Consider the following 56533-nt stretch of genomic DNA (forward strand, 5'->3'; position numbering starts at 1 on the left):
TTTAGGTCGACCCGACCTAAAAACATCGTGATCTAAGGCCTGTTGAGATTTGGATTTCCTGCCGCGGCTTGTTTGATCTCCTCATCCCTGTGCTCGTCACAGGGATCCAGCCAGACCAAGTCCTTGGGCTGAAAGACCTCTTCCCGCGCCGCCGACGCGGCGCCGCTGGATCTCTGTGACAAGCACAGGGCGAGAGAAGCGCCATCATCCATCTCGCAGCAACCGTCTTAGACTCCAGATGATCTCAACAGGCCTTAGAGCGGGATGAGGAAAACTGCGCGCGGTTTCCGCCGGCTCGGACAGGCGCGGCCCTGTTTTCCGGACAAGCTTGAAGGCGCGCCTTGCGAGGACAAGTATAGGAGATCGCGCCTCGGCCCCGCCGGGCGCTCGCAGCGAAGGAGTTCTCAATGCATGCAGTCAGTTCCAACGGCGCCAATATTCCCGCGCTCGGCTTCGGGACATTCCGTATGTCCGGAGCGGAGGTGCTTCGCATCCTGCCGCAGGCCCTGAAGCTCGGTTTCCGCCACGTCGACACCGCACAGATCTACGGCAACGAGGCGGAAGTCGGCGAGGCCATCCAAAAGTCCGGCATTCCACGGGCGGACGTCTTCCTGACCACGAAGGTCTGGGTCGACAACTATCGCCACGACGCCTTCATCGCCTCGGTCGATGAGAGCCTGAGAAAGCTGAGGACCGACCATGTCGATCTGCTGCTTCTGCACTGGCCGGGGAGCGACGTGCCGATGGCCGAACGGATCGGCGCGCTGAACGAGGTGCGGAATGCCGGCAAGGTACGCCATATCGGCATCAGCAATTTCAACACCACGCAAATGGAAGAGGCGGCGCGTCTCAGCGATGCGCCGATCGCCACGAATCAAGTCGAGTATCACCCCTATCTCGACCAGACCAAGGTCCTCCAGACGGCGCGGCGGCTCGGAATGTCGCTCACGGCCTACTATGCCATGGCCAACGGCAAAGTGCCTGCCGACCCGCTGCTAACGGAAATCGGCGGCCGCCACGGCAAGACGGCGGCGCAAGTGGCGCTGCGCTGGCTCGTGCAACAGCAGGACGTGATCGTGCTTTCGAAGACGGCGACGGAGGCGCGGCTCAAGGAGAATTTCGCGATATTCGACTTCGCGCTGACGCGGGAGGAGATGGCGGCAGTCCGCGAGCTTGCCCGCCCGGACGGGCGGATCGTCAATCCGCAGGGTCTTGCTCCCGAATGGGATGCGTGAGGGGAAGGCATTCCGGCCGCCCCTCTGGCCGGCAGGCCAGAGGGGGCATTGATCGCGGTGCCGTCAAACGAACTGGCTGAGGCCCGGAACGGAGGCGACCACCTCGTCGACGACTTCGTCGCCCGCCTTCTCCTTGGCAAATGCAATCGTCTCTTTGGCGAGCGCCGTGATCTCTCCCATGCCGAGACCCTGGCTCATCAATTGCTGCCCGAGCGCCATGACGCCGCCGCCGCCGCCGATCGCGGACATCAGGCCGCCAAGAAGGCCGCCACCATTGCTGCCCTCGCCATTGTACTGGGCGACCAGTTCGGGCGCACCGGGGATCGCCTCGATCATCTGGGCGACCGGGCCTTCGGCGGCCTCGCGCTGCAGGAAGCCGAGGATCATCCCGACTGCCTTTTCCGCCGTTGCGGTCTCGATTCCGACATTTTCCGCCACGCGCGTGACCAGTTCACTCATGGAAATCTCCTCAATCGAATTTTGACGTTAACGTCAAGGTAAATGAACGATGCCGGGATGACAAGGGCATCGAAACGAACCCCGAATACCATATCCGCCACCTCCGCAGCATCGTTTCACGGAGCTCGCCAGATGGCAAACCGGCCTTGTTCCCGTCCGCAATCATGTTGCCGGGAACAAACGCACGGCCTATAACAGATCCACGCTATGTTTCGATGACCGACTTTGTGCGACATGCGGGAAATACCCGCTTTCATTGATAAAATTGACAAGACGGAGATGAAGCCCCCATGCTGCAGGAAGGCAAGATCTATATCGGAACCAGCCGCAAGCCGGACGATTCGATCAACAAAGGCGAATATCTGGAGCTGAAGTTCGGCAATCGCCACGGGCTGATCACCGGCGCCACGGGGACCGGCAAGACCGTCACGCTGCAGATCCTGGCCGAGGGTTTTTCCAACGCGGGGGTTCCGGTCTTCTGTGCGGACGTCAAGGGCGACCTCTCCGGTATCGGCGCGATGGGCGAGCCCAAGGACTTCCTGCTGAAGCGCGCCGAACAGATCGGCCTCGACCCATACGATTTCCAGGAATTCCCGGTGATCTTCTGGGATCTCTATGGCGAGAAGGGCCACAGGGTCCGCACCACAATCTCCGAAATGGGCCCGCTGCTTCTGTCGCGGCTGATGAATGCGACGGACGCGCAGGAAGGCGTGTTGAACATCGCTTTCAAGATCGCCGACGAGGGCGGCCTGCCGCTGCTCGACCTCAAGGACCTGCAGGCGCTGCTCAATTACATGGGCGAGAATGCGAGCGAGCTTTCCAATCAGTTCGGCTTCATTTCCAAGGCCTCCGTCGGCTCGATCCAGCGCGAACTCCTGATCCTGGAACAGCAGGGTGCGGAGCATTTCTTCGGCGAGCCGGCGCTGAAGATCACCGACATCATGCGGACCACCAATGACGGGCGCGGCGCGATTTCGGTGCTTGCCGCCGACAAGCTGATGATGAACCCGCGTCTCTACGCGACCTTCCTGCTGTGGCTCTTGTCCGAGCTGTTCGAAGAGCTGCCCGAAGTCGGCGATCCCGACAAGCCGAAGCTGGTGTTCTTCTTCGACGAGGCACATCTGCTCTTCAACGATGCGCCGAAGGTTCTCGTCGAGCGTGTCGAACAGGTCGTCCGCCTGATCCGCTCTAAGGGCGTCGGCGTCTATTTCGTCACGCAGAACCCGCTGGACGTACCGGAGGCGGTCCTCGCACAGCTCGGCAACCGCATCCAGCACGCGCTGCGCGCCTATTCCCCGCGCGAACAAAAGGCCGTCAAGACGGCTGCCGACACATTCCGCCCGAACCCCGACTTCAATTGTGCCGACGTGATCACCAATCTTGGCACCGGCGAGGCTCTGGTCTCGACGCTCGAGGGCAAGGGATCGCCGTCGATCGTCGAGAGAACCCTGGTCCGGCCGCCTGCGTCGCGCCTGGGCCCGCTCACAGATGCGGAGCGGCAGAAGGTGGTGGACGTGAGCCCGGTGCGCGGTCTCTACGACGAGGACTTCGACCGCGACTCAGCCTACGAGATGCTCGCCAAACGTGCGGCCAAGGCAGCGGAACAGGCGGAGGCTGCCCGGCAGGCTGAAGAAAAACCGGCCGAGGATACTTCCGGCGGCAGCCGCTGGACCCTGCCCGGCTTCGGCGACGACGCGGCCGAAGCGCCCTCCGGCAAACAGGGCCGGCCGCGATCCTCCGGCTACAAACGGGAGACCATCATGGAAGCTGCGATGAAGTCGGTGGCACGAACGGTTGCGACCCAGGTGGGACGAGCCCTTGTGCGCGGCATTCTCGGCAGCCTGAAGCGGTAGGGTCGGCCATGGACGTCAAGGATTCGAATGGCGCCGTTCTCAAGGACGGCGACAATGTCATCCTGATCAAGGATCTGAAGGTAAAGGGAACGTCCGCCACGCTGAAGCGCGGCACGTTGGTCAAGGGCATCCGCCTGACGGACGATCCGGACGAGGTCGAATGCCGGGTCGAAAAAATCAAGGGCCTGGTGCTGCGTACCGAGTTTCTGAAGAAGGCGTGATGCGTCCCGATCGATCCCCGACACTTGCTTGCGGCGGAACTGCCGGGGCAAGCCGAAGCCCGGAGTTACGGGCTTCGGTCATCTGCAACGGTCCGATCAGGCCACCGTCAGCTTAACGTCGACATTGCCCCTGGTCGCATGGCTATAGGGGCAAACGATATGCGCCTTCTGGACGAGGTCTTCCAGCACGGCCTTTTCGACGCCGGGTGACGAGATTTCCAGCGCCGCGTCGATAAAGAAGCCTGTGCCGTCGTCGCGGGGTCCGATGCCGACCGTGCCCGTCACCGTCGTGTCTTCCGCAAGCTTTACCTTCTCCTTGCCGGCGACGAATTTCAGTGCACCGAGGAAGCAGGCGGAATAACCGGCGGCAAAGAGTTGCTCGGGATTGGTGCCGCGCGCGCCGTCGCCTCCGAGTTCCTTCGGAACGGTCAGCGTCACGTCGAGAACGCCGTCCTTGCTCTTGGCCTGGCCGGCGCGGCCGCCGGTCGCGGACGCGGTAGTGCGATAGAGGATGGGCATGACAGTCTCCTTCCTTGTGGTTGCCGGATTTATATATCGCAAGATTAAATAGCGCGCAAATTAATTTTGCAAATTGCTTTGCCGGCGTGAATTTGCGACAATGACATCATGACGAGGAAAGCGGCAAAATTCGACGCGGATTCCGATGAGGCGCTGGCGCTCGGACGCCAGCTCTGTTTCGCCGTCTACTCGGCGGCGCATGCCTTCAATCGCGCCTACAAGCCGTTGCTCGACCGCTTCGGGCTGACCTATCCGCAATATCTCGTGCTGCTCACTCTCTGGCAGCAGGACCGCATGACGGTGAAACGAATCGGCGAAGAGCTGGGCCTCGATTCAGGCACCCTTTCGCCTCTGCTCAAGCGGCTGGAAGCAGCCGGCTATGTCCGCCGTGTACGCGATGCGGCGGACGAGCGGCAGGTGATCGTCAGCCTGACGGATGGCGGCCGGGAGCTGAAGGCCGAAGCCTTCGGTATTCTGCGCGACATCGGCAGTGCATCAGGCTGCAGCCTGGAGGAGGTCGGCGAGTTGCGCGACGCGCTGCACCGGCTGACGCAGCGGCTTGCCGGTAGTCGACACGAAAGCTGACAAGAGCACCTGCAGGAAAAGTGCGTAACGGTTTTCCGTCCGGCGTCAGATGACGAGGATCGGCGCCTTGTTGCGCACGCGATCGTAAAGATCGATCACGTCCTGATTGACCATGCGGACGCAACCGGAAGAAACCGCCTTGCCGATCGATTGCCATTCGGGCGTCCCGTGGACGCGATACAGCGTGTCCTGGCCGTTCTGGAAGATGTAGAGCGCGCGCGAGCCGAGCGGATTGTCGAGCCCCGGCGGCATGCCGCCATTATCAGCGGAATATTTCGCCAGCACCGGCTGCCGGGCGATCATTTCGTTCGGCGGCGTCCACTTCGGCCATTTCTGCTTCCACTGGATCAGGCCGCGGCCCGACCAGGCGAAGCCTTCGCGGCCTAACCCGACGCCATAGCGCATCGCGCGCCCGCCCGGCTGCACGAGGTAGAGATAGCGGTCGGCCGTATCGACGACGATCGTGCCAGGGGCCTCACCGAAGGGATCGCCGACTTCCTGGCGATAGAAGCGCGGATCGATCTGTCTGAAGGGCACCTCCGGGATCAGAAAGCCGCCATCCTCCCGCGCCGCGTAGATCTCCGCGTAATAGGCATCCTGCGGCGGCAAGCCGATCGGCCCCTCGCCCACCGGTCCCTCGAAGATCCCGCCCGGGGGGCCGGTCCAGCGGCTTTCGAGCGCGGGATTGCGGTAGACCGGCATCGTTTGCTCGCGGAAGCGGTCCGTATTCATCGAAGAGGTGCAACCCGCAAGTCCGGCGGAGGCGATTGCCAAACCGGATGTGCGGAGGAACTGACGTCGGGACAAAGCTGGCAGTGATGACATCTAACTCTAACGCGTTGTGCTGCACGGAAAGAGTCCACGTGCTCCATTCCGAGGGCCGGATCAAGGTGCTTCGAAAGTGAATCGTTGCGAAGCCGTCTCGAATGGTTATCGGCAAGTCGGAACGGGACGCAAGCGGAAACCGCTCCCCTGTGGCACCAGATTGCATTTACGGCCGCTCGCGAACATCACCGCCGCTCAGAGGAAAGCAGCGCTTCGAAATCCTCGCCCGGCAAGGGCTGGCTGAAGAAGTAGCCCTGGATCTCGTCGCAGCCGCTCTTTTGCAGAAACTCGACCTGGGCCTCCGTCTCGACACCCTCGGCAATGACGCGCAGACCGAGCTTCTGCGCAAGCGAGATGATCGCGGAAGTAATCGCCATGTCGTCGGCATCGTGCGGAATGTCCGTCACGAAGGACCGATCGATCTTCAGCCGGCGCACCGGGAAGCGCTTGAGCGCGCTGAGGCTCGAATAGCCTGTCCCGAAATCGTCGATCGCAAGGTGTACGCCGATCGCCTCCAGCGCATGCATTGTGGCGATCGCTCCCGGCACGTCCTGCATGATCAGACTTTCGGTGAGCTCGAGTTCGAGGTAACGGGGCTCGAGGCAGGTTTCCTCCAAAACCGCCGCCACACGCGCTGCCCAGTTGCGCTCGCGGAACTGCCGCGCGGAAACATTGACGCTGACGATCAGCGGCGGCAGGCCGGCGTCCTGCCAGGCCTTCAACTGGCGGCAGGCGGTGCGCAGGACCCAGTCTCCGATCGGCACGATCAGACCGGTTTCCTCGGCGAGCGGGATGAATGCCGCAGGCGAGATGATGCCGCGCACCGGGTGCTGCCAGCGCAACAGCGCCTCCGCAGCGAAGATGCGGCCGGTCTCGAGGCTCATCTGCGGCTGGAAATGCAGCAGGAATTCCTCCCGCGCAAGCGCCTCGCGAAGCTCCTCTTGCGACTGGAGTTTTTCATGGGCTCTGGCGGCCATCTCCTCGGTGAAGACCTGGATGTTGTTGCGGCCGAGCTCCTTGGCGCGGTACATGGCCATGTCGGCATTGGCGAGCAGTTCGCCCGCCGTCTTGCCCTGGTTGGGGAAGCAGGCCACGCCCATGCTGCAGCTCACCTGCAGAGAGCGGCCCTGCAACTGCACCGGCATGGCGATTGCAGTGCGGATATCCTCCAGCCGCGACAGCACGACGTCCCGCTCCTTCGGCAGGCCGTTCAGGAGGATGATGAACTCGTCGCCGCCGACGCGCACGACGGAATCGGATCTCCGGACGGCGGCCCGCATGCGCCCGGCTACGATCTTCAGGAGCTCGTCACCGGTGGCGTGCCCAAGGCTGTCATTGATCAGTTTGAAATCGTCGAGGTCGAGAAAGGCGAGCACGGCCCATTGATCCCGCTCGCGGATCTCCTCGAGCATGCCGGCGACCTGCTCCTCGAAAAGCACGCGGTTCGGCAGCCCCGTCAAGGCATCGTGATGGGCCATGAAACCGATCCGGTCCTCCGCCCGCTTGCGCTCGATCGCTATTCCGGCGAGATGAGCGGCCATGGCAATCAGTTCCTGCTGCTGCTCGCTCGGCGTTCCGACCTCCTGCGCATAGAGCGCGAATGTCCCGAGCACCTTTCGCTCGCGCGACAGGATGGGCGTGGACCAGCAGGAACGGAGGCCGGAAGGCCTCAGGAGAGGCGCGTATTCCTCCCAGAGCGGGTCGGCGAAGACGTCGGAAACGATCACCTGTTCGCCGCACCAGGCGGCCGTTCCGCAGGAGCCGGCCGCAGGGCCGATCTCGACGCCATGGATGGCAGCGCAATAGCCCGCGTCGAGGCTGGGGGCAGCGCCGTGCAGGAGATGCCGGCCATCCTCCGAAAGGAGCAGGATGGAGCCCTTGATCCCGGGCAGCAGCGCTTCGATCAGCAGCACCAGCTCGTGGAAGAACTCGCCAAGGGGTTTGCCGTTGGCGATCATTTCCAGCAGCCGGGCCTGACCTTCGAGCAGGCGCTCCGCGGCCTTGCGATCGCTGATATCGCGCGAGATGCCGACGATACCGATGATCCTCCCGCTCTTGCTGCGCAAGGGCACTTTCGAGGTCATCAGCCAGCGATCGCGGTCCTTGGTCACGATGGCGCGTTCCTCGATGCCGAAGATCGGTTCGCCGGTTTCCAACACGCGTCGCTCGGTATCGGCGACGGCCTGGGCGAACTCGTGCGGGTGCAGATCGAAATCGGTCTTGCCGACGAGGTCGCGCAGGCTTTCGAGGCCGTTGTCGGCAACCGTCACCTCGTTGGCGATCAGGAAGCGCCCCGCCGTATCCTTCGCATAGATATAATCGGGAACGTGGTTGATCATCGCTTCGAGCCAGTAGTGGCGGTCGGCCATGTCGGGCTCGGGCGGAAAGAGACGCGCGACCTCCTCGGCAAGGCGGCTGCCGGCATCGATCAGCCGACGCGTCTCCGCATTGTCGTCCGCGTTCAGGTCGGCATATCGGATGCTGCGGGACGTTTTTCTTGCCAAGCGAAACCTCCGAAGGAGCGGCGCTCGCGCAGGTTTAGCGAAAAGAGGTTATGCTTCCCTAAACTCCACAGCGAAAAATCGTTTAAAGGTTGCGCAGAACCACTTCGCATCAAAAGAATTCATGCGACCTATCATTGCCGACCGCTTCTGCCGAGGACGGCGATGGCCTACTGCATAACCATGCAGGAGTTACAGCGACCTTTGCGCGGCCTATCGGGCGCGCAGCGCTGTAAGGAGCTGAACGTACAATCGGAGGACGGCAGGAATGCTGACGATCTATGGAGTTTACCGTTCGCGCGCGTCGCGCAACTACTGGATGGCGGGGGAACTCGGCCTGCCCTTCCGGTCGGTGCCGGTTGTCCAGGCGCGCCGGGTCGCCGATCCGCTGGCCGCGGATGCCCCCCTCAATACGAAGTCGCCGGGTTTCCTCGCCATAAACCCGATGGGCCTCATACCCGCGATCGAGGATGACGGGTTGGTGCTGACCGAGTCGCTCGCCAACAATCTTTATCTCGCCCGCAAACATGGCGGACCGCTGGCACCGGCCGATATCCGGGAGGAAGGGCAGATCGGCAACTGGACGATGTGGGCGGCGACCGAGGTCGAGCCGCATGCGGTCAAGATCGTACTCGCCCATGACAACGGGATCGAGGACACGCCGGAAGGACGGGCGGAGATCGCGGCCTGCGCCCGCTCCCTTGAAAAAGCCTTTGCCGTACTCGAAACGCACCTCGCCGAACACGACTACGTGGTGGGTGACCGCTTTACCGTCGCGGACCTCAATCTCGCGGAGGTTTTCCGCTACACGATGAGCCAGACGGACCTCTTCGAGAGGCACCGTCAGGTCAAGGCCTGGCTGGCGCGATGCCAATCCCGCCCCGCCTTCAAGGCAATGATGGAGGAACGGCTGAAGGAGCCGGAATAAGGCACATGGCCGGAGAGCAAAGGTCTCCTCATCCCGCCATAGCCGCGAGCTGCCGCATTCCTTCCTCGACCTCCTCGCGCACCCAGCGCTTGAAGGCGGCAGCGCCCTTGCTTTCGCGGCGTGAGACGGAGGTGACGAAGTAGTGCCCGAAGCCGGTCTTGGCGCGAATGCCGAAAGGCGCCACCAGAGACCCCCTCAGCAGCGCGTAGCCGGCAAGCGTCTGCCAGGCAAGCATCACCCCCTGGCCGGCAATCGCCGCATCGAGCGCCAGGGAAGCGTCGTTGAAGGTGTGGCGCACCGTCATAGCCGCACCGGAGAGGCCGGCGGTCTTCAGCCATAGCTCCCAGGAAAACATCGCATGAGCATCGATCACCGCCGGCAGTTTCAAAATGTCCGCGGGCTCACGAAGTCCGGCGGCCAGTGCCGGCGAGCAGACCGGGAAGACCTCCTGCTCGAGCAGCAGTTCCGATCGCACGCCGGGCCAGCGTCCAGCCCCGACGCGGATGCCGAGATCGACATCGGAGGTCTCCAGATCGGCGAGCGTCGTGGTCGCGTCGATCCTCAGCCGGATATCCGGATGATGCTCGGCGAAGCGGTCCAGCCGGTAGACGAGCCAGCGCGCCGCAAAGACCGGCGCGACCGACACCGTCAATACCGATTCGTCACGGCGGCGTGCCTGCGCGACTGCCTCGGCGAGTTCCCTGAAGGCGCTCGACAATCGCGTCAGTAGCGCGCGCCCGCTATCCGAAACCACAAGCCCCCGCGGCGAGCGCTCGAAGAGCGTACGACCGAGTTGCGCCTCGGTCTTGGCGATCTGCTGGCTGACTGCGCCGGCGGTGACGCCGAGCTCCTCCGCCGCAGCGGCGAGCGAGCCGAGGCGGCCGACCGCTTCGGCCGCGCGCAATCCGTTCAGGTGAACCGAATTCAGATCTTTCATATAGTTTTTCTAAACCGCTGCCGTCGCAATCTCAATTGCAAACTTCGGCAAAGAGGCGGATGCTCCTACAACAGGTTGAAGGGTTGAGCGGCCGGCGAGACCGCCTGCGCTACCCCAATCCGAGCTGAAGGTGACGTCATGCTGAAGGTTTTCTCAATACTGAAGCGCCCCGAGGCCTCGTCCGAGACTGTTCGAGGACTCGCTTCCGACTGGATGCGCGATCCTCTCCAGCATCCGGATCTCTCCCGTATGGATGAACGCGAACTCGCGGATCTGCCGTTCCCCGGATGGCCATGGCCCCGCTCTGCGACGGAGAACCTCTGCGTCCAAAGGTAACCAACGCCCCGCTTCAACGCTTCGGCTCCGCCGATCTCGTGCCGATTGCCGCTACGACTGCACTTCAGCCAGAACCTTGGCGACGGCCGGACGCTCGGCCATCCGGTTGCGATGGTCGAGGATTCGCGGAAACCGGGCCGGATCGACACCGTCCGACTCGAGCCAGCCGGCGATGGTGAAGAGGTAGGGATCGGCGACCGAGTAGGCGTCGCCCCTGACAAAGGGGCCGACGAACATCGTGCGCTCGATCAGCGCGAAGCAGTCGGCCATATTCTGCGGCACCTTGGCCTTCATCGCCTCCTGCGCTGCCGGGTCGTCTGCCCACCGCGCGGCTCGACGGGCATGGGCATGGGCGACGTGGACTGTCGAGCAGAGATAGCTCAGGAACGACTGCAGCCGAGCGAACTCGAAAGGATCGTCAAGCGGCGCAAGCCGCGCCTTCGGGAAGCTCTGGGCGATATAGGCGAGAATGGCCGGCGTCTCGGTCAGGATACCACGGTCGGTCACGAGGGCGGGCACCCGCCCCTTGGGGTTGATGGTGAGGTAGTCCGGCTTGGTCTGCTCGGCTTTGGAAAAATCGACCCGATGCACTTCATAGCCGGCACCGGCTTCCTCTAACGCGATGTGCGAGGCAAGCGAGCAGGTTCCGGGCGTATAAAACAGTTTCAGCATCGTTCTTCCTCCCAAATTGCGCGGCCGACGGCGGCGCCGAAGCACAGAAGATCGAATCGCCGCGATTGACAAGCCCTGAGCGGTATCGCGTCAGGCGGCAAAGGCTTCCGTCACCACCCGCACGTCCCCGACGTGAATTCCGTTCCAGTTGCGCATCGCGTGATTGGCCTGAGCCATCAATGCCTCATGGATTTCGGCATCGTCCGAGAAGAAGCGCGCAAGCGTCGCGGCGACCATCGCCTCGGCGGCCCGGGTCGTGCCGTCCTCGCATTTCAGCGCTATGCCGATGCCCTTTTCCGGTATCGCAGCACAGAATACGCCCTCGGCGCCGGTCTTCGCAAAAATGCGGCCGGGAGCGGTCTTCATCAGCCGTGTGCATGCGCGCTTGGTGCCCGCGACGTAGAAGGGTTCGGCCATGCAGGCGTCGATCAGACGCTTCGAGGCACGCGCCCGCTCCGCACCGAGACCGACTCCGCTCGCCATCCTGGCGAAGCCGTGAGCAAGTCCCCTCATCGAGAGCGCGTAGGTCGGGATCGAGCAGCCGTCGACGCCGCAATTGTCGCGATCAAGAACCGCTCCCGTCAGCTCCGCCATGACGCCGCGGATTTCCTGCTGGATCGGATGGTCATAGCCGATATAGCCTTTGACCTCGGTACCGGAATGGCAGCAGGCGCAGACGAAGCCCGCATGCTTGCCGGAGCAGTTGTTGTGGAGCGAGCTCGGCGCTTCGAGTGAGCGGGCCTGTGCGATCAGGGTCTTCTGGTCGGAGGACCAATGGGCGCCGCACTCAAGCGCCTGGACGTCCCGCCCCGCAGCTGACAGCATCTTGGCGGCGAGCGCCACATGTTCCGGCTCTCCCGAATGCGACGAGCAGGCCAGCGCCAATTCCCGGTCGCCGAAGCCGTAGGCGTCGGCGGCACCGCTTTCGATCAGCGGCAGGGCCTGCATTGCCTTGCAGGCGGAGCGAGGAAAGATGTGGGCATCCGTTTCGCCAAGGGAAAACAGCGTCATTCCGTCGCCATCGACGGCGACGATCATGCCCCGATGGCGGCTTTCGACCAGATTTCCGCGCGTTACTTCGACCAGAACCGGATTCGACATCGGCTGCCCTCAATTTTCCAAGATTCGGATATGCATCTATCAGGAATCCCACGGCAGAAAAGTCACCGTAGATGAAATTCCTCCGCAAGCTCTTTCTCGTTTTCGCCGTCGTCTACCTGCTTCCGGCGCTCGCCTCGGCGGGGCTGTGGTACCTCAAGGAGCGGCCGCAGAGCTGGCACGACGCGGATTGGTCGTCGTCAGGTATTCTGGCGGATGCGGCTGCGAGCCCGCAGGCGGCGATATACGTCTTCTCGGCGACCACCGGAGGCATGAAGGGCGCGGTGGCAAGCCACGCCTGGATCGTCACCAAAGACGAAGGGGCGTCGACCTATAACCGTTATGAAAAGGTCGGCTGGGGCAAGCCGATCCGCAGGAACGCTTATCCGGCCGACGGACGCTGGTATTCGAACGAGCCGCGCATCGTCGTGGCATTCAGGGGCGAGGAAGCCAAGCGCCTGATCCCGAAGATCGAGAAGGCGATCGAGGCTTATCCCTATTCTTCGCCGGGCGCCTATCGTCTCTGGCCCGGGCCAAACTCCAACACCTTCGTCGCCCATGTCTTGCGATCGGTGCCGGAGCTCGACGCCGTGCTGCCGCCGGATGCAGTCGGGCGCGACTATCTGCCGGAGGGGAAACTGTTCCATGTCGATGCCGACGGCCGCGACCTGCACGCAACGCTTTACGGCCTCGCCGGCGTCTCGGCCGGGTGGCGCAGCGGGCTGGAATTGCATTTCATGGGATTGGTGGCGGGCTTCGACGTTGCGCGGCCCGGCGTCAAGATACCGGCACTCGGCCGCTTCGGGATCTGAGATGAGCGGCGCTCGGTCTAATGGAAAAGGGCCGCCCTTCGGCGGCCCTTCCGTGAGCTTTGGCCTCACAATGGCCGGGTGCTGAGACCCAAAGGAAGGCGGCTATCAGGCCGAGGGCTGCCTCGACTCCTTCACCTCTCCCATGTCCATTACGAGGTCCGAAATCTCATTAGACATTGGATCACCTTCCTTTCTGTTCGTTGACGTTGATCTCAACGTAAGCGATCTTTGCGCCAATACAAGGCCGACCATCGTCTTATTGTTTTTTGCTACCCGATCCGCATCACGATCTTGCCGATATGATCGCCCTCCTCCATCAGCCGATGGGCGCCGGCAATCTCGGCGAAGGGCAGGACCGCCTGGATGACCGGTGCAACTTCGCCCCCTTCCAGCAGCGGCCAGACCTTTTCCGCAAGCCCGTCGCGGATCGCCTGCTTCTCGGCGGCGGTGCGCGGCCGGAGCAGCGAGCCCATTACCTGCAGGCGCTTCATGAGAATTGGCGCAATGTTGGCGCCGTCCACCCGGGCGCCGCCAAGGAAAGCGATGATCGACAGGCGCCCGTCCTTGGCGAGGCTGCCGATGTTGCGATCGAAGTAGCGCCCGCCCACCATGTCGAGAATGACGTCGACCCCGCGGCCGCCGGTCTCTTGCAGCACGACAGCCTTGAAATCCTCCTCGCGATAATTGATCGCACGTTTCGCCCCGAGTGCTTCGCAGGCCTCGCACTTCGCAGCGTTGCCGGCGGTCGCGAAGACCTCCGCACCGAAGGCCCTCGCAAGCTGGATCGCGGTCGTGCCGATACCGCTCGATCCTCCATGGACGAGGAATGTTTCGCCGGACTTCAGGCGGGCCATGTCGAAGACGTTGGCCCAGACCGTGAAGAAAGTCTCCGGCAGGGCTGCCGCCTTTGCGGCATCGTAGCCCTCGGGCCAGCGAAGGGCCTGCGTGGCGGGAACGGCGCAATATTCCGCGTAAGCGCCGCCATTGGCGAGAGCGCAGACCTTGTCGCCGGTCGAGAAGCCGGCCGCTTCCTCGCCGAGGGCAACCACTTCGCCTGCAACTTCGAGCCCGAGGATGGGGCTCGCCCCAGCGGGCAGCGGGTAGTCTCCCTTGCGCTGCAGGACGTCCGGCCGATTGATGCCGAAAGCTTCGACGCGGATCAGAATGTCGCCGGGCCGGACCTCAGGCAGCGGCCCTCGCGCCAGCACCATATTCTCCGGCCCTCCGGGGCCAGGCAGATCGACGTAGGTCATTTCTGTCGGAAGGGTCATGACGGCATCCTCGCAAAACGGTTCCGCCTATACCTATAGCCCTCCTGCCGCTCGGGAAAGGTCGCCTTGCATCGCTACTCAGGCGCGGTCGAGGGGCTCCATGACGAGACCTTCTTCGCTCGCCTTGGCGCGCGCCTTTATCTCCGCGATCCGCTTGCTCACGGTCTGGCCGTCCGAGAGGACAAGGCCTTCGGGAAGCACAAGTACCGCAATCGAACAGCGCATCAGTGGGAAAGCCTTCGTGAGGCCGTCGCGGCCATATCCGCTGATCCGTCCCGCCGACAGATGCTCGGGCGAATAGAGCTGGCGGACGTCCGAGCGGAAGTCATCGATCAGGCGTGAAAGGACGCCCCGGATATCCTCCTCGGTACAGCCGTCGATGCCGATGAAGAAATCGTCGCCTCCGACGTGACCAAGGAATTTTTCTTCGCCGATGAAGTGGCGCCGCAGGAGCGCCGCGAACAGGGTGATCGCGAGATCCCCCTTCTGGAAACCATATGTATCGTTGAAGGGCTTGAAATCGTCGAAGTCGCAATAGCAGAAGTAGCGTGCCTGATCGCCGTCCAGGATCGCGTTCTGGACATAATCGCGGATCGCCCGATTGCCGGGGAGGCCCGTCAACGGATTCTGCTCCTGGGCCATCTTCAACTGCTTCTCGTTGATGATCTTCAGGAGCGACGAAGCGGAGAGAATGCCGGCATAGCGCATGTTCTCCGTCAGCATGACGCAGTCGCTCCCGTCCATACCGGCGAAGATCTTGAGCATCTCGTCGGCGGGCGTGTCGAGATCGGCGATCGGCGCGGGCGTGACGAAATGCGAGATGCGCCGCTGATAGAGGCGGTTCTTCAGGAGGTCGCGACCGAAGGGATGATAGATCATCTCCTTGACGTGGTACTCGTGCAGGATGCCACGCGGTTCGCCATTGGCATTCAGTACCGGAAAGAAGGCCTGGCGCGGATTGAGCCGGAAAAGGTGGAACACGGAATCGAGGTCGTCGCTCTCCCGCACCGCCGGAAGCTGCTCGATCTCCTTCCGGATCAGGATGCTGTCCAGCGTCGAAGAGGGCCGCCGGGTGCCGCTCGTCGGTTCGAGATGCGGATAGACGGCCTGAAGTTCCATGATATGCGTCGTCGGCCGCGCGATGAAATAGCCCTGCATCAGATCGCAACCGAGGTCGCGGCAGACGAGAAACTCCGCCTCCGTCTCCACACCCTCGGCGATCACCCGCGTCCCGAGAGCATGGGCCATATTGACCGTGTGGCGGACAAGGTGGCGCTTGCGCGCATCCTTGTCGATCTCGGAAACGAAATGCCGGTCGATCTTCACATAGTCTACCGGCTGATCGCAGAGCAGTTTCAAGCCGCTGAACCCGGCGCCGAAATCGTCGATCGCCAGCTTGAAGCCCGCGAGCCGCAGTTGCCGCACGAGCACCGGGAAGTCCGGCATCTTGCTGCTGTCGAAGCGTTCCGACAGTTCGAAGCAAAGCGAGGAAGGAGCGATATTCGCGCGCTTCAAGTGGCTGACGAGGCGTTCGACAATGTCCCCCTCGCCGCCGATGAGCCTCGCATCGAAATTGAGAAAGAGCGTGCGCGCCGAAAAGTCCGGGAGCGTGGCAAAGGCGGCGACGGCGCGGCTGTTGATCAGGTGCTCGAGCGCGAGCAACTGCCCGGCGGCCTCGGCCTTGTCGAGCAACTCGACCGGCGAGGCGAAGCCCAGGCGCTCGAACCCGCGCATGAGGGATTCATAGCCGAACACCGCCCCGGTCGTCGCTTCCACGATCGGCTGGAGGGCATTTTCGATGACGAGTTTGGCAAGCGTCACGATTTGGTCGTCGCCGAAACGGCGAAGCGACAGGATTTCTGCGGGGGCGGCCGACATGCCGGGCTCCAGGGATAGGACACACAAACGCGCGCCAGCATCGGAGCAAGGCGTCAACGAAATCTTTCGCGAATGTGAAAGTTTGATGAAGCTTCGGAAAAGGCCTGCTCAGCCCCTCGCAAGAACCCCGAAGGCGATCGAGGCCAGCCCCTGCATGACGAGATCGACCGCCAGGAAAAGACCCAGTATCCAGAGACTGTCGACCGGCCAGCCGGCGGCGATGATGAGGCCGGCTAGCAGCGTCACGAGGCCGCCGATGACCATCCACCCCCAGCCGCCGAGCGGCCGAAGCCTGAACCCTACCCAGATGCGGGAGCAACCGGCGGCGATCAGCGCCAGGGCCAGCAGAAACGTCAGCACGGAGGAGGCGAGGACAGGATTGATGAAGGCGAACAGGCCCGCTGCGGCGTAGAAGGCGCCGCTCAATATCCAGTAAAGGACACTCCCCCAGCTTTTGACCTGAAAGGCATGGGCGAGATTGAGCAGGCCGCCGATCAGCATGATGAGACCGACGTAATAGACGGAGGCGACTGTCGCCATCAGCAGGTTTCCGAAGGCGATGCCGCCGCACATGATCAGAAGCACGCCGAGTGCGACGAACCACCCCCATTTTCCGGCAATGGCCTCTCTGCCGGATGGATCGGACGCGTGAACCATTTCAACCTCCAGTCATGCCGATGCGCATGGACGCCTCCCGCTGATTGAGCCGGATTTCCAAGCAAAAAGAAAGAGAAAAGCGCAGATTTTTTTATTGATTGATGGATCAATCAAAAATAAGCTGGCATCTGAGGAGTTCGAAGATGCCGAAGGTCGGAATGGAGCCGGTGCGCCGCAAGGCGCTGGTCGATGCGGCGCTGCGCGTGATCGGCGATCAGGGTACGCTCGCGGTGACCATGTCGGAGATCGCGCGGACGGCCGGCGTCTCACCCGCGCTCGCGCATCACTATTTCGGCAGCAAGGAGCAGTTGCTGATCGCCACGATCCGCAGCCTCCTGGGCAAATTGCGCGACGACGCCGTCGCAGCAATGAAAGCGGCGGCGACGCCGCGCGAAAGGGTGAGCGCGTTGATCCGCGTGAGCTTCCGCGCCGATCAGTTCGCGCCGGAGACGGTCGCCGCCTGGCTCGCCTTCTATTCGGAGGCGCAACGGTCGGAGGAGGTGCGGCGGCTGCTCGTGATCTATGCACGGCGGCTGCGCTCCAATCTGCTTGTGGGCCTGAGAGCGCTCTGCCCGGCGGACGACGCGGAGCGCATCGCCGAAGGCGCGGCTGCGATGATCGACGGGCTCTACATCCGGCAAAGTTTGAAGTCGGCGCCGATCAGCATCGAAGCATCGGTCGCGCTCACGGAAGATTATGTGAATGCGCATTTACGGGCGAATGGTGACGGGAAATACCCCTCTCCTCGGGTTAAACCCGAGGACTAACCCTCTCCCCGCACGCGGGGAGAGGGAACTTCGGCAGCGCCGCATGTCCCTTCTCCCCGCCGGCGGGGAGAAGGTGGCGGCAGCCGGATGAGGGGCAACCTCCAACCTGAACCAAGCAAGGCGAGCAAGAATTCGAACCATCGAGGAACCGACCAGTGACCACCGGTAAGCCCAACATTCTGATCATCATGGTGGACCAGTTGAACGGAAAGCTCTTTCCGGACGGGCCTGCAGACTTCCTGCATGCGCCCAACCTGAAGGCGCTGGCCAAGCGGTCGGCGCGTTTCCGCAACAACTACACCTCGTCGCCCCTGTGTGCCCCTGCCCGCGCATCCTTCATGGCCGGGCAATTGCCGAGCCGCACCCGGGTCTACGACAATGCTGCCGAATACCAGTCGTCGATCCCGACCTATGCACATCATCTGCGCCGGGCCGGCTACTACACCGCGCTTTCCGGCAAGATGCATTTCGTCGGGCCGGACCAGTTGCACGGCTTCGAGGAGCGGCTGACGACCGACATCTATCCCGCCGATTTCGGCTGGACGCCGGATTACCGCAAGCCGGGCGAGCGGATCGACTGGTGGTATCACAATCTCGGCTCCGTCACCGGCGCCGGGGTCGCCGAAATCACCAACCAGATGGAATATGACGACGAGGTGGCCTTCCTCGCAAACCAGAAGCTCTACCAGCTTTCGCGGGAAAACGACGACGAGAGCCGGCGTCCCTGGTGCCTCACCGTCTCCTTCACCCACCCGCACGACCCCTATGTCGCGCGGCGGAAATTCTGGGATCTCTACGAGGGTTGCGAGCACCTCACGCCCGAGGTCGGCGCCATCCCCCTCGACAAGCAGGACCCGCATTCGCAACGCATCATGCTCTCCTGCGACTACCGGAATTTCGACGTGACCGAGGAGAATGTCCGCCGCTCGCGCCGCGCCTATTTCGCCAATATCTCCTATCTCGACGAGAAGGTGGGCGAGCTGATCGACACGCTCACGCGGACGCGGATGCTCGACGATACGCTCATCCTCTTCTGTTCCGACCACGGCGACATGCTCGGCGAGCGCGGCCTCTGGTTCAAGATGAACTTCTTCGAAGGCTCGGCGCGCGTGCCGCTGATGCTTGCCGGCCCGGGTATCGCACCCGGCCTGCATCTGACGCCGACCTCCAATCTCGACGTGACGCCGACGCTTGCGGACCTCGCCGGCATTTCGCTCGAGGAAGTGAAGCCCTGGACCGATGGCGTCAGCCTCGTGCCGATGGTCAACGGCGTCGAACGCACGGAGCCGGTGCTGATGGAATACGCGGCCGAGGCCTCCTATGCGCCGCTGGTCTCCATCCGCGAGGGCAAGTGGAAATATGTCTACTGCGCGCTCGATCCGGAGCAGCTCTTCGATCTCGAGGCAGATCCGCTGGAGCTTACGAACCTCGCGGAGAATCCGCGCGGGCCCGTCGATCAGGCGACGCTCACGGCATTCCGCGACATGCGCGCGGCGCATTGGGACATGGAAGCCTTCGACGCTGCCGTGCGTGAGAGCCAGGCACGGCGCTGGGTGGTCTACGAAGCGCTTCGCAACGGCGCCTACTACCCCTGGGACCACCAGCCGCTGCAAAAGGCATCGGAGCGCTACATGCGCAACCACATGAACCTCGACACTCTCGAGGAATCCAAACGCTATCCGCGAGGAGAATGAGATGAGAGCCCAACCGAAAGCCTCGCACTTCATCGACGGCGAATATGTCGAGGACGCCGCCGGCACGGTGATCGAGAGCATCTATCCGGCGACCGGCGAAGTCATCGCCCGGCTCCATGCCGCAACGCCTGGGATCGTCGAGAAGGCGATCGCCGCGGCCAAGCGCGCGCAGCCGGAATGGGCGGCGATGAGCCCGACGGCGCGCGGCCGCATCCTGAAGCGGGCCGCCGAGATCATGCGCCAGCGCAACCGCGAGCTTTCCGAACTCGAAACGCTCGACACCGGCAAGCCGATCCAGGAAACCATCGTCGCCGACCCGACGTCCGGCGCCGACAGTTTCGAATTCTTCGGCGGCGTCGCGCCCGCCGCACTCAACGGCGATTATATCCCGCTCGGCGGCGACTTCGCCTATACGAAGCGGGTGCCGCTCGGCGTCTGCGTCGGCATCGGCGCCTGGAACTATCCGCAGCAGATCGCCTGCTGGAAGGGTGCGCCTGCGCTCGTCGCCGGCAATGCGATGGTGTTCAAGCCTTCGGAAAACACCCCGCTCGGCGCACTTAAGATCGCCGAAATCCTTATCGAAGCGGGTCTGCCGAAGGGCCTGTTCAACGTCATCCAGGGCGACCGCGCGACGGGCCCGCTCCTCGTCAACCATCCGGACGTCGCCAAGGTGTCGCTCACCGGCTCCGTGCCGACGGGCAAAAAAGTCGCGGGCGCCGCCGCGGCCGAACTCAAGCACGTCACCATGGAGCTCGGCGGCAAGTCGCCGCTGATCGTCTTCGACGATGCCGATCTCGAAAGCGCGATCGGCGGCGCCATGCTCGGCAATTTCTATTCGACCGGCCAGGTCTGCTCCAACGGCACGCGCGTCTTCGTGCAAAGGAAGATCAAGGAGCCTTTCCTCGCCCGCCTCAAGGAACGCACCGAAGCCATCGTCATCGGCGACCCCCTGGACGAGGCGACGCAGCTCGGTCCGATGATCTCGGCGGCGCAACGCGACAAGGTCTTCTCCTATATCGGGAAGGGCAAGGCGGAAGGCGCCCGCCTCGTCACCGGCGGCGGCATTCCCAATAATGTGAGCGGCGAAGGCACCTATATCCAGCCGACCGTCTTCGCCGACGTCACCGACGGGATGACGATCGCGCGCGAAGAAATCTTCGGACCGGTCATGTGCGTGCTCGACTTCGACGACGAGGTGGAAGTCATCGCACGCGCCAACGCCACCGAATTCGGCCTTTCGGCCGGCGTCTTCACCGCGGACCTCACCCGCGCCCACCGGGTCGCCGACCGGCTCGAAGCCGGCACGCTCTGGATCAACACCTACAATCTCTGCCCGGTAGAGATCCCCTTTGGCGGGTCCAAGCAATCGGGTTTCGGGCGGGAGAATTCGGTCGCGGCGCTCAACCACTATACCGAGCTCAAGACCGTCTATGTCGGCATGGGGCCGGTCGAGGCGCCGTATTGAAAGTTGGCGCTTGCCCCTCTCCTCGGGTTTAACCCGAGGATTAACCCTCTCGCCGCTCGCGGGGAGAGGGGACCGGAGGCGGTGAGCTTCCGCGCCGGCGGCAGAGGGACTGCGCGGGCGCCGCGTGTCCTTCTCCCCGCGAGCGGGGAGAAGGTTGCGGCAGCCGGATGAGGGGCATGCCGAGTGCATCCAAAAAAGAAAGCAGCGAGAATGCAGGCAGATTTCGTCATCATCGGTTCCGGCTCGGCGGGCTCGGCGCTCGCCTATCGCCTGTCGGAAGACGGCAGGAATTCGGTCATCGTGCTCGAGTTCGGCGGTTCGGATGTCGGTCCGTTCATCCAGATGCCGGCAGCGCTTGCCTGGCCGATGAGCATGAACCGCTATAATTGGGGCTATCTCTCCGAACCCGAGCCGAACCTCAACAACCGGCGCATCACCGCGCCGCGCGGCAAGGTGATCGGCGGCTCCTCCTCGATCAACGGCATGGTCTATGTCCGCGGCCACTCGGAAGACTTCAACCGCTGGGAGGAACTCGGTGCGCAGGGCTGGGCCTATGCGGACGTGCTGCCCTATTACAAGCGGATGGAGCATTCGCATGGCGGCGAAGAGGGCTGGCGCGGTACCGACGGGCCGCTGCACGTCCAGCGCGGCCCAGTCAAGAATCCCCTGTTTCACGCCTTCATCGAAGCGGGAAAAGAGGCCGGCTTCGAAGTCACCGAGGATTATAACGGCTCGAAGCAGGAGGGCTTCGGGCTGATGGAGCAGACGACATGGCGGGGCCGCCGCTGGTCGGCCGCTTCCGCCTATCTGAGGCCGGCGCTCAAACGTCCGAATGTCGAGCTCATCCGTTGCTTCGCCCGCAAGATCGTCATCGAGAACGGCCGGGCGACGGGCGTGGAGATCGAGCGGGGCGGACGGATCGAGGTGGTGAAGGCCAATCGCGAAGTGATCGTCTCCGCCTCTTCGTTCAATTCGCCGAAGCTGCTGATGCTGTCCGGCATCGGCCCGGCTGCGCACCTCAGGGAGATGGGAATTGACGTGAAGGTCGACCGGCCCGGCGTCGGCCAGAACCTGCAGGACCACATGGAATTCTATTTCCAGCAGGTGAGCACGAAGCCGGTTTCACTCTATTCCTGGCTGCCATGGTTCTGGCAGGGCGTCGCCGGTGCGCAATGGCTCTTCTTCAAAAGAGGCCTCGGCATTTCCAACCAGTTCGAGTCCTGCGCCTTCCTGCGCTCCGCACCCGGCGTGAAGCAGCCGGACATCCAATACCACTTCCTGCCGGTGGCGATCAGCTATGACGGCAAGGCGGCGGCGAAGTCGCACGGCTTCCAGGTGCATGTCGGCTACAACCTGTCGAAGTCGCGCGGCAACGTCTCGCTCCGCTCCTCCGACCCGAAGGCCGACCCGGTGATCCGCTTCAACTATATGAGCCATCCGGAGGACTGGGAGAAGTTCCGCCATTGCGTGCGGCTCACGCGCGAGATTTTCGGGCAGAAGGCTTTCGACCTCTATCGCGGCCCCGAAATCCAGCCCGGCGAAAAGGTGCAGACGGACGAGGAGATCGACGGGTTCCTGCGCGAGCATCTCGAAAGCGCCTATCATCCCTGCGGCACATGCAAGATGGGTGCGAAGGACGACCCGATGGCCGTGGTCGATCCCGAAACTCGGGTTATCGGCGTCGACGGGCTTCGTGTCGCCGACTCCTCGATCTTCCCGCACATCACCTATGGCAACCTGAACGCCCCCTCGATCATGACCGGCGAGAAGTCCGCCGATCATATCCTCGGCAGACAGCCGCTCGCCCGCTCGAACCAGGAGCCGTGGATCAATCCGCGCTGGGCGGTGAGCGACAGGTAACTTATTCCGAGAGGAAACCGATCCAGCGCCCGGCAAGGACCGCGCCGGTCCAGATCGACATGGAAAGCAGCGCGGAAAGGCGGACCCTCGGGGAGAGCGGCCCGCCTTTGACGGCGTCGCGCCATTGCGGGGTCAGGTGCAATATGGCCGCGTTGAGTACGCCGAGCGCGAGCAGCATCATCTTCGTCAGGAAGGCGGGGTTGGCGGCATATTCAACCGGGCGCACGCTGAAGAGACAGAAACCGGTGGCGATGGCCAACGCTACGCCGATTGCCGCCGCGCGTGAAAGATAGGGTCCGACCACTGCGACCGGCACGCTGCGGAAGAAGCCGAGCAGCCGCAGGTCGAGCGGCAGGATCGAGCCGACGATTATCCCGATCGAGAGTATGTGGGCGGCGTTCACGAAGATGTAGAGCACCGCGGAGCGCCGTATCGCCACGGCGAAGGGCAACGCCCCGATCCACGTCAGCGCCTCCTCCATCAATTCGTCCGAATGCGCTCCGGATAGATGTCATAGACCTTTCCGGCGACTGTGATCCGCACGGCCTTCATCCTCTTCTCGTTCCGGTCGAGCGAGCGGTTGCCGAGCACGACGATCGGATCGCCGGCCTTGGCTGCCCCTTCCACAAAGCCCGAACGCTCGGTGAGCCGCGGGTTGCCGAGTTCGACACGCCAGGTGCCGTCATTCCGCGTCTCGACCTGAAGGGTCGGATGCGGCGGTGCCATGGAGATCTCGCGTATCGTCCCTGAAAGCTCGACCTGATCGGCCTCCGCCCAGGACCAGCCGTGATGCGCATAGGCGCCCGTCACCAGAAGCAGGCCGAAAGCCACTCCAGCGAATATGCGGGACGGCAAGGATTTTGCCATGTCTTGTCTCCTTTCGTGGGCTCGCGGGGTCAGTCTGAAAGTGGAGCACGCGAAGCAGATGGACAGAGCATTCAACGATTGTTGAACGGCAACACCGCACGCGAAGACAGCCTGGCGGGTTTAATCGTAAGACAATAATCTACTGGATTACTAGGTTTTCTTAGAACTTTATGGATCAGAGAGATATTTGCTCTGATCCTTGAGCAATAGAAATCCGTTTTTCTGTCCATTGACACCAGCGGCTGCCATATTCCGTGCAAATTGCAACAGGATGCAGCCATGACGACGCAATCCCTCAAAGCAGAAGCGGTGGCCCTCGAAGCAGACGTGATGGCCCTCGATGCGGAGGCGAAGGCCCTCAACGACAAGCTCGAAAGTCTGGATCTCGCCGGCCGGCTGGCGCTCATTGCCGGGCTTGAAGGCCGCGCGGTCTTTACCACGTCGCTCGGCATCGAGGACCAGGTCATTACCGCCGCGATCGGCAGCAACCGTCTCGACATCGAAGTCGCGACGCTGAAGACGGGCCGCCTCTTCAACGAGACGGTGGCGCTGATCGACCAGACCGAGGAAACCTATGACATCCTCATCAAGCGCTATTATCCTGAGAAAGCCGACATCGACGCCTATGTGGCGCAATACGGCATGAACGGGTTCTACGAAAGCGTGGAAGCCCGGCATGCCTGTTGCGGCGTGCGCAAGCTGAAGCCGCTTGCGCGCGCGCTCGACGGGGCAAGCTATTGGATCACGGGCCTGCGCCGCGGGCAGTCGGGCAACCGTGCCACGACCCCTTTCGCTGAAGCCGACGTCGAGCGCGGACTCATCAAGATCAATCCGCTCGCCGACTGGGGCATCGAGACGATCCAGGCCCATGTCGCGGCAGAGGGCATTCCCGTCAACCCGCTGCATAGTCGCGGCTATCCGTCGATCGGTTGCGAGCCCTGCACCCGTGCCATCAAGCCCGGCGAGCCGGAGCGCGCCGGCCGCTGGTGGTGGGAGAACGACGAGAAGCGCGAATGCGGCCTGCATGTGCCGGAAGCGGCTTCCTCGATCATCCCCAACGCCAGCAACGCGGCCTGAGCGCCACGCGCCGCACCCGAAGACCACGATCTTCCCCGGAGTCAGCAATGCCCCATACTCTTCCGGAAACGGAACTGCACAATCCGCAGAGCACGAAACCGCCGCTCGATCCGCATCTGAAGGCGCTCGAGAACGAAGCGATTCACATCTTCCGCGAGGTCGCGGCCGAATTCGAGCGCCCGGTGATGCTCTACTCGATCGGCAAGGATTCGTCGGTCCTGCTGCATCTTGCCCGCAAGGCCTTCTATCCCGGCCGCATCCCCTTCCCGCTCCTGCATGTCGACACCGGCTGGAAGTTCCGCGAGATGATCGCATTCCGTGACGAGATGGTCGCGAAATACGATCTCGACCTCGTTGCCCACACCAATCCGCGCGGCGCAGCCGAGAACGTCACGCCGTTCACGCACGGTTCGGCGCTCTATACCGACATCATGAAGACCGAAGCGTTGCGCCAGGCGCTCGACGCTGGCCAGTACGACGCCGCATTCGGCGGCGCGCGCCGTGACGAGGAGGCAAGCCGTGCCAAGGAGCGCATCTATTCCTTCCGCACGCCGGATCATCGCTGGGATCCGCGCAACCAGCGCCCGGAACTGTGGAACGTCTATAACGGCATGATCCGCAAGGGCGAGAGCGTCCGCGCCTTCCCTCTGTCCAACTGGACCGAGGTCGACATCTGGCGCTACATCCAGGCGGAAGATATCCCGATCGTGCCGCTCTATTTCGCCAAGAAGCGCCCCGTCGTAGAGCGCGACGGCATGCTGATCCTCGCCGAGGATCCTCGTCTCGAGCTGCTTCCCGGCGAGGTCAAGCGCGAGGAAGTCATCCGCTTCCGCACGCTCGGCTGCTTCCCGCTCACGGGTGCGATCCGCTCCGAAGCCGACACGCTCGACGACATCATTGCCGAACTTGAAACCGCGACCGTCTCCGAACGTCAGGGCCGCGCGATCGACCGCGACCAGGCCGGTTCGATGGAAAAGAAGAAACGCGAAGGATATTTCTGATGACCGCACCGGCAGCAGCGAACGCAGCCCTGGACCAAACCGTCGTATCCCTCCCGGTGCAGGAGACTGCGCGGGTCGTGCGCGACACGCGCCCCCTTCGCCTCATCACCTGCGGCAGCGTCGATGACGGCAAATCGACGCTGATCGGCCGGCTGCTTTGGGACACCAAGGCGGTCAAGGAAGACCAGGCGGCAAGCCTTCAGCGCGATTCCAGCGGCAAGCAGAACGATCTCGGCCTCCCGGATTTCGCTCTCCTGCTCGACGGCCTTCAGGCCGAGCGGGAACAGGGCATCACCATCGATGTCGCCTATCGCTATTTCGCGACCGACAAGCGCTCCTTCATCGTCGCCGACACGCCCGGCCACGAGCAATATACGCGCAATATGGCGACCGGCGCTTCGACCGCCGATCTCGCCGTGCTGCTCGTCGACGCACGTGTCGGCCTTTTGGAGCAGACCCGCCGCCACGCTACGATCGCGACGCTGATGGGCATCCGCCAGTTCGTGCTCGCCGTCAACAAGATCGACCTGACGAACTACGACCGCGCCCGCTTCGATCAGATCTCGCACGAGTTCCGGGAACTGGCCCTTTCGCTCGGAGTCCGCCAGGTCACCGCAATTCCGGTCTCGGCGCTCAAGGGCGAGAACGTCGTCTATGACGGCCGCGCTTCCATGCCCTGGTATGACGGCCCGACGCTGATCGAGGTTCTGGAGCTTGCCACGACCCGCTCCGCCCAGACCGTCGGCTTCCGCCTGCCGGTGCAGCGCGTATCGCGCCCGGGAGAAAGCTTCCGCGGTTATCAGGGCACGGTCGCCGGCGGCTCGGTGAAGCCGGGGGACTCCGTCGTCATCCTGCCGTCCGGCATGGTCGCCAATGTGAGCAAGATCGTCACCTTCGATCTCGTGCGCAATGCGGCGGTTGCCGGCGACGCGATCACGCTGGTGCTCGACCGCCAGGTGGACGTTTCCCGCGGCGACGTGATCGCCTCGATCGACAGCCAGCCGATGACCGGGCTCGCCTTCGATGCGCAACTCGTGGCGCTGCAGCCGGAAGGCATCCAGCCGGGCAAGCGCTACTGGCTGAAGTCCGGCAGCCGCCGCCAGCGCGTGCAGGTGCAGCCGGTCAGTCAGCTCGAACTCAAGAGCGGCAAGTGGAACCACGCAGACGAATTGCCGATGAATGCGATCGGCAAGGTGCACCTCGCCTTCGACGAACAGGCGATCTTCGACACCTATGAGCAGAACCGCACGACCGGCGCCTTCATCCTGATCGACCCCGACACCAACAACACGGTGGCCGGCGGCATGATCACCGCCAAGCGCGCCGCGCTCGGGGGCATCCATGCCGAGGAGAGCCGTGTGATCCTGTCTCTGCCGGCCGATCTCGCCGATCAGTTCATGGCAACGGAGCTCTTTGCAAGCCGCCGCGAAGACGTGGAGGTGCGTCGTGTCACGGCCGGCAAGGCGGTCAACATCATAGACGCGATTGACGGGTGACCTGACAGAGTCATCGATGAGCAGAGGGGCCGTCAGGCCCCTTTTTGCTGCGCAGCTTTCGACAGGCCGGTCCAAAAAACGCGTGCGTTGCACCGTGCCGCCCCTGATCGTTTCGGAATTGGTACCCAGACTTATTTTCCGTAAGCTAATTTTCCATTGCCATTTGTTCTCCGTATGCTAACTTCCAGCATGAAGAAGATCGTTTACAGCAAATCGTCGGTGAAGCTGCTCCGCCGCCTCGCGGCAAATGATGCGAAGCGCATTGTATCGAAGATCGAACAGTATGCGAGCGATCCAAAGTCTCTTGGGAACAACGTCAAGCCGCTGACCGGCTCACCTTACATTCGCCTCCGTGTTGGCGATTGGCGGGTTATCATGGACGATCAAGGTGTTGTCCTCGACATCATCAAGATCGGCTCTCGCGGCAGCGTCTACGAATAGGAGTCCGTTATGCAGACCATTACCACCCCGGGTGGCGAAACCCTGGTCGTCCTTCCCATTGCTGAATATGAAGATTTGCTCGATAGGGCCGATATCGCGCAGGCCGACAAGGTGAAGGCCGATATCGCCGCTGGCCGCGACGAGCTCGTGCCGGCCGAGGTCGTCAACCGTCTTCTGGCTGGCGAGAACGCGGTCAAGGTCTGGCGCTCCCATCGCGGCATGGCCGCTCGAGAATTGGCCAAGAAGGCCAGGATCAGCGCTCCCTATCTCTCCGAAATCGAGAGCGGGAAGAAGGACGGAAGTCTTTCAACCATGAAGAAGATTGCCGAAGCTCTCTCCGTGGATCTCGACGATTTGGCGCAATAAGGCGTTCAGGCGCGCGGCTCGATCGTCGCGAGATCGATCGTTAGCGGCTGCCGATCGGCATGATTCCAAAGCTGATAGCCGACCACACTGCCGAGAATGGCTGCCCAGACGACAAATTCACGTAGAGTGAAGATAGGTTCCTTCGACATCGCTGCCTCACGGGTTTGCACTTTGAAGCATATTCGCGCCGATTGTTCACTCCGATAAGACGGAGATTCGAGAACAACCCGTTTCCCTGTGAACAATAAAAGCGTGGCAAAGGCTACGCCGGACCCGCACCGTCCGGTTGGCGGGGGCCTATCGCTTATCGCGATCAAGACCTGAGGCCGCGCGTCACCCGGCTAAGAAGCCGGACCGAACAACAACAATAATCGGGGGATTGTTTCAGCTGGTCGGAGTGGAGTGATTCGAACACTCGACCCCCACGTCCCGAACGTGGTGCGCTACCAGACTGCGCTACACTCCGTGACCAGCGGCGCCTCTATAGAACAGCATTTTTGATTTCACAAGCGCCTATCGCAAAAAAGACCGCGCTAAGGGTCAAAATAATCCGGCCGCCGGCATGCCCCGTCTCATGGGGGAATAGGGCGTTTCTGCAACGCTCTCCAATTTCCTCGGCGGCAATGCTCCGAGCCGATTTTCTTTCACGGCTTTTAGCGCTAGAGCCTCGGCGGACCGCAAGGAAAACCGGGGGATTCCGGCCCTTCCGCGCCGCAGGTTTCAGGACATATCTAAGGGACAGACACATGAATTTCCGCATGATGACGGCGGGCGCCCTCGGGCTGCTTCTTGCCGGCTGCACGACGACGACCGGGATCACGAGAAATGCGGTCGAGGCACGCTGGCTCGGCCAGCCGGCGGGGCCATTCTTCGCCCAGTTCGGCCCCCCCATTTCCGACGTCGAAGCGGGCGGCGACACCGTCTATAGCTGGAAGGGCGGTTACAAGACGCGCAAGATCGCGGCAGAATACGAAAAGACCGCCGACGGCAAACGCGGCAAGCGCATCTCGGCCCCGCGCACGGAATATCTGAGCTGCTCCGTTCAGCTCACCGTCTCCTCCGACTACGTCATCCGCGCGATCCGGATCGTCGGCGACCGCAAGCGTCCGAACGGCCCGACCTGGTGCGAGGAGTTTCTGGGCGGCGCAAAGGCGGAATAGGCAGCCCGATCCGCCCCGGATACCCCCGGCCCGCAGCCGCAAGCCAGCGGGCCAACTTCGTCATCCGGAACGGCCTTTCATACTCATTCGCCGGCGGCCTCGGCGGCACTCTTCCGGCGCTTCGCGCGCGTTTGCCCCGGCTGAGAAGATGCTGGGGCCGACGTCGCGGCTCGGCCATCGAACAGCTCGCGGACCAGCCCTTCGATGCTGGCGAGATCGCGAAGATGGATTTCGCGCTGGCCAAAGGGCATTTCGATGTTTTCCTCGCGGAAGCGCCTGGCGATTTCGAAACGCATATCGCTCGCCGCGCCCGCATCGGCGTTGATGTTGCCAACGTGGCAGAACAAGGTGAACTGCAGGGCATCGGCTCCGAAATCGGTGAACGAAACGAAAGGCTCCGGAATTTTCAAGACGCGCGGATTGTCCATGGCGATTTCCAGCAGCACCCGCCTCACCTGCTCCGGGTCCGAATCATAGGAGACCCCCACCGGAATCTTCAGGCGCGCCGAGAAGTCGCCATGCATCCAGTTGACCACCTGGCCGCTGATCAGGTCGGCATTGGGTACGATCACGGTCACATTGTCGAATGTCTGGATCTGGGTAGCCCTGACGCTGACGCGCTGGACGATCCCCATGTTCTGGCCGACTTCGATGCGGTCCCCGACCTTGAAGGGCCGTTCGGCGAGCAGGATGATCCCGCTGACGAAGTTGTTGACGATGGACTGGAGGCCGAAACCGATACCGACGGACAGCGCGCTGGCAACGATGGCGACGTTCTGAAGATTGAGACCCGCATAGGAAAAGGCCACGAGACCCGCGATCGCCGCGCCGACATAGCCGACGCCCGTATGGATCGAGGTCCTGAGGCCGGCGTCGAGGCTGGTTTGCGGCAAGAGGCGGCCGTCCAGCCACCTCTGAAAGCCGCGCGTCGCGACGATTACGATGATGAAGACGACGATCGCGCCGAGAATAGCCGAAGGCGAAAACGAGAAGCCGCCGATCTCGAAACCGAAAAAGGCGGAGGCGAAGGTGCCGACCACGTCCTCCGATTGGATGCCCCAGGGCGCAAGAAGGGCCATGATGGCAATCATGATCACGACCAGACGCGCGAAGCCCGCGAGGATCACGCCGATCTGGCTGATCGTGTTGGGCTTGAACCCGATCGCCTGCCGCATGAAGCCGCCGATCCGGGTCTGTACCGAAAAGCCGTAGGAAATCGCCTCGTCGGCAAGGCGTAGCAAGAGCACGAGGCTCATCAGGACTGCCGTCGTGAAGACGATCTGGAGCGCAGCGAAGCGGCCGAAGGCCACAAAGCCTGCGAGCGGTGCAACGACGGTCAGAGCGGCGACCGCCCAGGTCACCGGAATCAGGAGCCGCCAGGCTGAGCTCGCTCCCTGCTGGCTCTCGGCGTCGTCTTCGCGAGCGACGAATCTGAGCGCGATCATGGCGAGGATGCCGAGCGCGACGGCGCCGAGGCCTTGTGCCGCGACCGCGAAGGACAAGGGCGCATGCGTCGCCTTCAGGAAGGCATCGAGGGCAAGGCCGCCGGCGATGATCACCGCCATCGCAACGATGACCGGAATCAACTTCTCGGCCGCCGCGTCGGTGACGTCGACGAGCCGCCAGCTCGGCCGTTCGGGCGCGAGTACAGCGATGGAGAGGCCGTAGAAGAAGGACGCGAAGGTCAGCCCGAAGAACACGGGCCTCAGGACCGCCGCCAGATCTGCAGGCAGGACACCGAGAATGGACATCGCCTGATAGAGCACGAAGAAGGCGATGGCCGGGATCAGGAGATTGGCAAGCGTGATGGCTGCTGCTGCGGTCGCCCTGGCGAGCCCGGATGGGTGAAGCACCGAAGGGTCGCGGCTCGTGCGCCGGGTCAGCCAGCGCCGGCCCGGCGACAGAAGGAAGGCGGCGAAGCCTATGACGACGACGAGAACGCCTGCGGCCGAACGGCCGGTGCGCTCGATCAGGGCACCGAACCAGTGTCCGACAACGCCGGACTGGTTGGCGAGCGTCTCCGGCGTCGCGGCGGCCAGATCGAACCAGAAGGAAGGATCGGCAAGGCTTTGCGAGCGCTGCAGGATAGAGCTCGTGAAGAGGGCGCGCCGCCGTTCTCCGATAATGTCGATGTTCTGCTGTGCGCGCAGCGCGATGAAATCCGCCTGCTGCACTATGCCCTGAAGACCGGCCGCCTCCGCCTGGAGCTGCGCATGTTCGAGCTTGATCGCTTCGGCCTGACTGCGGGCGGCCTGCTCATCGGCAGGCTTCAACTGCTCGACACGTTGATTGACCGCCTGCAGTCGCGGTTGCAGCTTCGCCTTGAGCCCGGCGGCATGCATGGGAATGGTACCGAGCTGCCTGCGCAGATCGGAGAGGGTGACGTCGTCGATGCGCTCGGCCTGGAGCCCACGCTCCACGCGTTCCAGCGTCGCCCGCCAGGCATCGATGCGTGCCTGTTCCTCCGGAAAGGCTTGCGGCGGCAATGCCGGCGCAGCATCCGCCTGGCTCGCCCCCTCGGCGCCGGTTGCCGCGCCCGCTTCCGGCTGCGCTCCACTCTCCTGAGCGAGGGCGACTGATGAAAATGCCACCAGAAACGCGACGAGAAGCAAGCGAAACAATGCCCCGGCCGAAAGGTTCGGCGCCCCGAAAAGATTGCCCGCCGCGCAAGCGCGACGAAGTATTCGCATGCTCGTCATTTTCAGTCCCTGTTCCGCAACCGCTTCATGTGTTTGCCGAGCGCGATCAGGTCGAGCCCGGGAGATCGGGGGGAACAATAAGATTGCTCGCCGGAATATCCAACCCGCTGGCTGAAGTCGATTGCCGGCGATGAACTGCGGGGCGCCTCAGAGCGCGCTTGCAGTACTCTGCGCTTTCTCTGACAAGCATTGGGTGTAGTTTTCGAAGGCGTATTCCAAGGCGATAAAGGATACATCTTCGCCGAGACCATGCACCGCCAGATTTATTCGGCTTATTCCGTCCTTAAGCCTCGATCCATATGCAACGGACCACTCGCGCCGGTACGTCCGCTCGTTCTCCGTTACGGACATTACCCAGTCGCGGTTTTCGCTCCAGCGCGAACCTTCCTTGAGAGACTTGAAGTCCTTCCCCTGGCCATAGATATCTTCGAGTTCGCGTACTATCTCGTCAAACTTCGCCCGAACCTTCGTACCGAGCCGATCCGCCGTAAACATCACCGATCCGGCGTTTACGCGGCAAACACCGACAGTTTCGCTTATCTCTGCGGAATATACTTCGAAAGCAGGGTGACGCCTGGGCACGGTACAAAGCTTGTAGACGCCATAATGCGAAGGCTCATGGACTATCCGCAGAGAGTCCTTACTCTGCCCTTGTTCAATGCCGAATGGTCCTGCCCACGTTGCGAAAGCAGACAACAATACAGTCACAGAAAGCAATGCGGTTTGAAAAATAATGGCATTCACTCCTCAGCCACTCCACTCCATTCCCTGGCTGGGGTTGGTATATTTATATTTGACTTATGTCAATAACGAATATTGATATATGAACATATCATAAAATACACCTTAAAGTAACCCATCAGAAGTGAATGGGTGATGACAACATAACTTATATATTTCAAACCTGGTCATCCAGTATAGTCGTCCAGTCTTAGATCGGCAGGGAATTCCCGGAAGACAAGGTCGCTTATTGCAGCTTATTCTGAAGCCGCGACCTGCCACGCTCATCACAGGCAGCTTCTTCTTCCTCCTTATTCGGGATGGAAGTTCCTTCACTGTCGACGCTTGCGGGGGTGTGGGGGTATGGCTGGGGCGCCTGGATTCGAACCAGGGAATGGCGGTACCAAAAACCGCTGCCTTACCGCTTGGCTACGCCCCAACTAAACTGGCGGGAAATCTCTTCGCCAAATCGAGCGCCTGATTAGCAAAGCTCGTGCGCGCTCACAATGCTTAACTTCGTTTCGCCCGCAGATTTATGCCTTTGAGGCTCGGGCCGCAACGTCGGTCGAGCAACGGATGGTTCCCTCCCTGTGGCCTTTGGCCTATGGTCGCGCCGACGGGCCGGGAAACCGGTCTTGCCCCGGGAGCGGTCGTGCAAACGGGACACGGCAGGTGGATGGGAAGCCAGGAACATGCAAGCTCCGGAATTCGACCTCGATTTCAAGCCCGCCCATGGCGAAGCGGTGAGCGTAGCCGAGGGTGTCGAGCGCATCACCGTCAACAATCCCGGCCCCTTCACCTTCCATGGCACGAATAGCTACATCGTCGGCCGCCGCTCGGTCGCGGTGATCGATCCGGGCCCGGAGGACGACGCGCATTTCCATGCGCTGATGGACGCACTCAGAGGTCGCGAAGTGACGCATATCGCCGTCAGCCACACACATCGCGACCACTCTCCGCTCGTCGGCAGGCTTGCCCGGGCGACCGGCGCAATGGTTGTGGGCGAAGGCCCGCACCGGGCAGCCCGGCCGCTGCATGCCGGCGAGGTCAATCCGTTCGGCGAAAGTTCGGACATGGATTTCTCGCCCGATGTCGCGCTTTGCGACGGCGCACGCGTCGAAGGCGACGGCTGGAGCCTGACGGCGGTAGCGACGCCGGGGCACACGGCCAACCACATGGCCTTCGCGCTCGATGGGACCGGGATCCTCTTTTCCGCCGATCATGTGATGGCCTGGGCGACAAGCATCGTCGCGCCGCCGGATGGCGCCATGGCCGATTACATGGCCTCCCTCGATAAGCTGCTCCAGCGCGACGATCGGCTCTACCTGCCCGGGCATGGTGGTCCGGTCAACGAGCCTGCCTCCTTCGTGCGGGCGTTGAAGGCGCATCGCAGGATGCGCGAGCGCGCGGTGATCGAACGCCTGCGCGCCGGCGACCGGCAGATCGCCGACATGGTAAAGGTGATCTACGCCTCGACCGACCCGCGGCTGCATGGCGCTGCGGCGCTCTCGCTGCTGGCGCACATCGAAGACCTCATCGAGCAGGGGCGCGTCGAAACAGAGGGGCCGCCGTCGCTCGCCAGCGCGTACCGGCTGGCGTGACGCTGGGTCGATCGCTGAAAGGCGCAATTCGGGGCGCAAAACCGCGCGCACTTGCTAATCGCCCGCGATCCCCAGAAGCTCGGCGTCGAGGTCGCGCAGGAACTCCTCGGCAAACATCGCTCCCATGCCCAGGTCATGGCGGCCGTAGCGCGAGGCCACGCGCAGATCGACGAAGGTCGTTTCCGCCTCTTCGCGCAATCTGATCAGCACGTCGAATCGGAAACCGACGACAAGGCTCCGCCATTCGCCTTGCAGGACGACGTCGCTGGATCGCCGTCCCGGTATGCCGTCGTCGACCAGTTGCGTGGGGCGCGCCGTCGGGACGGGGATGACGTTCGGGCCGGCATTCGCTTCCCCGCCTGCCTCGGGTCGCACGGCGAGGTCTTCGAGATCCGCCCGCGCGTTGTCGGCGCCGAACTCCGCAGTGGTGGCGATTCGCGTCTGCTCGACGACCTTGCGCACGCCTTGGAATACGCGGTCCAGCGCCCCTTCGTAGCGCCGGCCGGTAAGCCCCGGATAGGCTTCAACCTGCGCCTCGCGGTCTTCCCGCGTCACCGCACGCTTGCGCCCGAGCCAGCTTTCCGCGGTTGCCGGCGTCCTGATCCAGGGTGGCGGCGTCAAGGTATCGGTACTGACCTCGTAGAGTGCCGGTCGCGTCAGGTATTGCACCGCCCCATAACCGAGGAACCCGAGCGGAACCGCCGCGTAGAAGAGTGCCGAGACGGAAGCGGTGCCGCCGATCGCCGCCACCTGCCAAAGGCGCGTGAGCCCGATCGTTGCCAGCACGACGCCAAGGAGAGCCAAGCCCCCGGCGATCAGCGCCAGCGCCAGAAAGTGCGGCGTCGTCAGAGGACCGAAACGATGCGACAGCAGCGACAGCAGAAAAACGATGAATGCGATGCGGGCGATGCGGCGCGCCCAATGGGCCGCGTAGGAATAGGGACGCTCGTACCGGACAATCATCTAACGGAATCAATCCCCGAGGCGGAAAAGGACCTCGCCTTTCTTAGACCATGGCTCGGGTAGTGCAAACCCGTATCTTTCCCCCATCGGCGATGGAGATCGCCCTATTGAGGGCAAAGAGAGAATGCGGGCGGCGAATATGGCGGCGCCACTCACACGAGTGCCGCAAATTTGCCATTCTCGTTAACCACCTATTCAGGTTCACTATTTGGCCGGACACACGGCGCTGTAGCATTTGGAGGCATCGGCCGTCGTCGCCGGCAAGAGGCGCGGCAAATCAACGGAGAGACATCATGGCCGCACAGCAGTCTACCATGGACATCGCCATCCCCGCCCCTCCGCCCCCGGTCGGCGAAGCTGCGATACCCATGGCGCTTCTCGAGTTGGAGCTTTCGCTCGACCGCTTCTCCGGCGACAAGGACGATTTCGTCGGCTTCACCCATAAGGTGGCTCACGACATCGGCGCCGAACTGCTCTTCATCCTGCCGGCTTCCGGTCTTGTCGACGATTGCGTGACGATCGCCGCGGTACGCCACGGCCAGGCGGAGGACAAGACACCTATCATCCTGTTCATCTGTCTCGCGCAGGACGGCACCACCATCCGCGTCGAGCAGCCGAGCGAGCGCACCGCCGGGCTCAAGAGCTTCGCCAACTCCTTCGTCGGCGTCCTCGAGCGGATCTGAACTCCGCAGGGCGATTGACCGGCGATGCGCAACGGGCGCATGATGTCGCCGAGTTGAATCGTGCCCACGGACTTCGTCTTATGCGTTGCATAATCATGCCTGTCGTCCAGCGGAATGCCATCGGTCTCTGTCCCCGCGAAGGGGTGCCGATCAGGAGGCAAGGATGACGACGATGACCATGAGACTGCTTGGCCTTGCAGCCGCGGGGCTGGTGCTTGCCGCTTGCCAGTCGATGTCGCCGCAGGAACGGCGAGCGAGAGACGAAAATACATGCGCCTCCTACGGCTTCAGAAGGGGCACGGATGCGTTCGCAACCTGCCTGCAGCGTATAGACCTCGACCGGCGCGCGGAAGCACGCGCCTTCCGCTATGACAACGACGTCTTCCTGCGCGGCCCTTACCATTGGCATTAGAGCGGGATGAGGAAGTGTGTGCGGTTAGAATCGATCACGCTGATGATGGTCGACCCAACCTAAAGTCATCGTGATCATAGCGGCTCCGCCGGCGGCGATTGCCCCTCATCCGCCTGCCGGCACCTTCTCCCCGCAAGCGGGGCGAAGGGACGCGCCGAGCACGCCCGGTCCCTCATCCACCGTCGCTCCACGAAGCGAGCAATGTCACCATCGGGGGCAAGTAGCGCTGAGCGTTGCGACGATTCTCCTTCGCCCCGCGTGCGGGGAGAAGGTGGCCGACAGGCCGGATGAGGGGGATATCCGGTAGCCGGAACACCCTTGGCCGTCAGCTCGCCGCCAGAGCTTGAACCTCGGCGACCTCGCGGCCGTTGATCGTCGCCTGTGCGGCCGCAAGTCTCGCGATCGGCACCCGGAAGGGCGAGCAGGAGACGTAATCGAGACCCGCTTCCTCGCAGAAGCGAATCGAGGCGGGATCGCCGCCATGCTCGCCGCAGATACCGAGCTTCAACCCGTTCTTGGTCCGCCGGCCCCGTTCCGCCGCGATCTGGATCAGTTCGCCCACGCCCTCGAAATCGAGCGAGACGAAGGGATCCTGCTCGATGATGCCCTTCTGCTGATAGGTGGCCAGGAACAGCGCTGCGTCATCGCGCGAAATGCCGAAGGTGGTCTGCGTCAGGTCATTGGTGCCGAAGGAGAAGAAATCGGCCGATTCGGCGATCGTGTCCGCCCTGAGGGCCGCCCGCGGCAACTCGATCATCGTGCCGATCAGATAATCGATGTTCACGCCAGCCTCGCCGATGACCTCCTTGGCGACCGCCTCGATCCGCGCCTTGACGTAATCGAGCTCGGCGCGCAGGCCGACGAGCGGCACCATGATCTCGGGAACGACGGCAGCGCCGGTATCGTGGGCGGCTTGGACCGCCGCCTCGAAAATCGCTCGCGCCTGCATCTCGGCGATCTCCGGATAGGAGATTGCCAGGCGGCAACCGCGATGCCCGAGCATCGGATTGAACTCGTGAAGCGCATCGACCCGCTGACGCAGTCCCGCGGGATCGATCGTCAGCACGCGCGCAACCTCTGCGATCTCCTCGTCGGTTTTCGGCAGGAACTCGTGCAGCGGCGGGTCGAGAAGACGGATCGTGACCGGCAGGCCGTGCATGATCGAAAAGAGCTCGACGAAGTCGGAGCGCTGCATCGGCAAAAGCTTGGCGAGCGCCGTCCGGCGTCCTGCTTCGTCTTCCGCCAGGATCATCTCGCGCATCACATTGATGCGGTCGTCCTCGAAGAACATGTGCTCCGTGCGGCAGAGTCCGATGCCTTCGGCGCCGAAGGAGCGGGCGGCGCGCGCATCCGCCGGCGTCTCGGCATTGGTGCGCACGGTCATGCGGCGGCTTGCGTCGGCCCATTGCATGATCTTGCCGAAGTCGCCCGAAAGTTCCGGCTGCAGCATGGGGATCTCGCCCTTCAGCACCTGGCCGGAGGAGCCGTCGATGGTGATCACGTCGCCCTTCCGGAGCGTGACGCTCGCGGCGATCAGGAGCTCGTTTCGCTGGTCGACGCGGATGCTGCCGGCACCCGATACGCAAGGCGTACCCATACCGCGGGCAACCACCGCCGCGTGGCTGGTCATGCCGCCGCGGGTCGTCAGGATGCCTTCCGCCGCATGCATGCCGTGAATGTCTTCAGGACTCGTCTCGACGCGAACGAGAATGACCTTGCGGCCTTCCTTGACCGCCTGCACCGCCTCGTCGGAGCTGAAGACGATCTCGCCCGTGGCCGCACCCGGCGAGGCCGGCAGGCCGGAACCGATAATGTCGCGGCGGGCATGAGGGTCGATCGTCGGATGCAGAAGCTGGTCGAGTGAGGCGGGATCGATGCGCGCGACGGCTTCCTCCTTCGAGATCAGCCCTTCCTCGGCCATGTCGACGGCGATCTTCAGCGCCGACTTGGCCGTGCGCTTGCCGGAACGCGTCTGCAGCATCCAGAGCTTGCCGCGCTCGATCGTGAACTCGATGTCCTGCATGTCGCGGTAGTGGCGCTCGAGCGCGTTGCAGATCTTTTCGAACTCGGCAAAAGCCTCCGGCATCAGCTTTTCCAGGGACGGCTTGTCCGAACCGGACGCGATGCGGGCCGCCTCGGTGATGTTCTGCGGCGTGCGGATGCCGGCGACGACGTCCTCGCCCTGAGCATTGACGAGAAACTCGCCATAAAGCTCTTTCTCGCCCGTCGACGGGTTGCGCGTGAAGGCGACGCCCGTCGCGGACGAATTGCCGAGATTGCCGAACACCATGGCCTGGACGTTGACGGCCGTGCCCCAGCCGGCCGGTATGCCGTGAAGGTGGCGGTAGGTGATGGCCCGCGGGTTCATCCAGCTTGAAAAGACGGCACCGATCGCGCCCCAGAGCTGGACTTCCGGATCCTGCGGGAAAGGCAGGCCGAGCACCTCCTCGATCGCCTCCTTGTAGCGCGAGATCACGTGCTGCCATTCGACGGCGGAAAGCTCCGTGTCCTGCTCATGACCGAGGCGCGCCTTTTCGTCCTCCAGAACTTCCTCGAAGACCTCGTGGTCCACCCCCATCACCACATCGCCATACATCTGGATAAAGCGGCGGTAACTGTCCCAGGCAAAGCGCGCATCGCCGGCGTCGTGACCGAGCGCATGCACGGATTGATCGTTGAGGCCGAGGTTCAGGACCGTGTCCATCATTCCCGGCATCGAGGCGCGCGCGCCGGAACGGACCGACAGAAGCAGCGGGCGATTGGTATCGCCGAAGACGCGTCCGGTGATTTTCTCCATCCGGGCAATGCCCTCGCGGACCTGCTCGCGCAGACCCTCGGGCATGCTGCGGCCCTTCTCGAGATAGCTGTTGCAGGCAGCGGTGACGATTGTGAGCCCCGGCGGCACCGGCAGGCCGAGATTGCACATCTCCGCGAGGTTAGCCCCCTTGCCGCCCAGCCGGTCGCGGTCTTCCGCGCTCCCTTCGGCCTGTCCCGCGCCGAAGGTATATACCCATTTCGCCATGCCTGTTCTCCACCCGAAACAGCCGTCGACCTAAAATCAGGAACGTGATCGAATCTAAGACGTTAGAGCGGGATGCGGGCGGAAAACCGCGCACACGTTTCCTTATCCCGATCTAGACCATCTACAGTATATGTTCCGGGCTGAAAATGCACTCGGCGAAGATTTTTGTTGCAGTGCACCAAATTGCAGAGCCGCCATCAGACGGCTTCGCGCAGCCGCTCTGCCGTCTGCAGGTCTACCGAGACGAGCTGCGAGACGCCCTGCTCCGCCATCGTGACCCCGAACAGGCGGTTCATCCGGGCCATGGTAATCGGATTGTGGGTGATGATGACGAAGCGGGTCTCGGTGGAGGCCGCCATTTCGTCCATCAGGTTGCAATAGCGCTCGACATTGTGGTCGTCGAGCGGCGCATCCACCTCATCGAGAACGCAGATCGGGGCCGGATTGGTGAGGAAGACGGCAAAGATCAGCGCCATGGCAGTCAACGCCTGCTCCCCGCCGGAAAGCAGCGTCATCGTCTGCGGTTTTTTGCCGGGCGGCCGGGCAAGGATTTCGAGCCCCGCTTCCAACGGGTCGTCGCTCTCGATGAGCTGCAGTTCCGCCGTGCCGCCCCCGAAGAGGTGGGTGAAAAGCCGCTGGAACTGCACATTGACCACATCGAACGCGGCAATCAGCCGCTCGCGGCCCTCGCGGTTGAGGTTCTGGATGGCACTCCTCAACCGGCGGATCGCCTCGATGACATCGTCACGTTCCTTGAGCAGCGCCGCGAGCCGCTCCGAAAGCTCCTTCTGCTCCTCGTCGGCGCGCAGGTTGACGGCGCCGAGCCGTTCCCGCTCGATCTTCAGCCGCTCGAGTTCCCGTTCGACGCCGCGCATATCCGGTAGTCCTTCGTCGGAGCCGAGACCGGTAAGGCGCATCACTTCATGGGGGGCGCAGGACAGTGCTTCGAGAATGCGTGCCTCTATCTCGACACGCCGCTCCCGCGCGGAAACAAGCCGCTCTTCGGCGCGGCCGCGTTTTTCGCGTACCTCTGCCAGCTCCGAGAGCGCGGTAGCGGCCTGGCGATCCGCTTCGCGTTGATGGTTTTCCGCCTCGGCGAGTCTGTCGGCCGCCTCTCGGCGCGACGCCTCCGCCTTCTGCAGCTCGTTCATCAGCGCGCGGCGCTTGTCGTCGAACTCGTCAGGCGCATCGAGCAGTTCCTCGACCTCCTCCCGCGCCTCCGCCTCGCGCTCGCGAAGCGTCGCGATGTGATCTTCGGCGCTGGCGGCCCTCGCCGCCCAAGTCTCTCGCTCCCCGGCGATGGCCGCAAGCCGCCTGAGGCGCCCATCGTTTTCGCGTGCGAGACCGTCATGTGCAGCGCGAGCCTCGGCCGCCGCCGCACGGTCGGTCGCGACTTCGGCCGTCCGATTGCTCAGCCGCAGGTCGAGCTCCGCAAGATCCGGCTGACCGGCAGAGGCTTCCTTGGCCGCCTCGATCTCTTCGGCGATCTCCTCGGCCTGGCCTTCGATCTGGAGCTTCGTCTCGGCAAGCACCGCGCGGCGGCGCGCCAGATCGCCGGACGCCCGCTCGGCCACCGCCAGGGCATCGCGCGCCTCGGAGAGCTGCCGTGCAAGCATGCGTTGCGCCTCGCGCGAAAGCCTTAGCCGCTCGTCCTCGGCGCGGATGCGCGCGCCGGCAGCGGCAAGATGCGCCTCCGCCTTCAGCGATGCATCGCTCGCCTCCTCCGCCTCACCTTCCAGTTCGGAAAGGCGGTTCTTCTGGGCAAGTCTCAGGCCCGCAGCACTTGGCGCTTCCGAGCCGGTGACGTGGCCGTCCCATCGCCAGACGGCGCCCTGTCTCGTCACCAGCCGCTGGCCGGCCCTGAGGAGCGGCAGCAGTCGCTCCGCCTCCCCGTCGCTCTCTACGATCCCGATCTGCCGGAGCGCTCGCCTCAGCGCCTCCGGTGCCTGGACGAAATCGATCAAAGGCAGGGCGCCGGCCGGCAATGCGGGATCTTCCGCATCGTCGCCGGGCATGCGCCAGTGCGTCGGCGCCGCCTGTTCCAGAGGCGAATCGAGGTCGTCGCCAAGAGCCGCGCCAAGCGCCGCCTCGAAGCCGCGCTCGACTTTCATCTCCTCTACGACGGCCGGATAGGTGCTGCCGCCGGCCGCCTCCAGCATGCGCCGGATCGTTCGCGCTTCCGTCTCGATGCCGTTCAGCCGCGCCCGGGCCTGGTCGACGGGCAGGCGCGCGGCGGCTTCGTCGGCGCGCGCCTCGGCGAGGCTCTCTTCGACGGCGGCGACGGCGGCCTCGGCCTCCTCCAGCGCCGCCTCCGCAAGCTCGACCTGCTCTCTCTTCTCGTCCGGATCGGGGAGTCGCGCCATCTGACCGTCAAGATCGTCGAGTTCACGCCCCTGATCCGCAAGCTGGCGTGCAAGGCGAGCCTGCCGCTCGGAGAGATCGCGTAGCGCTCTCTCGATCTGGTTGCGCGCGGCCTGCGCCTCGGCGCGCTCGGCCGTAATGCGGGCGAGACCGGCTTCGCTCGCCGCAAGCTTTTCATTGGCCTCATCGAGCCTTTCACGTGCCTGAGCGCCGCGATCATCCGCCTCGGCCAGCACGTCCCGCAGTTCTTCCTCCTCCTGATCGAGGCGGGCGAGAATGCCGGCATTGTCGGCGACCAGCCGCTCTTCGCGGGCGATGTCCTCCGCAAGTTGCGCCAGCCGCCGCTGCAATTCCTCACGGCGGCGCAGGATCCGGCCGGCATCCTCCTCGAGCTGGGCGCGAGCGATCTGCAGGCGCTGCAGCCCGGCAGCGAACTTCGCCTCGTTTTCACGCAGTTCCGGCAGCTTGAGGCTCGCGACGGCCTGAGCCTTGGCGGCTTCCATCTGCGCCTGCGCCTTCTCGGCGACGAGTGCAGTGATCTGGTTCAGGTGGCTGGTCGCCTCGGCCTCCGCTTCCTTGGCCTGCACCCAGCGGGTATGGAACAGGATCGCCTCGTGCCGGCGGATTTCCGCAGACAGCATCTTGAACCGGTTGGCCTGGCGCGCCTGGCGCTTGAGGCTCTCGATCTGGCTTTCGAGCTGCGAGGTAACGTCGTCCAGGCGCTCGAGATTGGTTTCGGCAGCCTTCAGCCGCAGTTCCGCCTCATGGCGGCGCGAATGCAGGCCGGAAATGCCGGCCGCCTCCTCGAGCAGCTGCCGGCGCGCCTGCGGCTTGGCGGCGATCAGCTCGCCGATGCGGCCCTGGCCCACCATCGAGGGCGAGCGTGCACCGGTGGACGCATCGGCAAACAGCAACTGCACGTCCTTGGCGCGCGCCTCCTTGCCATTGATGCGGTAGACCGAGCCCTGCTCGCGCTCGATGCGGCGCGTCACCTGTATCTCGTCGCTGTCGTTGAAGGCTGCGGGCGCGGTGCGGTCGCTGTTGTCCAGATACAGGCCGACCTCGGCCATGTTGCGCGCCGGGCGGTTGCCGGATCCGGAAAAGATCACGTCGTCCATGCCGGAGGCACGCATGTTCTTGTAGGAGTTCTCGCCCATCACCCAGCGGAGCGCCTCGACAAGATTGGACTTGCCGCAGCCGTTCGGCCCGACGACCCCGGTCAGGCCACGCTCGATGACGAATTCCGTCGGTTCGACGAAGGATTTGAAGCCGAGCAGGCGCAGCCTGGTGAATTTCATGAGGAGCACGCCGGGGCAGCGACAAGCCGGCACCCCCCTCTGCCCTGCCGGGCATCTCCCCCGCAGGGGGGAGCAATCGGAACCTGCCGGCGAAAACCAAGCCCCATCAGCCGATGCGCATGAAGTTCATTCCAGAGCTTGGCCTCCGCCTCCGTCATGCTGTTGCGCATGCGGCGCGCGCTGCCGCGAACTTCCGGCGATACGTCAGCGTGAGGCATGGCGAAACCTCACTGGCTGCCCAACACAAAAAACGGGCGCACGGCTGCTGCCGTCGCCCGTCGGAATCAAAAGCGAAGGATCAGAGCTTGCTGTCGATGAGGGCCGACATAACGTCAACCGACATGTCCCCCGAATAGTGCTCACCGTTGACGAAGAAAGTCGGCGTCGATTTGACCCCGAATTCCTTGGCGCCCCTCTGCATGACTGCATTCACATCATCCAGAAGTTTCTGGTTCGTCAAGCAGGCCTCGAAGCTCTCCTGTGTAAAACCGGCGAGTTTCGACAATTGCAGGAGTGCATCGCGGCCGTTCTGTGCAGCCGCCCACTGCTCCTGCTGTTTGAACAGCATGGAAACCATCGGGAAATACTGCCCCTCCGGTGCACAGCGCGCCAGCATGAAGGCGGCTGCCGCGCGCGGATCGAAGGGGAATTCGCGGACGATGAAGCGTACCTTGCCGCTGTCGATGTACTTCGCCTTGATCGCGTCGAAGGTATCGTTGTGGAAATTTGCACAATGCGGGCAGGTCATCGACATGTATTCGACGATGGTGACCGGCGCATTGGCTTCTCCGAGCGCCATTTCCGGCAGCGCTCCGGGCTCCAGAAGCTTCGCCATGTCGACGCTGCCCTCCGACTTCGGCAACTCGACCTTGGCGGCTGGGGTAGAGGCCTGCGCCACTTCGGTCGCGGGCTTCGCCTCGCTCGCGGCGGCAGGCGCCTGAGACGTCGAGGCGGTGGTCGTCGCATCGGTGCTCGCCGTGGTCTCGGCGGGCGTCGTTGAAGCCGCCTCCTTCTTTTCATCGCTGCAGGCTGCGAGCGCCATAGCGAGCGCTGCAACGGCGACGCCGCTCAGCAGGCGTTTCGGAAGGCTTGTTTGGGAAGCGGACATGGACAGGACCCGTGTTCTACTCGAGGGAAATTGAAGCGTGATTTCGATAACTTGCCACGTGCGGGGCGACAAGAGGGGGTGTTTCGACAGCGTTCAAACAATTGTGACCGTCATCGCCGCTGCGTCGACAGAACGGCAGTGCCGAGCCGCTTTAGCGCCGCCTTCAACGCCTCGCTTTCGACGCCTTCCACCATGGTTTCGAGCCGCCGGGCAGCCTCGCCGATAAGCGGCGGCGGACGGCTGTATCGCTTGGGCGGCGGTGCGACCGGCTTCTGGACAATGCGCAACTGGCCGATTGCGTGGAAACCGAAGAAGCCGTTGATGCGCTGGATCAGCTCGCCCTGGGCATGAGTCAGGAAAAGCGCCCGGGCGCCTTCGCACGCGACCGTCAGCACACCCGGCTGGTAGCGGCCTTCGCCGGCGATTTCGGAAGCGCGGCGCGGCCAGGCAATTTTTTCCGGCCGGGTGCAATCGGCAAACTCCGCGCCCGCGATTTCGTCCCACGAGCCGAGCAGCATCGTGTTGATGCCGGCACGCTTCGCCAGCACCGGATCGATCAGGCCGTTGGCAACTTCGCTGATCTGAACGACGCCCTTTCGGGTCTTTCTCTCACTCACGGAACGACTTTCTGTTTGCAATTTCGATCGAACCTTGCGGCTCAAGCCGGCATCGGCCAAGTATAGGCCGCAAAAGGACCTCCCGGCAAATGATGCGCGATCTTCCACAGGCGGCGAGCGCCGCACTTCTTCTCGAATGGTACGATCGTCACCACCGCGACCTTCCATGGCGGGTGCCGCCGGCAGCGGCGCGGAAAGGTGCGGTTGCCGACCCCTATCGCGTCTGGCTGTCGGAGGTGATGCTTCAGCAGACGACGGTCAAGGCGGTCAAGGCTTACTTCGAGAAATTCCTCGCCCTGTGGCCGACGGTCGGCGACCTTGCCGCGGCAGACACCGAGGATGTGATGAAGGCCTGGGCCGGCCTCGGCTACTACGCCCGCGCGCGGAACCTGAAGAAATGTGCGGAAGCGGTCGCCCGCGATCATGGCGGCCGTTTTCCCGATAGCGAAGAGGGGCTGAAAGCGCTGCCGGGCATCGGCGACTACACCGCCGCAGCCATCGCCGCGATCGCCTTCAACCGGGCAAGTGCCGTTCTCGACGGCAATGTGGAGCGCGTGATCTCGCGTCTCCATGCCGTCGAAACGCCGCTACCCGCGGCCAAGCCCGAAATGCGAGCCCTCGTCCAGGCGCTGACCCCGGCCGACCGGCCGGGCGATTTCGCCCAGGCGATGATGGATCTCGGTGCGACGATCTGCACGCCGAAGCGGCCTGCCTGTTCGCTCTGTCCCTTTCGTACGGATTGCCGGGCCCTGAAAACAGCCGACCCGGAGACATTTCCGCGCAAGGCAGCAAAGAAGGAGAAGCCGTTGCGCCTGGGTGCGGCCTTCGTCGCCGTCGACGGCCTCGAGGCGGTCTATCTTCGCAAGCGCCCCGAAACGGGCCTCCTCGGCGGCATGACAGAGGTGCCCGGCACGGACTGGACGTCGCGCCGCGACGGCGACACGTCGATAGACGCTCATCCCTTCCCCGCAGAGTGGGAGCCATGCGGGACCGTCAACCACGTCTTCACGCATTTCGAGCTGCACCTGTCCGTCTTTCGGGCCAGGGTCGGGCGCGCCGATATCGGAGAGGCGCGAACGGACACGAGCGGGTGGTGGGAGCCGCTCGCCTCGCTCAGGGCGCAGGCGCTTCCGACTGTCATGAAAAAGGCAATCGCCAAGGCTATACCGCATGCGTTCGAAGCGGGATAAATGCAAAGCGGAGCGCTTTCCGGCCGCTCCGGCCCAATTTCCATCGCAAGCCAAGGATCGGCAGGAATACCAATGAGCAGCATCGATATCCGCCACATCGTTTTCGACATCGGCAAGGTGCTGATCCATTACGATCCGAACCTTCCCTATTCCCGCCTCATCCCGGACGAGGCGGAACGCAGCTGGTTCTTCGCCAATGTCTGCACGTCCGACTGGAACATAGAGCAGGATCGCGGCCGCTCCTGGGAAGAGGCGGAGGCAATCCTCATCCGCAATCATCCGGAAAGGGAAGATCACATCCGCGCCTTTCGCCGGCACTGGCATGAAATGGTACCGCACGCCTATGTGGAGACGGTCGCCATCATGGAAGGCCTGATCGCCGACGGCTGGGACGTCACGATGCTGACCAATTTCGCCTCCGACACCTTCCGGGAGGCGCAGAAGCTTTATCCCTTCCTGACCCTGCCGCGCGGGGTCACGGTCTCCGGCGACGTTCGGCTCATCAAGCCCGATCTCGCCATCTACCGGACCCACGCCGAGGCCTTCGACCTCGATCCGGGCGCGACGCTCTTCATCGACGACAGCGCCGCCAATGTCGAAGGCGCGCGAGCGGCCGGCTGGCACGCGGTTCAGTTCACCGGCGCCGAAAGGCTGAAGGCCGATCTCGCGGCCTACGGTATCCAGCCTTCGGACGCGACACCCTCGCTAGCAGCGGCTGCCATGCTGTAACCGGCTGACGCCCCGCATTGATACAAACGCCCGGAATCCTCTTCGGATTCCGGGCGTTTAAAGCGCTCATCCGGGACTGAAGGTACAAAAACCGGAAGGGGGCGCCTATCGAAGACCCAGGCGGAACTGGTTGATCAGTTCAGTTTTGCCAGGTCGTTTCGAATGACGGATCTGAGCTCGTCGATCGGTTTCAATACGCTTCCCTCCTCGAAGTGCCAGAAGGTCCAGCCGTTGCAGGCGTCGAGGCCCTGCACTTTTGCGCCGAGGCGGTGAATGGATCCAGCCTCGCCGCCGGACGCCAGCGTGCCGTCGGCGCGGACGATCGCGCTGTAGCGGCGCTTCGCATCCGTCAGAACCGTGCCGGGCTTGATGAGCCCGCTTTCCACCAGAGTGTTGAAGGCGACGCGCGGCTCCGCCTTCTTGCCGGTCATGACCGAGAGCGTGGCCTTGCCGAGCGGCTCCACGGCCGCGATACGTTCGGCGGCGGCATCGATATAGTCCTGCTCGCGCTCGATCCCGACGAAGTGCCGGCCGAGGCGCTTGGCGACCGCCCCGGTGGTGCCGGAGCCGAAGAACGGATCGAGCACGACGTCCCCGGGCTTGGTCGAGGCCATCAGGATGCGGGCAAGCAGCGCTTCCGGCTTTTGCGTCGGGTGTACTTTCTTGCCGTCGTCGCCCTTCAGCCGCTCGGAACCGGAGCAGATGGGGAACAGCCAGTCGGAGCGCATCTGAACGTCGTCGTTCGCCGCCTTCATCGCTTCGTAGTTGAAGGTATAACCCTTGGCCTTGGCGTTCGGCGTCGCCCAGATCAGCGTTTCATGCGCATTCTGGAAGCGGCGGCCCTTGAAGTTCGGCATCGGGTTGGTCTTGCGCCAGATGATATCGTTCAAGACCCAGAAGTGCAGGTCCTGGAGGATCGCGCCGACCCGGAAGATATTGTGGTAGGAACCGATGACCCAGAGCGTGCCGGTGGGCTTCAGGACACGCCGGCAGGCAAGCAGCCAGGCGCGGGTGAAAGCGTCATAGGCTTCGAAGGAAGCAAACTGGTCCCAATCGTCGTCCACTGCATCGACCAGCGACTGATCGGGCCGGTGCAACGTGCCGCCGAGCTGAAGATTATAGGGCGGGTCGGCGAAGACGACATCGACCGAATGATCGGGAAGCGCGTTCAGCGCGGCCACGCAATCTCCCTTGATGATGCTGTCCAGCCAGTTCAGCGGACGGGCGGCACGGGAGATTTCGGCAAGCGAAACAACTGATGACATTGGCAACTCGCAAATACGCTTACTCGGACTGACGATAGGCTTATGGTTACCGAAGATGGTTACCAAAGCCTGAAGGCGCCGGAAAAATTTGCGTCGCCGCAGGAGTCATCGTCCAGGCGCCGCCGATCCGGGTCTTGCCCGTCCGCGATACTTCGATTACCATCGAAGTATGAAGGAAGGCCCGGACATAGCTCTGATCGGCTCGTTGATCGGCGACCCTGCACGCGCAAATATGCTGACCGCTCTGATGGGCGGCCAGGCGCTGACCCCGACGGAGCTTGCAGCCCAGGCCGGCATCACGCTGCAGACCGCCAGTTCGCACCTCGCCAAGCTGGAGGCGGGCGGCTTGCTGACACAGCGCAAGCAGGGCCGGCACCGCTATTACGCGCTGAGCGAGGACGAGGTCGGGCTCATGCTCGAAAGCCTCATGGGTTTTGCCGCCGGGCGCGGCCTGACGCGCTCGCGGCCCGGACCGAAGGACCCGGCACTGCGCAAGGCGCGCGTCTGCTACAACCATCTTGCCGGCGATTACGGCGTGCGCATGCTGGACAGCCTGATCGGGGCCCGGCAGATCGAAATGGCGGGCGAAGACGATCTGGCTCTGACCGATGCCGGGCGTGTCCGCATCGAGTCGCTCGGGATCGACTACGCCGCGCTCAGGAAATCCCGGCGGCCGATCTGCCGCACCTGCCTCGACTGGAGCGAGCGTCGGTCGCATCTCGCCGGCTCGCTGGGAGAGGCATTGCTGACGCTCTTCATAGACAAGGGCTGGGCGAAACGGGAGCAGAACAGCCGGGCGGTTCGCTTTACGGCGCCGGGCGAGAAGGCCTTTCTGGAGCTCTTCCCGCGGTGATCACGACGATTTGTCCGTCGGCTGCGACGATTGCGAGTTGAATCGGCTACAATCCCCGGTTCTCCATCTCCTGCTTCAGGTTGAGCTTTGATCCGCCATCGTATAAAGCTGCGGCCACCATTTCCCGCGCCGCTTTTCAGCTCCCCTGCCGGCGGCGCCTTTCTCCCAAGGAACCGATTTATGACCGGTATCGACCTCATCATCTTCGACTGCGACGGCGTGCTCGTCGACTCGGAAATCATCGCCTCGGAAGTCGAGGCCGGGTTGCTGACGGAAGCGGGCTATCCGATCAGCATCGAGGAAATGTCCGAACGCTTTTCCGGCATGACCTGGCGCGACACGTTGCTGGCGGTCGAGAAGGAAGCGAGCATTCCGCTTTCCGCCTCCTTGATCGACAAGGTCGATGCCATTCTCGACGTGCGGCTTGCCCGCGACGTCAAGATCATCGAAGGCGTGCGGCCGGCCCTCATGCAACTGACGCTTCCGCATTGCATCTGCTCGAACTCCACTTCGCAACGGCTTGCGATGATGCTCGGCAAAGTCGGCATCAGGGATCATTTCGGCAAGCACATCTATTCCGCGCGCGATCTTGGGCCGGATCGCGTCAAGCCGAAGCCTGACATCTTCCTGCATGGGGCGGCCCAGTTCGGCGTCGATCCGGCACGCGTTCTTGTCATCGAAGATTCGGTTCACGGCATTCATGGCGCCCGCGCGGCGGGCATGCGCGTCGTCGGTTTTACCGGCGGTTCGCATACGTTCGCAGCCCATGCAGACAAGCTGACGGAAGCCGGCGCCGAAACGGTCATCTCGCGAATGGCGGCGCTTCCCGGAGTAATCGCCGCGCTCGCGGAATGGTCGGAGTCCATGACGGCTTAGGGCGGGCGAGGACTCCATGCCGCATTGAAGGCGCATGGACTTCCTCCGAGAATCGACCGATTTTCAGACTGCGCGCGGGCATATCAAGCAAACCCCCAGAAGGGGGAATTTTCCAAGGAGGAAACACCATGCGTCTTTCACGATTGACCGGAATGGCACTGGCAGCCAGCGTCGCGTTTGCGCCGCTCGCCCATGCCGACATCACCATCGGCGTCATCACGCCGCTCACCGGTCCCGTTGCGGCCTTCGGCGAGCAGGTCAAGACCGGCGCCGAAGCGGCGGTCGAAGCGATCAACAGCGCCGGCGGCGTCAATGGCGAGAAGCTCGTCGTCAAGATCGTCGACGACGCGGGCGAACCCAAGCAGGCCGTCTCGGTCGCCAACCAGCTGGCGGGCGAAGGCATACAATACGTGGTCGGACCGGTGCTCTCCGGCACCTCGATGCCGGCATCCGACGTGCTGGCGGAAAACGGTATCCTGATGGTCACGCCGACGGCGACCACCCCGGATCTGACGACCCGCGGCCTGTGGAACGTTCTGCGCACCTGCGGACGCGACGATCAGCAGGCCGTCGTCGCCGCCGACTACGTCGTCAAGAACTTCAAGGACAAGCGCGTTGCCGTGCTTCACGACAAGGGAGCCTATGGCAAGGGTCTTGCCGACGGCTTCAAGGCTGCGATCAACGCAGGCGGCATCACCGAGGTGGTCTATGAAGGCCTGACGCCCGGCGAGAAGGATTTCGGGGCGATCGTCACCCGCCTCAAGGCCGAGAACGTCGACGTCGTCTATTTCGGCGGCTATCACGCGGAGGGCGGGCTGCTCGCTCGCCAGATGCATGACCAGGGCGTGAAGGCGCAGCTCCTCGGCGGCGACGGTCTTTCCAATACCGAGTTCTGGGCAATCGGCGGCGAAGCCGCATCGGGCACCGTCTACACCAATGCCAGCGACGCCACCCGCAACCCGGCCGCCGCACCGGTGATCGAGGCCCTCAAGGCCAAGAACATCCCCGCGGAAGCCTTCACGCTCAACGCCTATGCCGCCGTGCAGGTTCTCAAAGCGGGTATCGAGAAGGCGGGCTCGACCGAGGACGCGACTGCCGTTGCCACCGCCATCAAGTCCGGCGAGGCGATCGACACGGTCATCGGCAAGCTGACCTACGGCGAAAGCGGCGATCTCACCTCGCCAAGCTTCTCGCTTTACAAGTGGGAAGGCGGCCAGAGCGTCGCGGTCGAGTAAGCGGCCGCTGAGCGAGTTGAGCTCGCCCCTCATCCGCCTGCCGGCACCTTCTCCCCGTCTTACGGGGAGAAGGGACAAGCGGCATCGCCTCCGCACTTTCAACGCCAAGGAAGAGCTGGGAGCGTGCCGCTCGTGTCCTTCGCCCCGCCTGCGGGGAGAAGGTGGCCGGCAGGCCGGATGAGGGGCGGGTATTACTTCGCCCTGTACGGACCTTCGTCAAATCCCACGAAGACCTTCGCTTCGGCGCCGGCGCCGGCAGGAAGCGTCACATCGGCCTTGGTGAAAACGAACTGGGTGGTGGCGCTGCCCGCCGGCACTTCGACCGGGTATTGGGTGAGCTCCGAATAAAGCGTCTTTTCGCCATCCGTGGCGGCAACGCGGATCGGCAGCGTTACCTTGCCCGGCCCGCCGGCGGGACCGGCGACCACGCGACCCTGCACCACGACCGTCATCGTCAGCTTGTCCGGGCTCTGCACGCATTGGCGCGTCGTGTCGGCAAGCGAGGCCTGATAGACGATCTTGCTCGGATCGTCCTTGGCACCCTTTGCATAGGTTCGGTAGGAGGAGGTACCGTCCCGGAGGCTGATCGGCGGGCAGGCCGCCTGGATCACCGCAGGCGTCGGCGCCGTCGCACTTCCGCCGGCGTCGATGGCGCCACCCGATTGCGTCTTGTTACAGCCGGCAGCGGCCAAAAGGAGGGATACTGCGAGAAGACGGCGAGATACTTTGCCAGACACGTTGCACAACCTCTACTGAACGGACGAACTCCCGAACCGCGATGATATCGGCTTGTAGCAAGCCAAACTCGCCGCAGCCGGCTTCAACGGGCGAGAGCTCGAGACCGCGTCGGGTCAACTCGAGCTCAGGGCCGAAAACGGCTGGAGGCCTTTCTTGACCTTCGGGCATCGTCTATAGCAGCGGCGAAATCAAAAATCGACCGGTCCAGGCTCCCCAACCGAAATTTCCGAAACCGACGTGAAATTGCCACGGTGACAAGAATGGCCGCGCGATTTGCCAGGGACTGACGCAAAAGCGCCTGCAGCGCCGCGCGTCTCATTCAGACGCGCAAACGACGAAGGATCACGATGGTGAAGTATATTTCGACACGGGGAGAAGCGGCCTCTCTCGGCTTTTGCGATGCTCTTCTGGCGGGACTTGCCCGCGACGGCGGGCTTTACCTGCCGAAGGAATGGCCGGCACTCTCGAAGAAGGAGATCCGGGCGCTGCGCGGCAAATCCTATCAGGAGATCGCCTTCACCGTTCTCGAACCCTTCACCAATGGCGAGATCCCGGCGGCCAAGTTCCGCGAGATGATCGACGAGGCCTATGCCACTTTCCGTCATCCGGCCGTAGCACCCCTGGTCCAGACCGGACCGAACGCTTTCGTGATGGAGCTCTTTCACGGTTCGACGCTCGCCTTCAAGGACGTCGCCATGCAGTTGCTCGCCCGGCTGATGGATTATGTTCTTGCCGAACGGGGCGAGCGGGCGACGATCGTGGGAGCGACATCAGGCGATACCGGCGGTGCCGCGATAGACGCCTTCGCCGGCCGTGATCGCACCGACATCTTCATCCTCTTTCCACAGGGCAAAGTGTCGCCGGTGCAGCAAAGACAGATGACCACGTCCACGGCATCGAACGTGCACGCGGTTGCCGTCAAAGGCAATTTCGACGACTGCCAGAATCTGGTCAAAGCCATGTTCAACGACCAGGCCTTCCGCGACCGCGTGAAGCTTTCCGGCGTCAATTCGATCAACTGGGCGCGCATCATGGCCCAGATCGTCTACTATTTCACGACGGCGGTCGCTCTCGGCGCGCCCGACCGGAAGATCTCCTTCACCGTGCCTACCGGCAATTTCGGCGATATTTTCGCAGGCTACGTCGCCAAGCGCATGGGTCTGCCGATCGACAAGCTGATCATCGCCACCAACGAAAACGACATTCTGGCGCGCACGCTGAAGAACGGCCGCTACGAGATGCGCGACGTCAAGGCGACGACCTCGCCTTCGATGGACATCCAGATCTCGTCGAACTTCGAAAGGCTCATCTTCGAGGCGAACGAGCGCGATCCGGCGGAAGTCCGCGCGGCCATGGCGAGCCTCAGGCAATCCGGCTCGTTCACGATCGGCGACGCAGCGCTGAAAAAAATCCGCAAGGAATTTCGCGCCGGCCGCGCCTCGGAGAAAGATGTGGCGAAAACGATCCGCAAGACCTTCGACGAGACCGGCTATCTCCTTGATCCGCATACGGCAATCGGCGTTTTCGTGGCAACCAAGCACGAGAAGAACTCCGCCCCGATGGTCACCCTTGCGACTGCCCATCCGGCAAAATTTCCCGCCGCAGTAAAATCGGCAAGTGGTATTGACCCCGCGCTTCCGACGTGGCTTGCTGATCTCATGACTAGGGCGGAGCGTTTCGACATCCTGGATCCGGAGCTCAAGAGCGTCGAAACCTTCATCGGCGAGCGTACCCGCGTTCGGGAATAGAGCGAAAGATCACGGATGATGAAAGTTGAGTGCACCCGGCTCCCTTCCGGGCTGACGGTGGTTACCGAGCGAATGCCGCATCTGGAAAGCGTGGCGCTCGGAGTCTGGATCAAGTCCGGTTCGCGCAACGAAACCGTGAATGAACACGGAATTGCGCATCTCCTGGAGCACATGGCTTTCAAGGGCACGAGGCGGCGCAGCGCCCGCCAGATCGCCGAGGAAATCGAGAATGTGGGCGGCGAGGTCAACGCCGCCACCTCGACCGAAACGACGTCCTACTATGCCCGCGTACTCAAGGACCATCTGCCGCTGGCGGTCGATATCCTCGCCGACATTCTGACGGAATCGACCTTCGAGGCGGACGAGCTGCGTCGTGAGAAGCAGGTCATCCTGCAGGAGATCGGCGCGGCGGACGACACGCCGGACGACGTCGTCTTCGATCGTTTTGCCGAGACCGCCTATCGTGGCCAGACGGTCGGCAGGCCGATCCTCGGCACGCCGGAAACGGTGATGTCCTTCAGCGCGGATCAGATCCGCCAGTATCTCGGCCGCAACTATACGACCGACCGCACCTTCATCGTAGCCGCCGGCGCCGTCGATCACGACACCATCGTGCGCCAGGTGGAGGAGCGTTTCGCCTCCCTGCCCGCCGAACCCGTTTGCGCTCCCGTCATCGAGACCGCGCGCTACACCGGCGGCGACAGCCGCGAGAGCCGCGACCTGATGGACGCGCAGGTTCTGCTCGGCTTCGAAGGCAAGGCCTATCACGCCCGTGATTTCTATTGTTCGCAGATCCTTGCCAACATCCTCGGCGGCGGCATGTCGTCCCGCCTGTTCCAGGAAGTGCGCGAACACAGGGGCCTCTGTTACTCGGTCTACGCCTTCCACTGGGGCTTTTCCGATACCGGCATCTTCGGCGTGCATGCGGCAACGGGCGGAGAAAACCTGCCGGAGCTGATGCCGGTGATCGTCGATGAATTGCGCAAGTCGTCCTTGAGCATCGATCAGCAGGAGATCGAGCGTGCCCGCGCACAGATCCGGGCGCAATTGCTGATGGGCCAGGAAAGCCCGGCCGCGCGTGCGGGACAAATCGCACGGCAGATGATGCTGTACGGCCGGCCGATCCCCAATGAGGAACTGATGGAACGCCTGTCGGGCATCACCATCGAGCGCCTCACCGACCTGGCCGGCCGCCTGTTCTTCGACACGGTTCCGACGTTGTCGGCCATCGGTCCGCTCGGGCAGCTCGCTCCCCTGAACGACATATTGTCCTCGCTGACCACGAAGGCGGACGCGATACATGCTGCGGCGAGCTGACCGGCCCCTGCCGGTCGCATGCCTTCCTTCAAGGTCCTCTTTTTCCTTGTACAATTCTTAAAATCGGATTCGATTTGGGCGTAAACTTGTGCCACGTTTCGCAATGAGACAGTGCCCTGAAGCGCATCGCGTTCGATCGGATCCATCCGACGTGCCCTAGGGCATTGTTCTCGTGCAGGTCGTCGTCCAAAACCGCCGCATATTGTTTGGGCGACATGCATTCGGTTCGACCGAACTGCGGCATCGACGCGGTCCTGGCCTGGAGGCATAGATGACAAGATCGGTTTTTCGGTTCCTTTCGCGGCAGCCGGAGACGGTCGAGATCGCCAGCCAGCATTATCTGCTCCGCCTCCCCCGCTACGCCGACTACCGGCAATGGTATCGCTTGCGCAGCGAAAGCCGCGCCTTCCTGGAGCCGTGGGAGCCTACCTGGCGCGCCGATGAAATGACCGAAGGCGCCTTTCGCAGCCGCGTCAATCGCAACGAGCAGGAATTTGCCTCCGGTCAGGCCGTGCCGCTCTTCCTCTTCCACAAGCCGGACGAAACGCTGCTTGGCGGTCTCACCATCGGTCATATCCGCCGCGGCGCTGCGCAGAACTGCATGATCGGCTACTGGATGGGCCAGAAACATGCCGGACAGGGCCATATGTACGAGGCCTTGAAGCTGACGATCCCCTACATCTTCAAGGGGCTCGAGTTGCACCGTATCGAAGCAGCCTGTATTCCAGAAAACGCACGGAGCATCCGGCTCCTTGAAAAGGCCGGCTTTGAGCGTGAAGGCTATTTGAGACAATATTTGAAGATAAACGGGCAGTGGCGGGACCACTTGATGTTTTCGCTCCTCTCCGTCGATGCCGTACCCAACAGGAATTTGCCCCTTTGATGCCCCTGACCCGCAAGCCGCTCGCATGGCCAGCCGCAAGGCTGGCGGCGTTTCTGGTCGCACTCGTCGTTTTCGCCCTTGGTCTTGGCGGCGGCGTTGCGCATGCGCTCGAGCCGGTGAAGATTTCGCGCGAGGACACGGCGCTCGATCTTACCGCCACGACGGAGATCTACAGCGGCAGAGGCGACGCCTTTCAGGTTTCGACCGCCCCCGGCACGGACGGCATCGTCAGACGCATCGAAGTGCGTTCCAGCACGGAAAATCACCAGGGTGACTGGGCCGTGTTCGCGCTCGCCAATGTTTCGGAAGAGCAGCTCGAACGCGTTATCGTCGCACCGCATTTCCGGCTCGTGAATTCGAAGCTCTTCTGGCCCGACCTCGGCTCGCAGCGCATACTCTCGATCACGCCGAGCGAGGGTTTTGCGCTGGACCGGCAACCGAGCGAAGAAGCGGACGTCTTCCGAATCACGCTCAATCCGGGTGCGGTCATCACTTTCGTTGCCGAACTCACCACGCCGGAGCTGCCGCAGATCTATCTTTGGCAGCCGGACGCCTACAAGGATACCGTCAACGCCTTCACCCTGTACCGCGGTATCGTGCTCGGCATCGCCGGGCTGCTCGCGGTTTTCCTGACGATCCTTTTCGTCGTCAAGGGCACGTCGATGTTGCCGGCCACCGCCGCGCTCGCCTGGGCCGTGCTTGCCTATATCTGCGTCGATTTCGGCTTCCTTTCGAAGCTCATCACCGTGACTGCCGACGACGAGCGCATATGGCGAGCGGGCACCGAGGTGTTCCTCGCAGCCGGTCTCGTGGTCTTCCTGTTCACCTATCTCAATCTCAATCGCTGGCATCAGCATCTCGGCTACGCGACGCTCGCATGGATTCTCGGCCTCGGGCTGCTCTTCGGCGTCGCCGTCTACGATCCGGCGATCGCCTCCGGCATCGCCCGCCTGTCCTTCGCGCTGACGGCAACCGTCGGCATCGTGCTGATCGCCTATCTGGGCTTCAACCGTTATGACCGCGCGATCCTTCTCGTTCCAGCCTGGTTGTTGATCCTTGTGTGGCTGTTCGGCGCCTGGCTCGCGGTGACCGGTCAACTCGCCAATGACATCGTGCAGCCGGCACTCGGCGGCGGCCTCGTGCTCATCGTGCTCCTGATCGGCTTCACCGTCATGCAGCACGCCTTTTCCGGCGGGGCCTATCAGCTCGGCCTTTTCTCCGATCTCGAGCGCCA

General features: G+C 63.2%; 50 protein-coding genes, 2 tRNA genes and 1 pseudogene (1 of these 53 only partly in view). 28 read left to right on the top strand and 25 right to left on the bottom strand.

From position 1 onward, the window contains the following. Positions 1-407: 407 nt before the first annotated feature. On the top strand, positions 408-1235 hold the full coding sequence (locus M1D34_RS10805; RefSeq protein WP_015007320.1) for an aldo/keto reductase: 828 nt from the start codon (positions 408-410) through the stop codon (positions 1233-1235). A 63-nt stretch (positions 1236-1298) separates the two neighbouring features. Here M1D34_RS10805 and M1D34_RS10810 read toward each other — a convergent pair whose 3' ends face one another. Then, a complete protein-coding gene (locus M1D34_RS10810) occupies positions 1299-1694 on the bottom strand; it encodes a hypothetical protein (protein WP_003536701.1) in 396 nt (131 codons plus the stop codon). A gap of 290 nt (positions 1695-1984) precedes the next feature. Here M1D34_RS10810 and M1D34_RS10815 point away from each other — a divergent pair, with 290 nt between their 5' ends. Both M1D34_RS10815 and M1D34_RS10820 read left to right on the top strand, forming a co-directional pair. Next, the gene (locus M1D34_RS10815) at positions 1985-3547 is read left to right on the top strand and encodes a helicase HerA-like C-terminal domain-containing protein (RefSeq protein WP_153314699.1); all 1563 of its coding nucleotides are present in this window, start codon (positions 1985-1987) and stop codon (positions 3545-3547) included. Between the two features lie 8 nt (positions 3548-3555). Continuing rightward, positions 3556-3768, top strand: a complete 213-nt coding sequence (locus M1D34_RS10820; protein ID WP_010968955.1) for an alkylphosphonate utilization protein — start codon at positions 3556-3558, stop codon at positions 3766-3768. A gap of 96 nt (positions 3769-3864) precedes the next feature. On the opposite strand, the gene M1D34_RS10825 is transcribed toward M1D34_RS10820, so the two are convergent. Beyond that, positions 3865-4287 (bottom strand): organic hydroperoxide resistance protein, encoded by a 423-nt coding sequence (locus M1D34_RS10825; RefSeq protein ID WP_010968954.1) that lies wholly within the window; start codon positions 4285-4287, stop codon positions 3865-3867. A gap of 108 nt (positions 4288-4395) precedes the next feature. Here M1D34_RS10825 and M1D34_RS10830 point away from each other — a divergent pair, with 108 nt between their 5' ends. After that, positions 4396-4872 (top strand): MarR family winged helix-turn-helix transcriptional regulator, encoded by a 477-nt coding sequence (locus tag M1D34_RS10830; RefSeq protein WP_010968953.1) that lies wholly within the window; start codon positions 4396-4398, stop codon positions 4870-4872. A 45-nt stretch (positions 4873-4917) separates the two neighbouring features. On the opposite strand, the gene M1D34_RS10835 is transcribed toward M1D34_RS10830, so the two are convergent. Further along, the gene (locus M1D34_RS10835) at positions 4918-5697 is read right to left on the bottom strand and encodes a L,D-transpeptidase family protein (protein WP_014529109.1); all 780 of its coding nucleotides are present in this window, start codon (positions 5695-5697) and stop codon (positions 4918-4920) included. A 185-nt stretch (positions 5698-5882) separates the two neighbouring features. Next, positions 5883-8201, bottom strand: coding sequence for a putative bifunctional diguanylate cyclase/phosphodiesterase (locus tag M1D34_RS10840; RefSeq protein WP_498779003.1), 2319 nt, complete (start codon positions 8199-8201; stop codon positions 5883-5885). Between the two features lie 265 nt (positions 8202-8466). Here M1D34_RS10840 and M1D34_RS10845 point away from each other — a divergent pair, with 265 nt between their 5' ends. Beyond that, positions 8467-9126, top strand: a complete 660-nt coding sequence (locus tag M1D34_RS10845; protein ID WP_498779005.1) for a glutathione S-transferase family protein — start codon at positions 8467-8469, stop codon at positions 9124-9126. A 28-nt stretch (positions 9127-9154) separates the two neighbouring features. On the opposite strand, the gene M1D34_RS10850 is transcribed toward M1D34_RS10845, so the two are convergent. The 3 genes from M1D34_RS10850 to M1D34_RS10860 all read right to left on the bottom strand — a co-directional run bounded on the left by M1D34_RS10850 (position 9155) and on the right by M1D34_RS10860 (position 12172). Then, positions 9155-10063 (bottom strand): LysR substrate-binding domain-containing protein, encoded by a 909-nt coding sequence (locus M1D34_RS10850; protein ID WP_010968949.1) that lies wholly within the window; start codon positions 10061-10063, stop codon positions 9155-9157. A 387-nt stretch (positions 10064-10450) separates the two neighbouring features. After that, positions 10451-11071 carry a glutathione S-transferase family protein gene (locus M1D34_RS10855; protein ID WP_003536681.1) on the bottom strand — a complete coding sequence of 207 codons (621 nt, stop codon included), beginning with the start codon at positions 11069-11071 and terminating at the stop codon, positions 10451-10453. Positions 11072-11161: 90 nt separating this feature from the next. Continuing rightward, positions 11162-12172 carry an asparaginase gene (locus M1D34_RS10860; protein ID WP_498779008.1) on the bottom strand — a complete coding sequence of 337 codons (1011 nt, stop codon included), beginning with the start codon at positions 12170-12172 and terminating at the stop codon, positions 11162-11164. A gap of 71 nt (positions 12173-12243) precedes the next feature. Between M1D34_RS10860 and M1D34_RS10865 the strand changes: the two genes are divergently transcribed. Continuing rightward, a complete protein-coding gene (locus tag M1D34_RS10865) occupies positions 12244-12981 on the top strand; it encodes a DUF3750 domain-containing protein (RefSeq protein ID WP_498779010.1) in 738 nt (245 codons plus the stop codon). A 269-nt stretch (positions 12982-13250) separates the two neighbouring features. Here the strand turns inward: M1D34_RS10865 and M1D34_RS10870 are convergent, their stop codons facing one another. The 3 genes from M1D34_RS10870 to M1D34_RS10880 all read right to left on the bottom strand — a co-directional run bounded on the left by M1D34_RS10870 (position 13251) and on the right by M1D34_RS10880 (position 16787). After that, the gene (locus M1D34_RS10870) at positions 13251-14252 is read right to left on the bottom strand and encodes an NAD(P)H-quinone oxidoreductase (RefSeq protein WP_127514239.1); all 1002 of its coding nucleotides are present in this window, start codon (positions 14250-14252) and stop codon (positions 13251-13253) included. 78 nt (positions 14253-14330) lie between these two features. Continuing rightward, a complete protein-coding gene (locus M1D34_RS10875; RefSeq protein WP_010968945.1) occupies positions 14331-16130 on the bottom strand; it encodes a GGDEF domain-containing protein in 1800 nt (599 codons plus the stop codon). Positions 16131-16238: 108 nt separating this feature from the next. Then, positions 16239-16787, bottom strand: coding sequence for an HdeD family acid-resistance protein (locus M1D34_RS10880; protein ID WP_498779012.1), 549 nt, complete (start codon positions 16785-16787; stop codon positions 16239-16241). Between the two features lie 143 nt (positions 16788-16930). Here M1D34_RS10880 and betI point away from each other — a divergent pair, with 143 nt between their 5' ends. The 4 genes from betI (at position 16931) to betA (ending at position 22573) form a co-directional block, all read left to right on the top strand. Beyond that, a complete protein-coding gene (gene betI / locus M1D34_RS10885) occupies positions 16931-17554 on the top strand; it encodes a transcriptional regulator BetI (protein ID WP_027990690.1) in 624 nt (207 codons plus the stop codon). Between the two features lie 155 nt (positions 17555-17709). Next, positions 17710-19248 (top strand): choline-sulfatase, encoded by a 1539-nt coding sequence (gene betC, locus M1D34_RS10890; protein WP_498779014.1) that lies wholly within the window; start codon positions 17710-17712, stop codon positions 19246-19248. A gap of 1 nt (position 19249) precedes the next feature. After that, entirely contained in the window at positions 19250-20713 is a 1464-nt protein-coding gene (gene betB / locus M1D34_RS10895; RefSeq protein WP_498779016.1) for a betaine-aldehyde dehydrogenase, read from the top strand. A gap of 210 nt (positions 20714-20923) precedes the next feature. Next, the gene (gene betA, locus M1D34_RS10900; RefSeq protein WP_498779018.1) at positions 20924-22573 is read left to right on the top strand and encodes a choline dehydrogenase; all 1650 of its coding nucleotides are present in this window, start codon (positions 20924-20926) and stop codon (positions 22571-22573) included. 1 nt (position 22574) lies between these two features. Here the strand turns inward: betA and M1D34_RS10905 are convergent, their stop codons facing one another. Then, positions 22575-23054: a DUF6644 family protein gene (locus M1D34_RS10905; RefSeq protein ID WP_498779020.1), complete on the bottom strand. Its 480-nt coding sequence runs from the start codon at positions 23052-23054 to the stop codon at positions 22575-22577. Then, positions 23054-23440, bottom strand: a complete 387-nt coding sequence (locus tag M1D34_RS10910) for a DUF6152 family protein (RefSeq protein ID WP_003536268.1) — start codon at positions 23438-23440, stop codon at positions 23054-23056. Before M1D34_RS10910 ends, M1D34_RS10905 begins: the two co-directional genes overlap by 1 nt. A 279-nt stretch (positions 23441-23719) precedes the next feature. On the opposite strand from M1D34_RS10910, the gene M1D34_RS10915 reads away from it, so the two are divergent. The 5 genes from M1D34_RS10915 to M1D34_RS10935 all read left to right on the top strand — a co-directional run bounded on the left by M1D34_RS10915 (position 23720) and on the right by M1D34_RS10935 (position 27821). Further along, entirely contained in the window at positions 23720-24517 is a 798-nt protein-coding gene (locus tag M1D34_RS10915; protein WP_010968938.1) for a phosphoadenylyl-sulfate reductase, read from the top strand. Between the two features lie 47 nt (positions 24518-24564). Beyond that, positions 24565-25518: a sulfate adenylyltransferase subunit CysD gene (cysD, locus tag M1D34_RS10920; RefSeq protein ID WP_003536273.1), complete on the top strand. Its 954-nt coding sequence runs from the start codon at positions 24565-24567 to the stop codon at positions 25516-25518. Next, complete coding sequence (cysN, locus tag M1D34_RS10925; RefSeq protein ID WP_498779023.1) at positions 25518-27014, top strand: sulfate adenylyltransferase subunit CysN; 1497 nt, start codon at positions 25518-25520, stop codon at positions 27012-27014. The genes cysD and cysN overlap by 1 nt, the downstream gene beginning before the upstream one ends. A gap of 189 nt (positions 27015-27203) precedes the next feature. Continuing rightward, the gene (locus tag M1D34_RS10930; protein ID WP_153314725.1) at positions 27204-27455 is read left to right on the top strand and encodes a type II toxin-antitoxin system RelE family toxin; all 252 of its coding nucleotides are present in this window, start codon (positions 27204-27206) and stop codon (positions 27453-27455) included. Between the two features lie 9 nt (positions 27456-27464). Beyond that, positions 27465-27821: a helix-turn-helix transcriptional regulator gene (locus M1D34_RS10935; protein ID WP_010968936.1), complete on the top strand. Its 357-nt coding sequence runs from the start codon at positions 27465-27467 to the stop codon at positions 27819-27821. 5 nt (positions 27822-27826) lie between these two features. Here the strand turns inward: M1D34_RS10935 and M1D34_RS10940 are convergent, their stop codons facing one another. Both M1D34_RS10940 and M1D34_RS10945 read right to left on the bottom strand, forming a co-directional pair. Then, positions 27827-27970, bottom strand: a complete 144-nt coding sequence (locus M1D34_RS10940; protein ID WP_318867015.1) for a hypothetical protein — start codon at positions 27968-27970, stop codon at positions 27827-27829. A 240-nt stretch (positions 27971-28210) separates the two neighbouring features. Next, positions 28211-28287: transfer RNA gene (locus tag M1D34_RS10945), tRNA-Pro, on the bottom strand. A gap of 280 nt (positions 28288-28567) precedes the next feature. On the opposite strand from M1D34_RS10945, the gene M1D34_RS10950 reads away from it, so the two are divergent. Then, a complete protein-coding gene (locus M1D34_RS10950) occupies positions 28568-28981 on the top strand; it encodes a hypothetical protein (protein WP_003536285.1) in 414 nt (137 codons plus the stop codon). 83 nt (positions 28982-29064) lie between these two features. Here the strand turns inward: M1D34_RS10950 and M1D34_RS10955 are convergent, their stop codons facing one another. The 3 genes from M1D34_RS10955 to M1D34_RS10965 form a co-directional block, all read right to left on the bottom strand. After that, positions 29065-31680: a mechanosensitive ion channel family protein gene (locus M1D34_RS10955; RefSeq protein WP_027993733.1), complete on the bottom strand. Its 2616-nt coding sequence runs from the start codon at positions 31678-31680 to the stop codon at positions 29065-29067. A 147-nt stretch (positions 31681-31827) separates the two neighbouring features. Continuing rightward, a complete protein-coding gene (locus M1D34_RS10960; RefSeq protein ID WP_498781720.1) occupies positions 31828-32175 on the bottom strand; it encodes a hypothetical protein in 348 nt (115 codons plus the stop codon). Positions 32176-32764: 589 nt separating this feature from the next. Beyond that, positions 32765-32839 (bottom strand) — tRNA-Gln (locus tag M1D34_RS10965). Positions 32840-33092: 253 nt separating this feature from the next. Here M1D34_RS10965 and M1D34_RS10970 point away from each other — a divergent pair. After that, positions 33093-34001, top strand: a complete 909-nt coding sequence (locus M1D34_RS10970) for an MBL fold metallo-hydrolase (RefSeq protein ID WP_010968932.1) — start codon at positions 33093-33095, stop codon at positions 33999-34001. Positions 34002-34055: 54 nt separating this feature from the next. Here M1D34_RS10970 and M1D34_RS10975 read toward each other — a convergent pair whose 3' ends face one another. After that, a complete protein-coding gene (locus M1D34_RS10975) occupies positions 34056-34964 on the bottom strand; it encodes a DUF1499 domain-containing protein (RefSeq protein WP_010968931.1) in 909 nt (302 codons plus the stop codon). Positions 34965-35257: 293 nt separating this feature from the next. Here M1D34_RS10975 and M1D34_RS10980 point away from each other — a divergent pair, with 293 nt between their 5' ends. Both M1D34_RS10980 and M1D34_RS10985 read left to right on the top strand, forming a co-directional pair. Further along, entirely contained in the window at positions 35258-35647 is a 390-nt protein-coding gene (locus M1D34_RS10980) for a hypothetical protein (protein WP_003536293.1), read from the top strand. A 163-nt stretch (positions 35648-35810) separates the two neighbouring features. Beyond that, the gene (locus M1D34_RS10985) at positions 35811-36059 is read left to right on the top strand and encodes a hypothetical protein (RefSeq protein ID WP_010968930.1); all 249 of its coding nucleotides are present in this window, start codon (positions 35811-35813) and stop codon (positions 36057-36059) included. 325 nt (positions 36060-36384) lie between these two features. Here the strand turns inward: M1D34_RS10985 and ppdK are convergent, their stop codons facing one another. The 5 genes and pseudogenes from ppdK to M1D34_RS11010 form a co-directional block, all read right to left on the bottom strand. Then, positions 36385-39081, bottom strand: a complete 2697-nt coding sequence (ppdK, locus tag M1D34_RS10990; RefSeq protein WP_127514228.1) for a pyruvate, phosphate dikinase — start codon at positions 39079-39081, stop codon at positions 36385-36387. Between the two features lie 197 nt (positions 39082-39278). Continuing rightward, positions 39279-42740, bottom strand: coding sequence for a chromosome segregation SMC family protein (locus M1D34_RS10995; RefSeq protein ID WP_498779027.1), 3462 nt, complete (start codon positions 42738-42740; stop codon positions 39279-39281). 71 nt (positions 42741-42811) lie between these two features. Then, positions 42812-42958 (bottom strand): annotated as a pseudogene (locus M1D34_RS11000) (DUF559 domain-containing protein); the annotation flags it as partial. 80 nt (positions 42959-43038) lie between these two features. Next, on the bottom strand, positions 43039-43848 hold the full coding sequence (locus tag M1D34_RS11005; protein WP_003532283.1) for a DsbA family protein: 810 nt from the start codon (positions 43846-43848) through the stop codon (positions 43039-43041). Between the two features lie 110 nt (positions 43849-43958). Further along, positions 43959-44465: a DUF721 domain-containing protein gene (locus tag M1D34_RS11010; protein ID WP_015007293.1), complete on the bottom strand. Its 507-nt coding sequence runs from the start codon at positions 44463-44465 to the stop codon at positions 43959-43961. 89 nt (positions 44466-44554) lie between these two features. Here M1D34_RS11010 and mutY point away from each other — a divergent pair, with 89 nt between their 5' ends. Both mutY and M1D34_RS11020 read left to right on the top strand, forming a co-directional pair. Continuing rightward, a complete protein-coding gene (gene mutY / locus M1D34_RS11015) occupies positions 44555-45655 on the top strand; it encodes an A/G-specific adenine glycosylase (protein WP_498779030.1) in 1101 nt (366 codons plus the stop codon). 72 nt (positions 45656-45727) lie between these two features. Continuing rightward, positions 45728-46384, top strand: coding sequence for an HAD family hydrolase (locus M1D34_RS11020; protein ID WP_498779032.1), 657 nt, complete (start codon positions 45728-45730; stop codon positions 46382-46384). Positions 46385-46518: 134 nt separating this feature from the next. Here M1D34_RS11020 and M1D34_RS11025 read toward each other — a convergent pair whose 3' ends face one another. Further along, positions 46519-47649 (bottom strand): site-specific DNA-methyltransferase, encoded by a 1131-nt coding sequence (locus M1D34_RS11025; RefSeq protein ID WP_010968922.1) that lies wholly within the window; start codon positions 47647-47649, stop codon positions 46519-46521. 169 nt (positions 47650-47818) lie between these two features. Here M1D34_RS11025 and M1D34_RS11030 point away from each other — a divergent pair, with 169 nt between their 5' ends. From M1D34_RS11030 to M1D34_RS11040, 3 genes are all read left to right on the top strand, one after another. Further along, positions 47819-48502 carry an ArsR/SmtB family transcription factor gene (locus M1D34_RS11030; protein ID WP_013844117.1) on the top strand — a complete coding sequence of 228 codons (684 nt, stop codon included), beginning with the start codon at positions 47819-47821 and terminating at the stop codon, positions 48500-48502. Between the two features lie 180 nt (positions 48503-48682). Next, positions 48683-49378, top strand: coding sequence for an HAD family hydrolase (locus M1D34_RS11035; RefSeq protein WP_003532290.1), 696 nt, complete (start codon positions 48683-48685; stop codon positions 49376-49378). 128 nt (positions 49379-49506) lie between these two features. Beyond that, positions 49507-50613, top strand: a complete 1107-nt coding sequence (locus tag M1D34_RS11040) for an ABC transporter substrate-binding protein (RefSeq protein ID WP_498779036.1) — start codon at positions 49507-49509, stop codon at positions 50611-50613. A gap of 191 nt (positions 50614-50804) precedes the next feature. Here M1D34_RS11040 and M1D34_RS11045 read toward each other — a convergent pair whose 3' ends face one another. Continuing rightward, complete coding sequence (locus M1D34_RS11045; protein WP_010968920.1) at positions 50805-51350, bottom strand: hypothetical protein; 546 nt, start codon at positions 51348-51350, stop codon at positions 50805-50807. 348 nt (positions 51351-51698) lie between these two features. On the opposite strand from M1D34_RS11045, the gene thrC reads away from it, so the two are divergent. The 4 genes from thrC to M1D34_RS11065 all read left to right on the top strand — a co-directional run. Then, a complete protein-coding gene (thrC, locus tag M1D34_RS11050; protein WP_028010196.1) occupies positions 51699-53099 on the top strand; it encodes a threonine synthase in 1401 nt (466 codons plus the stop codon). 15 nt (positions 53100-53114) lie between these two features. Beyond that, a complete protein-coding gene (locus M1D34_RS11055; RefSeq protein ID WP_003532299.1) occupies positions 53115-54416 on the top strand; it encodes a M16 family metallopeptidase in 1302 nt (433 codons plus the stop codon). A gap of 271 nt (positions 54417-54687) precedes the next feature. Beyond that, positions 54688-55299: a GNAT family N-acetyltransferase gene (locus M1D34_RS11060; protein WP_003532301.1), complete on the top strand. Its 612-nt coding sequence runs from the start codon at positions 54688-54690 to the stop codon at positions 55297-55299. Then, positions 55299-56533, top strand: the start of a protein-coding gene (locus tag M1D34_RS11065; protein WP_498779039.1) for an EAL domain-containing protein. It continues 1678 nt past the right edge of the window; 1235 of the gene's 2913 nt are visible here — the first part of the coding sequence; the start codon lies at positions 55299-55301; the stop codon falls past the right edge of the window. The genes M1D34_RS11060 and M1D34_RS11065 overlap by 1 nt, the downstream gene beginning before the upstream one ends.

Source organism: Ensifer sp. D2-11 (genome assembly GCF_054161295.1).

Bases quoted from the DNA above. Each gene is read 5' to 3' on its own strand.
- M1D34_RS10825 (WP_010968954.1), bottom strand. From the start codon at position 4,287: ATGCCCATCCTCTATCGCACTACCGCGTCCGCGACCGGCGGCCGCGCC.
- M1D34_RS10980 (WP_003536293.1), top strand. From the start codon at position 35,258: ATGGCCGCACAGCAGTCTACCATGGACATCGCCATCCCCGCCCCTCCG.
- M1D34_RS10975 (WP_010968931.1), bottom strand. From the start codon at position 34,964: ATGATTGTCCGGTACGAGCGTCCCTATTCCTACGCGGCCCATTGGGCG.
- M1D34_RS10830 (WP_010968953.1), top strand. From the start codon at position 4,396: ATGACGAGGAAAGCGGCAAAATTCGACGCGGATTCCGATGAGGCGCTG.
- M1D34_RS11040 (WP_498779036.1), top strand. From the start codon at position 49,507: ATGCGTCTTTCACGATTGACCGGAATGGCACTGGCAGCCAGCGTCGCG.
- M1D34_RS10995 (WP_498779027.1), bottom strand. From the start codon at position 42,740: ATGAAATTCACCAGGCTGCGCCTGCTCGGCTTCAAATCCTTCGTCGAA.
- M1D34_RS10855 (WP_003536681.1), bottom strand. From the start codon at position 11,071: ATGCTGAAACTGTTTTATACGCCCGGAACCTGCTCGCTTGCCTCGCAC.
- M1D34_RS11025 (WP_010968922.1), bottom strand. From the start codon at position 47,649: ATGTCATCAGTTGTTTCGCTTGCCGAAATCTCCCGTGCCGCCCGTCCG.
- M1D34_RS10835 (WP_014529109.1), bottom strand. From the start codon at position 5,697: ATGTCATCACTGCCAGCTTTGTCCCGACGTCAGTTCCTCCGCACATCC.
- ppdK (WP_127514228.1), bottom strand. From the start codon at position 39,081: ATGGCGAAATGGGTATATACCTTCGGCGCGGGACAGGCCGAAGGGAGC.
- M1D34_RS10940 (WP_318867015.1), bottom strand. From the start codon at position 27,970: ATGTCGAAGGAACCTATCTTCACTCTACGTGAATTTGTCGTCTGGGCA.
- cysN (WP_498779023.1), top strand. From the start codon at position 25,518: ATGACCGCACCGGCAGCAGCGAACGCAGCCCTGGACCAAACCGTCGTA.
- M1D34_RS10950 (WP_003536285.1), top strand. From the start codon at position 28,568: ATGAATTTCCGCATGATGACGGCGGGCGCCCTCGGGCTGCTTCTTGCC.
- M1D34_RS10905 (WP_498779020.1), bottom strand. From the start codon at position 23,054: ATGGAGGAGGCGCTGACGTGGATCGGGGCGTTGCCCTTCGCCGTGGCG.
- betA (WP_498779018.1), top strand. From the start codon at position 20,924: ATGCAGGCAGATTTCGTCATCATCGGTTCCGGCTCGGCGGGCTCGGCG.
- cysD (WP_003536273.1), top strand. From the start codon at position 24,565: ATGCCCCATACTCTTCCGGAAACGGAACTGCACAATCCGCAGAGCACG.
- M1D34_RS11020 (WP_498779032.1), top strand. From the start codon at position 45,728: ATGAGCAGCATCGATATCCGCCACATCGTTTTCGACATCGGCAAGGTG.
- M1D34_RS10850 (WP_010968949.1), bottom strand. From the start codon at position 10,063: ATGAAAGATCTGAATTCGGTTCACCTGAACGGATTGCGCGCGGCCGAA.
- M1D34_RS11035 (WP_003532290.1), top strand. From the start codon at position 48,683: ATGACCGGTATCGACCTCATCATCTTCGACTGCGACGGCGTGCTCGTC.
- M1D34_RS10870 (WP_127514239.1), bottom strand. From the start codon at position 14,252: ATGACCCTTCCGACAGAAATGACCTACGTCGATCTGCCTGGCCCCGGA.
- M1D34_RS10810 (WP_003536701.1), bottom strand. From the start codon at position 1,694: ATGAGTGAACTGGTCACGCGCGTGGCGGAAAATGTCGGAATCGAGACC.
- M1D34_RS11055 (WP_003532299.1), top strand. From the start codon at position 53,115: ATGATGAAAGTTGAGTGCACCCGGCTCCCTTCCGGGCTGACGGTGGTT.
- M1D34_RS10820 (WP_010968955.1), top strand. From the start codon at position 3,556: ATGGACGTCAAGGATTCGAATGGCGCCGTTCTCAAGGACGGCGACAAT.
- M1D34_RS10970 (WP_010968932.1), top strand. From the start codon at position 33,093: ATGCAAGCTCCGGAATTCGACCTCGATTTCAAGCCCGCCCATGGCGAA.
- M1D34_RS11030 (WP_013844117.1), top strand. From the start codon at position 47,819: ATGAAGGAAGGCCCGGACATAGCTCTGATCGGCTCGTTGATCGGCGAC.
- M1D34_RS10845 (WP_498779005.1), top strand. From the start codon at position 8,467: ATGCTGACGATCTATGGAGTTTACCGTTCGCGCGCGTCGCGCAACTAC.
- M1D34_RS10805 (WP_015007320.1), top strand. From the start codon at position 408: ATGCATGCAGTCAGTTCCAACGGCGCCAATATTCCCGCGCTCGGCTTC.
- M1D34_RS10880 (WP_498779012.1), bottom strand. From the start codon at position 16,787: ATGGTTCACGCGTCCGATCCATCCGGCAGAGAGGCCATTGCCGGAAAA.
- betI (WP_027990690.1), top strand. From the start codon at position 16,931: ATGCCGAAGGTCGGAATGGAGCCGGTGCGCCGCAAGGCGCTGGTCGAT.
- M1D34_RS10985 (WP_010968930.1), top strand. From the start codon at position 35,811: ATGACGACGATGACCATGAGACTGCTTGGCCTTGCAGCCGCGGGGCTG.
- M1D34_RS11005 (WP_003532283.1), bottom strand. From the start codon at position 43,848: ATGTCCGCTTCCCAAACAAGCCTTCCGAAACGCCTGCTGAGCGGCGTC.
- M1D34_RS10960 (WP_498781720.1), bottom strand. From the start codon at position 32,175: ATGTTTACGGCGGATCGGCTCGGTACGAAGGTTCGGGCGAAGTTTGAC.
- thrC (WP_028010196.1), top strand. From the start codon at position 51,699: ATGGTGAAGTATATTTCGACACGGGGAGAAGCGGCCTCTCTCGGCTTT.
- mutY (WP_498779030.1), top strand. From the start codon at position 44,555: ATGATGCGCGATCTTCCACAGGCGGCGAGCGCCGCACTTCTTCTCGAA.
- M1D34_RS10915 (WP_010968938.1), top strand. From the start codon at position 23,720: ATGACGACGCAATCCCTCAAAGCAGAAGCGGTGGCCCTCGAAGCAGAC.
- M1D34_RS10875 (WP_010968945.1), bottom strand. From the start codon at position 16,130: ATGTCGGCCGCCCCCGCAGAAATCCTGTCGCTTCGCCGTTTCGGCGAC.
- M1D34_RS10910 (WP_003536268.1), bottom strand. From the start codon at position 23,440: ATGGCAAAATCCTTGCCGTCCCGCATATTCGCTGGAGTGGCTTTCGGC.
- M1D34_RS10955 (WP_027993733.1), bottom strand. From the start codon at position 31,680: ATGACGAGCATGCGAATACTTCGTCGCGCTTGCGCGGCGGGCAATCTT.
- betB (WP_498779016.1), top strand. From the start codon at position 19,250: ATGAGAGCCCAACCGAAAGCCTCGCACTTCATCGACGGCGAATATGTC.
- M1D34_RS10865 (WP_498779010.1), top strand. From the start codon at position 12,244: ATGAAATTCCTCCGCAAGCTCTTTCTCGTTTTCGCCGTCGTCTACCTG.
- M1D34_RS10935 (WP_010968936.1), top strand. From the start codon at position 27,465: ATGCAGACCATTACCACCCCGGGTGGCGAAACCCTGGTCGTCCTTCCC.
- M1D34_RS10930 (WP_153314725.1), top strand. From the start codon at position 27,204: ATGAAGAAGATCGTTTACAGCAAATCGTCGGTGAAGCTGCTCCGCCGC.
- M1D34_RS10860 (WP_498779008.1), bottom strand. From the start codon at position 12,172: ATGTCGAATCCGGTTCTGGTCGAAGTAACGCGCGGAAATCTGGTCGAA.
- M1D34_RS11060 (WP_003532301.1), top strand. From the start codon at position 54,688: ATGACAAGATCGGTTTTTCGGTTCCTTTCGCGGCAGCCGGAGACGGTC.
- M1D34_RS10815 (WP_153314699.1), top strand. From the start codon at position 1,985: ATGCTGCAGGAAGGCAAGATCTATATCGGAACCAGCCGCAAGCCGGAC.